At 63.7% G+C, this 57671-nt stretch carries 46 protein-coding genes and 1 pseudogene (1 of these 47 running past the window's edge); 29 read left to right on the top strand and 18 right to left on the bottom strand.

The window, feature by feature from the left end:
* Positions 1-122: the end of an efflux RND transporter permease subunit gene (locus tag ACVW17_RS06670; protein ID WP_456751095.1), read on the top strand. 3025 nt of this gene lie to the left of the window's left edge; 122 of the gene's 3147 nt are visible here — the last part of the coding sequence; its start codon lies beyond the left edge, outside the window; the stop codon is at positions 120-122.
* A 79-nt stretch (positions 123-201) separates the two neighbouring features.
* Positions 202-684: a transcription elongation factor GreA gene (gene greA / locus ACVW17_RS06665; protein WP_456796973.1), complete on the top strand. Its 483-nt coding sequence runs from the start codon at positions 202-204 to the stop codon at positions 682-684.
* A 185-nt stretch (positions 685-869) separates the two neighbouring features.
* Here greA and ACVW17_RS06660 read toward each other — a convergent pair whose 3' ends face one another.
* Positions 870-1508: a GntR family transcriptional regulator gene (locus ACVW17_RS06660; RefSeq protein WP_456751093.1), complete on the bottom strand. Its 639-nt coding sequence runs from the start codon at positions 1506-1508 to the stop codon at positions 870-872.
* 124 nt (positions 1509-1632) lie between these two features.
* On the opposite strand from ACVW17_RS06660, the gene bioB reads away from it, so the two are divergent.
* The 4 genes from bioB (at position 1633) to ACVW17_RS06640 (ending at position 5734) form a co-directional block, all read left to right on the top strand.
* Positions 1633-2628, top strand: a complete 996-nt coding sequence (gene bioB, locus ACVW17_RS06655) for a biotin synthase BioB (protein ID WP_456796972.1) — start codon at positions 1633-1635, stop codon at positions 2626-2628.
* A gap of 63 nt (positions 2629-2691) precedes the next feature.
* Positions 2692-3846 (top strand): 8-amino-7-oxononanoate synthase, encoded by a 1155-nt coding sequence (locus ACVW17_RS06650; protein WP_456796971.1) that lies wholly within the window; start codon positions 2692-2694, stop codon positions 3844-3846.
* Entirely contained in the window at positions 3843-4475 is a 633-nt protein-coding gene (gene bioD / locus ACVW17_RS06645) for a dethiobiotin synthase (RefSeq protein ID WP_456796970.1), read from the top strand. Before ACVW17_RS06650 ends, bioD begins: the two co-directional genes overlap by 4 nt.
* Entirely contained in the window at positions 4472-5734 is a 1263-nt protein-coding gene (locus tag ACVW17_RS06640) for an adenosylmethionine--8-amino-7-oxononanoate transaminase (RefSeq protein WP_456796969.1), read from the top strand. Before bioD ends, ACVW17_RS06640 begins: the two co-directional genes overlap by 4 nt.
* A 116-nt stretch (positions 5735-5850) precedes the next feature.
* Here ACVW17_RS06640 and ACVW17_RS06635 read toward each other — a convergent pair whose 3' ends face one another.
* Positions 5851-7134, bottom strand: a complete 1284-nt coding sequence (locus ACVW17_RS06635) for a hypothetical protein (RefSeq protein ID WP_456796968.1) — start codon at positions 7132-7134, stop codon at positions 5851-5853.
* A 450-nt stretch (positions 7135-7584) separates the two neighbouring features.
* Here ACVW17_RS06635 and ACVW17_RS06630 point away from each other — a divergent pair, with 450 nt between their 5' ends.
* The 7 genes from ACVW17_RS06630 to ACVW17_RS06600 all read left to right on the top strand — a co-directional run bounded on the left by ACVW17_RS06630 (position 7585) and on the right by ACVW17_RS06600 (position 16180).
* Positions 7585-9033 (top strand): sensor histidine kinase, encoded by a 1449-nt coding sequence (locus tag ACVW17_RS06630; RefSeq protein ID WP_456796967.1) that lies wholly within the window; start codon positions 7585-7587, stop codon positions 9031-9033.
* On the top strand, positions 9018-10346 hold the full coding sequence (locus tag ACVW17_RS06625; RefSeq protein ID WP_456796966.1) for a sigma-54-dependent transcriptional regulator: 1329 nt from the start codon (positions 9018-9020) through the stop codon (positions 10344-10346). Before ACVW17_RS06630 ends, ACVW17_RS06625 begins: the two co-directional genes overlap by 16 nt.
* A gap of 157 nt (positions 10347-10503) precedes the next feature.
* On the top strand, positions 10504-11211 hold the full coding sequence (locus tag ACVW17_RS06620; protein ID WP_456798935.1) for a hypothetical protein: 708 nt from the start codon (positions 10504-10506) through the stop codon (positions 11209-11211).
* Between the two features lie 49 nt (positions 11212-11260).
* Complete coding sequence (locus ACVW17_RS06615; protein ID WP_456796965.1) at positions 11261-11881, top strand: hypothetical protein; 621 nt, start codon at positions 11261-11263, stop codon at positions 11879-11881.
* Between the two features lie 53 nt (positions 11882-11934).
* Positions 11935-13221 (top strand): MFS transporter, encoded by a 1287-nt coding sequence (locus ACVW17_RS06610; protein WP_456796964.1) that lies wholly within the window; start codon positions 11935-11937, stop codon positions 13219-13221.
* A gap of 37 nt (positions 13222-13258) precedes the next feature.
* Complete coding sequence (locus ACVW17_RS06605) at positions 13259-14506, top strand: arsenic transporter (RefSeq protein ID WP_456796963.1); 1248 nt, start codon at positions 13259-13261, stop codon at positions 14504-14506.
* Positions 14507-14821: 315 nt separating this feature from the next.
* Entirely contained in the window at positions 14822-16180 is a 1359-nt protein-coding gene (locus ACVW17_RS06600; RefSeq protein ID WP_456796962.1) for a tyrosine-type recombinase/integrase, read from the top strand.
* Between the two features lie 52 nt (positions 16181-16232).
* On the opposite strand, the gene ACVW17_RS06595 is transcribed toward ACVW17_RS06600, so the two are convergent.
* Positions 16233-17153, bottom strand: coding sequence for a phytanoyl-CoA dioxygenase family protein (locus ACVW17_RS06595; protein ID WP_456796961.1), 921 nt, complete (start codon positions 17151-17153; stop codon positions 16233-16235).
* 36 nt (positions 17154-17189) lie between these two features.
* Here ACVW17_RS06595 and ACVW17_RS06590 point away from each other — a divergent pair, with 36 nt between their 5' ends.
* The gene (locus ACVW17_RS06590; protein ID WP_456796960.1) at positions 17190-17705 is read left to right on the top strand and encodes an Lrp/AsnC family transcriptional regulator; all 516 of its coding nucleotides are present in this window, start codon (positions 17190-17192) and stop codon (positions 17703-17705) included.
* Between the two features lie 141 nt (positions 17706-17846).
* Here ACVW17_RS06590 and ACVW17_RS06585 read toward each other — a convergent pair whose 3' ends face one another.
* Genes ACVW17_RS06585 through ACVW17_RS06570 form a run of 4 tightly spaced genes read right to left on the bottom strand, consistent with a single transcriptional unit; the run spans position 17847 to position 23949 of the window.
* Positions 17847-18701, bottom strand: coding sequence for an HNH endonuclease (locus tag ACVW17_RS06585; protein WP_456796959.1), 855 nt, complete (start codon positions 18699-18701; stop codon positions 17847-17849).
* Between the two features lie 3 nt (positions 18702-18704).
* Positions 18705-20267, bottom strand: coding sequence for an AAA family ATPase (locus tag ACVW17_RS06580; protein ID WP_456796958.1), 1563 nt, complete (start codon positions 20265-20267; stop codon positions 18705-18707).
* Between the two features lie 52 nt (positions 20268-20319).
* Positions 20320-23298: a TrlF family AAA-like ATPase gene (locus tag ACVW17_RS06575; RefSeq protein WP_456796957.1), complete on the bottom strand. Its 2979-nt coding sequence runs from the start codon at positions 23296-23298 to the stop codon at positions 20320-20322.
* A gap of 18 nt (positions 23299-23316) precedes the next feature.
* Entirely contained in the window at positions 23317-23949 is a 633-nt protein-coding gene (locus tag ACVW17_RS06570) for a hypothetical protein (RefSeq protein WP_456796956.1), read from the bottom strand.
* Between the two features lie 96 nt (positions 23950-24045).
* Here ACVW17_RS06570 and ACVW17_RS06565 point away from each other — a divergent pair, with 96 nt between their 5' ends.
* The 3 genes from ACVW17_RS06565 to ACVW17_RS06555 are packed head-to-tail and all read left to right on the top strand — an operon-like array spanning position 24046 to position 26521.
* Complete coding sequence (locus tag ACVW17_RS06565; protein ID WP_456796955.1) at positions 24046-24600, top strand: hypothetical protein; 555 nt, start codon at positions 24046-24048, stop codon at positions 24598-24600.
* Between the two features lie 5 nt (positions 24601-24605).
* Complete coding sequence (locus tag ACVW17_RS06560) at positions 24606-25205, top strand: hypothetical protein (RefSeq protein WP_456796954.1); 600 nt, start codon at positions 24606-24608, stop codon at positions 25203-25205.
* Positions 25205-26521, top strand: coding sequence for a hypothetical protein (locus ACVW17_RS06555; RefSeq protein ID WP_456796953.1), 1317 nt, complete (start codon positions 25205-25207; stop codon positions 26519-26521). Before ACVW17_RS06560 ends, ACVW17_RS06555 begins: the two co-directional genes overlap by 1 nt.
* A 133-nt stretch (positions 26522-26654) precedes the next feature.
* On the opposite strand, the gene ACVW17_RS06550 is transcribed toward ACVW17_RS06555, so the two are convergent.
* From ACVW17_RS06550 to ACVW17_RS06515, 8 genes are all read right to left on the bottom strand, one after another.
* Entirely contained in the window at positions 26655-27416 is a 762-nt protein-coding gene (locus tag ACVW17_RS06550; RefSeq protein WP_456796952.1) for an HNH endonuclease, read from the bottom strand.
* A gap of 6 nt (positions 27417-27422) precedes the next feature.
* Positions 27423-29396 carry a DUF2326 domain-containing protein gene (locus ACVW17_RS06545; RefSeq protein ID WP_456796951.1) on the bottom strand — a complete coding sequence of 658 codons (1974 nt, stop codon included), beginning with the start codon at positions 29394-29396 and terminating at the stop codon, positions 27423-27425.
* A complete protein-coding gene (locus ACVW17_RS06540) occupies positions 29380-31320 on the bottom strand; it encodes a hypothetical protein (RefSeq protein WP_456796950.1) in 1941 nt (646 codons plus the stop codon). Before ACVW17_RS06540 ends, ACVW17_RS06545 begins: the two co-directional genes overlap by 17 nt.
* A 136-nt stretch (positions 31321-31456) precedes the next feature.
* Positions 31457-34219: an Eco57I restriction-modification methylase domain-containing protein gene (locus tag ACVW17_RS06535; RefSeq protein WP_456796949.1), complete on the bottom strand. Its 2763-nt coding sequence runs from the start codon at positions 34217-34219 to the stop codon at positions 31457-31459.
* Positions 34220-34222: 3 nt separating this feature from the next.
* The gene (locus ACVW17_RS06530) at positions 34223-36988 is read right to left on the bottom strand and encodes a helicase-related protein (protein ID WP_456796948.1); all 2766 of its coding nucleotides are present in this window, start codon (positions 36986-36988) and stop codon (positions 34223-34225) included.
* A complete protein-coding gene (locus ACVW17_RS06525) occupies positions 36985-42165 on the bottom strand; it encodes a DEAD/DEAH box helicase (protein WP_456796947.1) in 5181 nt (1726 codons plus the stop codon). Before ACVW17_RS06525 ends, ACVW17_RS06530 begins: the two co-directional genes overlap by 4 nt.
* A gap of 58 nt (positions 42166-42223) precedes the next feature.
* Positions 42224-42736 carry a GNAT family N-acetyltransferase gene (locus tag ACVW17_RS06520; protein ID WP_456796946.1) on the bottom strand — a complete coding sequence of 171 codons (513 nt, stop codon included), beginning with the start codon at positions 42734-42736 and terminating at the stop codon, positions 42224-42226.
* A gap of 3 nt (positions 42737-42739) precedes the next feature.
* Positions 42740-43042 (bottom strand): type II toxin-antitoxin system TacA family antitoxin, encoded by a 303-nt coding sequence (locus tag ACVW17_RS06515; protein WP_456796945.1) that lies wholly within the window; start codon positions 43040-43042, stop codon positions 42740-42742.
* A gap of 166 nt (positions 43043-43208) precedes the next feature.
* Here ACVW17_RS06515 and ACVW17_RS06510 point away from each other — a divergent pair, with 166 nt between their 5' ends.
* From ACVW17_RS06510 to ACVW17_RS06485, 6 genes and pseudogenes are all read left to right on the top strand, one after another.
* Positions 43209-43934 (top strand): ImuA family protein, encoded by a 726-nt coding sequence (locus ACVW17_RS06510; RefSeq protein ID WP_456796944.1) that lies wholly within the window; start codon positions 43209-43211, stop codon positions 43932-43934.
* The gene (locus ACVW17_RS06505; protein ID WP_456796943.1) at positions 43849-45372 is read left to right on the top strand and encodes a Y-family DNA polymerase; all 1524 of its coding nucleotides are present in this window, start codon (positions 43849-43851) and stop codon (positions 45370-45372) included. The genes ACVW17_RS06510 and ACVW17_RS06505 overlap by 86 nt, the downstream gene beginning before the upstream one ends.
* Positions 45369-48638 (top strand): error-prone DNA polymerase, encoded by a 3270-nt coding sequence (locus tag ACVW17_RS06500; RefSeq protein WP_456796942.1) that lies wholly within the window; start codon positions 45369-45371, stop codon positions 48636-48638. Before ACVW17_RS06505 ends, ACVW17_RS06500 begins: the two co-directional genes overlap by 4 nt.
* A gap of 95 nt (positions 48639-48733) precedes the next feature.
* Entirely contained in the window at positions 48734-48943 is a 210-nt protein-coding gene (locus ACVW17_RS06495) for a hypothetical protein (protein WP_456796941.1), read from the top strand.
* Positions 48944-49537 (top strand): annotated as a pseudogene (locus ACVW17_RS06490) (ATP-dependent DNA ligase); the annotation flags it as partial. It lies immediately after the preceding gene.
* Between the two features lie 76 nt (positions 49538-49613).
* Positions 49614-49952: an ATP dependent DNA ligase gene (locus ACVW17_RS06485; protein WP_456798934.1), complete on the top strand. Its 339-nt coding sequence runs from the start codon at positions 49614-49616 to the stop codon at positions 49950-49952.
* A gap of 188 nt (positions 49953-50140) precedes the next feature.
* Here ACVW17_RS06485 and ACVW17_RS06480 read toward each other — a convergent pair whose 3' ends face one another.
* Positions 50141-50383 carry a helix-turn-helix domain-containing protein gene (locus tag ACVW17_RS06480; RefSeq protein ID WP_456796940.1) on the bottom strand — a complete coding sequence of 81 codons (243 nt, stop codon included), beginning with the start codon at positions 50381-50383 and terminating at the stop codon, positions 50141-50143.
* 219 nt (positions 50384-50602) lie between these two features.
* Here ACVW17_RS06480 and ACVW17_RS06475 point away from each other — a divergent pair, with 219 nt between their 5' ends.
* Together ACVW17_RS06475 and ACVW17_RS06470 are read left to right on the top strand one after the other, a co-directional pair.
* On the top strand, positions 50603-51223 hold the full coding sequence (locus ACVW17_RS06475) for a hypothetical protein (RefSeq protein ID WP_456796939.1): 621 nt from the start codon (positions 50603-50605) through the stop codon (positions 51221-51223).
* A gap of 10 nt (positions 51224-51233) precedes the next feature.
* The gene (locus ACVW17_RS06470) at positions 51234-51716 is read left to right on the top strand and encodes a MarR family winged helix-turn-helix transcriptional regulator (RefSeq protein WP_456796938.1); all 483 of its coding nucleotides are present in this window, start codon (positions 51234-51236) and stop codon (positions 51714-51716) included.
* Between the two features lies 1 nt (position 51717).
* Here the strand turns inward: ACVW17_RS06470 and ACVW17_RS06465 are convergent, their stop codons facing one another.
* Positions 51718-52308: an SOS response-associated peptidase family protein gene (locus ACVW17_RS06465; protein ID WP_456796937.1), complete on the bottom strand. Its 591-nt coding sequence runs from the start codon at positions 52306-52308 to the stop codon at positions 51718-51720.
* A gap of 61 nt (positions 52309-52369) precedes the next feature.
* Between ACVW17_RS06465 and ACVW17_RS06460 the strand changes: the two genes are divergently transcribed.
* Entirely contained in the window at positions 52370-52879 is a 510-nt protein-coding gene (locus ACVW17_RS06460) for an SOS response-associated peptidase family protein (RefSeq protein ID WP_456798933.1), read from the top strand.
* Between the two features lie 34 nt (positions 52880-52913).
* Here ACVW17_RS06460 and ACVW17_RS06455 read toward each other — a convergent pair whose 3' ends face one another.
* A complete protein-coding gene (locus tag ACVW17_RS06455; RefSeq protein ID WP_456796936.1) occupies positions 52914-53543 on the bottom strand; it encodes a hypothetical protein in 630 nt (209 codons plus the stop codon).
* A gap of 304 nt (positions 53544-53847) precedes the next feature.
* On the opposite strand from ACVW17_RS06455, the gene ACVW17_RS06450 reads away from it, so the two are divergent.
* From ACVW17_RS06450 to ACVW17_RS06440, 3 genes are all read left to right on the top strand, one after another.
* Positions 53848-54783: an ArdC family protein gene (locus tag ACVW17_RS06450; RefSeq protein WP_456796935.1), complete on the top strand. Its 936-nt coding sequence runs from the start codon at positions 53848-53850 to the stop codon at positions 54781-54783.
* 172 nt (positions 54784-54955) lie between these two features.
* The gene (locus ACVW17_RS06445; protein ID WP_456796934.1) at positions 54956-57088 is read left to right on the top strand and encodes a ParB/RepB/Spo0J family partition protein; all 2133 of its coding nucleotides are present in this window, start codon (positions 54956-54958) and stop codon (positions 57086-57088) included.
* A gap of 98 nt (positions 57089-57186) precedes the next feature.
* Positions 57187-57606, top strand: coding sequence for a hypothetical protein (locus ACVW17_RS06440; RefSeq protein ID WP_456796933.1), 420 nt, complete (start codon positions 57187-57189; stop codon positions 57604-57606).
* The last annotated feature ends 65 nt before the right edge of the window (positions 57607-57671 follow it).

Genomic DNA, 57671 nt, shown 5'->3' with positions numbered 1-57671 from the left:
CCGCCAGCTCGATCGGTATCTTCCTGGTGCCGATGCTGTTCGTCACCTTCCAGGGCTGGCGCGAGAGCGTGAAGAACCGCTTCGGTCGGCGAGGCAAGGCGGAACAGCCGGCGCCGCATTAGACCCGGCCTAATCCCATCGCGCATTAGCGGGGCCCGTGAGGCGGCGCTATACTGCTCGCCCCATCGATGGAGTTCCGGATTGAGCGTTGCGTTCACCAAGGAAGAAAGTGCCGAGACCGCGTCGGAGACGCTGTTGCCGGACCGCCCCATATCTCCGCATCCCAATCTGGTGACGGAAGCAGGACGGAAGGCGCTGGAGCTTCAGCTCCAGCAGGCGCGCGAGGCCTACGAGGCCGCGCAGCAGCTGGACGACGTCAACGAGCGGCGGCGGCAGTCGGCGGTCCCGCTGCGCGACGCGCGCTATCTCACGGAACGGCTCCGCACCGCGCAGGTCGTCGCCGATCCTGCCTCCACCGAAACCGTTGCCTTCGGCAGCACCGTGACCTTCAGCCGCGCCGACGGGCGCGTGCAGACCTATCGCATCGTCGGCGAGGACGAAGCCGATCCGAAGGCCGGCTCGATCTCCTTCGTCTCGCCGGTGGCGCGGTCGCTGATGGGCAAAGCCCTGGGCGACGTCGTGGGCGCGGGTGATCAGGAGCTTGAGATCGTCGCGATCGCGTAAAGCGGGATGACTTTTGATTGAATCGTCTTGGCGCTCTCGGGTGAGGGCTCTTGCTCTTTCGATCGACCGCAACCGCTCACCCGATTTGCTGCGCAAATCGACCTCTCCCAAGGGAGAGGTGAACTCTTCGATGCCGTTGCATCTCAGCCTGATCTCATCATGCTTTAGCGGACAGCGACTGCCGATCACGCCGCCGGCAGTGCAAGCCGTTCGATGGTCTGAATATGCCGGGCGAGCAGGCTGCAGGCCTGCTCGACGTTGCGCGCGCGGAGCGCCTGCAGGATCACGCGATGATCCTGGCTCGGCCGCGGCCGCCAGCCGGCGTTGCGCGCCATCGCAAACACCAGTCGCGAATTCGCCAGCTGCAGGCCGTCGAGGCTGGCGAGCAGCCGCGGCATCGCGCACGGCGCCACCAGCGCGTGGTGGAAGGCGCGATTGGCCATCTCGAAATCCTGCACCGTTTCGGCGTTGTCGCCTTCGATCATGGCGACCTCGATCCGCGCCAGATGGGCCGAGGTGAATTTCGGCGCAGCGTTGCGCAGCGCCACCACCTCAAGCGCAGCCCGCATCTCGGCGATCTCCTTCACCGACTTGGTGTCGAGCGGTGCGACCCGCACGCCGCGGCGCGGCACCGCAACGACGAGGTGCTGCGCCTCCAATTGCCTGAACGCCTCGCGCACCGGGACATGACTGGAATGGAATTCCCGCGCGATGTGATCCTGCCGCAGCGGGGCATCCGGCGGCAACGCGCCGCTGATGATGTCCTCAGCGAGCACCTCGGCAATGCGCCCGGCGGTCGTCGTGTTTTCAGCCTCTTCCGTCATAGATTATCTATCAAAAAAACGAGTGCACTGCCGCACAGCCTCAGCTAGCATCATTATAAGACCCAAGATCATAGATAATATTGAAAACTATCTATGATCGATCGCAAACAAGAAGGCAAGCCCGATGGTTGATGTCGTTGAGATCGAACGGACCGACAGCCGCAACAGCGCACCGCCCCGCAAGGTTTGGGAGCGGGCGGAGGCCGAGGCACTCTATAACCTGCCGTTCGCGGACCTGATGTTCCAGGCGCAGGGCATCCACCGCGCCAACTTCAATCCGAACCACGTCGAAACTGCGAGCCTGCTCAGCATCAAGACCGGCGGCTGCCCGGAAGACTGCGGCTACTGCTCGCAGAGCGCGCATTACGACACCGGCCTGAAGGCCACCCGTCTGATGCCGCGGGACGAAGTGGTCGCGGTGGCGCAGCGCGCCAAGGATGCCGGCGCAACCCGCTTCTGCATGGCGGCGGCATGGCGCAGTCCGAAGGACCGCGACCTCGACCAGGTCTGCGACATGGTCAGCGCGGTGAAGGGCCTGGGGATGGAGACCTGCGTCACGCTCGGCATGCTGACGCCCAAGCAGGCCGAGCGTCTCTCCGACGCCGGGCTCGACTTCTACAACCATAATGTCGACACCTCGCCCGAGTTCTACGACAAGATCATCACCACCCGCACCTTGCAGGATCGCATCGATACGCTGGCGCATGTCCGCGACGCCGGCATCAAGGTGTGCTGCGGCGGCATCATCGGCATGGGCGAGATGGTCGAGGATCGGCTCGGCATGCTGGTGCTGCTCGCCAATCTCCCCAGCGCTCCGGAAAGCGTGCCGATCAACCTGTGGAACGAGGTCAAGGGCGTGCCGGTCAACGACACCGCCGAGCGTCCCGATCCGATCGCGCTGGCGCGGCTGGTCGCAACCGCGCGGATCCTGATGCCGACCAGCGTGGTGCGCTTATCGGCCGGGCGGCAATACATGACCGATGAATTGCAGGCGCTGTGCTTCCTCGCCGGCGCGAACTCGATCTTCATCGGCGACGTGCTGCTGACCACCAAGAACCCGCAGCGCGATCGCGACGCCGATCTGCTGGATCGGCTCGGCATCACCTCCCGTCTCGCCTGAGCTAAACCTTCGGCATGCGCACGGCGCCCGCCGCGCGACCAACGACAAACCTGTGAGTGAAGCATGAGCGCAATCCATGCGGCCGCGGCCGCTGATTACGCCGCGGCCTTGCACGCCCTGAGCAAGGACGATCGGCTGCGCGGCCTCACGCCGCGCGCGGGCATCGATTTCGTCTCGAACGACTATCTGGCGTTCGCCAACGCGCCGCGCATCAAGCAAGCGGTTGCGGCTGCGCTCGCAGCCGGCACGCCGATCGGTGCCGGCGGGTCGCGGCTGCTGCGCGGCAATTGCGCGGAGCACGAGCGGCTGGAGTCTGAGGCCGCCGCGTTCTTCCGCGCCGAGACCGCGCTGTTGTTCGGCGGCGGCTATGTCGCCAATTTCGCGGTGCTGACGACGCTGCCGCAGCGCGGCGACCTGCTGGTGCTGGATTCGCTGGTGCATGCCAGCATCCATGAAGGCGCGCGGGCCGGCCGGGCCGAGTTCCGGTTCAGCGCGCATAATGATCCGCAGGCGGTCGAAGACACCATTCGCGGCTGGCGTGCGGAAGGCGGCAAGGGCCAGGTCTGGATCGTGGTCGAAAGCGTCTACAGCATGGACGGCGACATCGCCCCGCTCGACGACCTCGTCGCGATCGCCGACCGGCACGACGCGTTCCTGATGGTTGACGAGGCGCATGGCACCGGCGTCTATGGCGAGCACGGGCGCGGGCTGACGGCGTCCTATGAGGGCCGCGAGAACCTCGTGATCGTGCACACCTGCGGCAAGGCGCTGGGCGTTGCCGGCGCGCTTGTCACGGCCTCCACGGTGCTGCGCGACTTCATGGTCAATCGCTGCCGCCCGTTCATCTTCGCCACTGCGCCGTCGCCGCTCGTGGCCGTTGCGGTGCGTGAGGCCCTGCTGATGCTGCGAGAGGAGCCCGAGCATCAGCAGGGCCTCGCCAAACTCGTCGCGTTCACGCATCGCGAACTCGATCGACGCGGCTGGCGCAGTCCGTCGCGCTCGCAGATCGTGCCCTATATCGTCGGCGACAATGCGCGCGCGATGCAGCTTGCATCCAGCTTGCAGGGGCGTGGCTTCGACGTCAGGGGCATCCGGCCCCCGACCGTGCCGGCCGGCACCGCGCGGCTGCGCATCGCGCTGACCCTCAATGTCAGCGAGGACGACGTGCGGGCGCTGCTCGATGCGCTGGTCGAGGAGACCAAGGGCTGGTCGCGATGAGCGGCCGGATCGTGGTGACCGGCACCGATACCGGGATCGGCAAGACGGTGTTCTCCGCAGGCCTCGCCGGCTTCCTCGGCGCGAGCTACTGGAAGCCGGTTCAGTCGGGCCTCGATGAGGAGACCGATGCACAACGGGTGGCGCGGCTTGCGGGACTTTCGGCCGATCGCATCGTGCCGGAACGCTACCGCCTGCGAACGCCGGCCTCGCCGCATCAGTCCGCCGCGATCGACGGCGTACGCATCGATCCTGAGGCGCTCGCCGTGCCGGCAACCTCTGACCGGCCGCTGGTGATCGAAGGCGCCGGCGGGCTCATGGTGCCGCTCAACGACGACACGCTCTATATCGACATCTTCAAGCGATGGCGGCTTCCGGTCGTGCTCTGCGCCCGCACCGCGCTCGGTACCATCAATCACTCGCTGCTGTCGGTGGAGGCGCTGCGCAATCGCAAGATCGACATCCTCGGCATCGCGTTCATCGGCGAGAGCAATCCCGAGAGCGAGCGCGCCATCTGCGAGATCGGGCAGGTGCGCCGGTTGGGCCGGTTGCCATGGCTGTCCTCACTCGCAGCAGACACGTTGCAGGCGGCGTTCAAGGCGTCGTTCCGGCGCGGAGATTTCGAGGCATGACGTCGCCCAGGAGGTCTCCGATCTGGCATCCGTTCACCCAGCACGCGCTGCACGGCGAGATGACGAGGATCGTGCGCGGGGAGGGCGCCTATCTCTACACCGCGGACGATCGCCGCATCATCGACGCCATCGCATCCTGGTGGGTCGTGACCCATGGCCATTGCCATCCGCATATCGTGCGCGCGATCCAGCAGCAGGCGGAGCAACTCAACCAGATCATCTTCGCCGGCCACACCCATGATGCGGCCGAAGTCGTTGCCGCGCAGCTATTGAAGCTGGCGCCTCGCGGCCTCGACTACGTGTTCTTCTCCGATAGCGGTTCGACCAGCGTCGAAGTGGCGCTGAAGATGGCGCTCGGCTACTGGCACAATATCGGCATGCCGCGCACGCGGATCATCGTGATGCAGCACTCCTACCATGGCGACACCGTCGGCACGATGTCGGTCGGCGCGCGCGGGGTCTTCAACAGGGCCTACGCGCCGCTATTGTTCGACGTCGCGACGATCCCGTTTCCCGCCACAGGCCACGAGCAGGCGACGCTCGATGCGCTCGAGGCGGCGTGCAAGGAGCCGGCCGCGGCGGCGTTCATCGTCGAGCCGCTGATCCTGGGCGCGGGCGGGATGCTGATGTATCCGACTTGGGTGCTGAAGGAGATGAAGCGCGTCTGCGAAGCCCATGGCGTGCTGTTCATCGCCGACGAGGTGATGACCGGCTGGGGCCGCACCGGCACCTTGTTCGCGTGCGAGCAGGCCGAAATCGCGCCCGATATCGCGTGCTATTCAAAGGGCCTCACCGGCGGGTCGCTGCCGCTCGCGGTGACGCTGTGCCGCGCCGAGATCTACGACGCGCATTATTCCAGCGACCGTTCGCGCACCTTCTTCCATTCCAGTTCCTACACGGCGAACCCGGTCGCCTGCGCCGCCGCAAGGGCCAACCTCGAGCTCTGGCACCATGGTGCCGGCGAGCGCGTTGCTTCCGTCGCCGCGATGCAGGAGCGCCTGATCGCGCCGTTCCGCAGCGATGCGCGTTTCGAAAACGTCCGTCGCACCGGAACCATCACCGCGCTCGATCTGAAGGCCGGCGACGCCGGCTATCTCGCCGGCATCGGACCGAAACTGCAGGCTTTCTTCGTACGTCGGGACCTGCTGCTGCGGCCGCTCGGCAACACCATCTACGTCATGCCGCCCTATTGCGTCACTGAGGCCGACCTCGGTGAGATTTATTCCGCGATCGCGGATGCAGCCGACGAACTGGCCTGACGGTACACCCTGCGCGCCGCAAATTCCGTGACTGACGATTTGCATCGCGTGCCGTTTTGCACGCGATGGCACTCATGTGAATCGGCGTACTCTTGCGGGCACGCCGATCAGCCGGGTCAGGCGTGCTTGTGTGGCGCTGGCCTCGCCGCGGGATGTTGCGGCCGTGGTGCAGGATGCGGCCGTGGCGCCGGTCGTGACACATGCGGCGCTACGGGCCGGGGCGGCGGGGCACGATGCACGGCCGTTTGCGCGACGCGCGGCGCGGGCGGATGCGCGGCCGGGTGTGGCGCGGGTGGAGCATGCTGTGCGGCTTGCGGCCTCGGCGCATGCACGGCTCGCGCTGCGGCGACATGCGGCGCCGGCGCGGGACGTTCGCCTGCGGCCGGCGCGGCGTGAGCTGTCGGCAGGGCGTGTTGTGCCGGTTGAGCGTGCGCCGCCGGCAAAGCGTTCCCTGCGGGCAAGGCGTGTCCTGTTGGCGCTGCGTGCTGTGGCGGCAGGGCGTTTCCGCTCGGCAGCGCGTGCCCCGTCGTTTGAGCGTGCTCAGTCGGCGCGGCGTGCGTCGCCGGCAACGCGTTGCCGCTCGGCAGGGCATGTCCCGGCGGCACGGCATTCCCGGTCGGCACCGCGTGCTCGGCCGTCGGTTGCGCATGCCGGGCCGGCGGCGCCGCGATCGGCTTGCCCGGGCGCGCGGCGACCACGCCGGCGCCGCTGAACTGTGCGGCGTGTGCAGTCGCGGCAACCGCCGGATGACCATGGTTGTTGGCGAGCGTCAGCGCCGGATTCTTCATCGCCGCTTCCGCGTGCCGGGCCTGCTCGGCGGTCGGCGCCACGTGGTGCTCGTTCGCGGCCGCGACCTGCTGCGGCGTCGGCCGCACCGTGGTGCCGCCGGCGCCGCCAGTGTAGCTGACGTTGGTCGTGTTGTTGATGACAGTCTTGTTGTAGACGTTGGTGACCGAGACGTTCGAGACGTTGTTGACGGACCTGTTGTAGAAGAAGCTGCCGCCGCGCCAGTAGCCGCCCTCATAGCCGACGCCGGTGTAGCCGAAGCCGTAGGAGATGCCGCCGTAGAAGCCGACGGTCGCGCCCCAATACCCGGCGTGGAAAGCGTAGACGCCATCGTTCCAGCCCCAGTAACCGGGCGTCCACAGCAGGTCGGGCGCGGGCGGAAGCACCCATGTGCCGGGCACCCAGTAATAGCCGGTATCGTCGTCCCAGGCCCAATAGCCCGGAGTCCAGATGTAGCCGACCGCGGGCATCGGCGGCTGCACATAGACCGGCAATGGCGGCGGTGCCGCATCCACGGTGATGCCGATGCCGAGCTGCGCGTGCGCAGCGTTGGGCGGTGAGAGGCAGCAGAGGCTGAGAGCAAGAGCGAAAGGCAGTCCGGCGATGCGACGCATGGCACATACTCCAATCTTATTCCTCCAGCGTTGGAGTCGAATAGTGGCGGCGACATGAACCCGTTGTGAATGTTTGTGCTGACACCGTGGTTTCGAGATCGCGCGACGATGGAATCGTTAACGGCAGCAGACGACAGTCAGCTTGATGTCAGGATGGAACGCGAGGTTGTCTGCGTACGCCAGATGAAGGCACGGGCGGTGGGCCAACCGGCGCGTTCTGTGCCGGACGAACGCCAGCACTCCGGGCATATGGGAGTGCCTCGCCATTCAACGCGTGCGCGCCGATCGCGCGGAGCTTAGAGATCGCGGGGGTCGTGGGGGCGATGGTCCGCGCGCGGTCCCGAAACCTCAGCATCGCAACAAGCGGCGATTTTTGCAGAATCGGCCCAATAGCGCTGTCTTCAGATTCGTATAAGCTCACAAGCTATTTCACTCGCGTGAGAAGTTTCGATGCGGTCTCTCTGGTCGCGGCTGCTAGCACTCTGGATCATGCTGGTCTTGTCAGGAGCTGCGACCGGGTACCTCCTGTTCGAGTCCTTTCAGCAGACCGCGAACGCACGCGTTGCCCGGTCTGAGGAGCTGGTAGCACGCGCCTGCCGGGATATTGCCGACCGCTACCAATTCTTCGTCTCCGGTTGGACGGGCGGGCCCGTTGACGCCCGGCTGAAGCAGGAACTCAACGCGCTGGTTCAGGTCGCACTTTCCGGTGCCACCGGCGTCGAGGGAGGCGTCTGGCAGGCCGATGCGGGTTCGCTCGCCTACGCCTTCCCTTCTTATGAAGGTACGGGTCCGAAGACCGATCTTCCTGTCGCGGAACTGGGCACGATCCGCGAAGTCAATGGCGAAGCCCTGCGTTCGGGGCGGCCGGCAGGTTTGCGGCAGCCGGCGCGCTCGCAGGTGCTGCTGGTGCACGCCTGCCCGTTGCGCGGACCGCTGCAGGGCACGACGGCCTGGACGATGACGCGCGCCTTCACCGCGGAAGGTCCGGCATACACACAATTGCTGACTGGATTGGTTGTGCTTGCAGTCACCATCTTCGGCTCCGCGATATGGCTCGCGCGCGTGCTGTTCTCATGGTCGCGCAAGATCGCGGTCCTGGAGAAGGCGCTGGGGAAAAATGAAGACATCAATCTTCCAAGGCTTCCGCCTACCGGCGAGCCGGAGCTCGACCGGCTGGTCGATGCGCTAAACCAGACCGGCGAACGGCTCGCGCAGGAGCAGCGCCGCGCGAGTACAGCCGAGCGCCTTGCCGCCGTCGGGCGGCTGTCGGCGGGGCTCGCGCACGAGATACGCAACCCCATCGCTGCGATGCGGCTCAAGGCGGAAAACGCGCTTGCCGCCGGCGATGACGCCCGCAAGAAGACTGCGCTGGAAGCGATTCTGAAGCAGGTTGCACGGCTGGACACGCTGCTCCGCAATCTCTTGCAGATGACCCAGGCCGGCGAACCCAAGCCGATGGATGTCGAGCTTGCGTCGTTCCTGCACAGCACGATCGAGCCCCACCAGGAATTGGCGGCGGCCAACGGCTTGTCGTTGGAAACAGGAACGACGGCGCCGAACGATCCGTTGCCGCGCTTTGACCCTTCCCAGATGCAGCGCGCGCTCGACAATCTGATTCTCAATGCCATTCAGAACACGCCTGCCGGCGGGCGCATCATTGTGGACGCCCTGCGGGAACAGGATAAGCTGTTGCTATCCGTGACCGACAGCGGAGCGGGCGTGAGCGAGGAGATGCGTGACCGGCTGTTCGAGCCCTTTGCAACCGCGCGCTCCGAGGGAACCGGACTTGGGCTTGCCATCGTGCGGGAAATCGCGCGTGCTCACGGCGGAGAAGCTCGCCTCGCGCATACCGCGCGCGGTGCGCGGTTCGAGATCGAGGTGCCATGGCAAACGTCTTGATTGTCGATGATGACCCGGATTTGCGTGAAGGTCTTGCGGAGGCGCTGAGCGATCTCGGCCACACACCGCAAACGGCCTCATCGGGGCGCGAAGGTCTCGCCGCGCTGTCCGAGACGGTGGACGCGGTGCTGCTCGATCTCAAGATGCCGGGTATGGATGGCATCGAGGTGCTGCGGCGCATCAGGTCGCAGGAAAGCCCGCCTGCCGTGGTGGTGTTGACCGCGTTTGCCAGCGCGGAAAATACCATCGAAGCGATGAGGCTCGGCGCTTTCGACCACCTTACCAAGCCGATCGGGCGCGACGAACTGAAAATCCTCATGGGACGTTTGCCGTCTCGGCAGCGGCCCATCGCCATGACAAGCAAAGGCAGCCTCGATACCCTGATCGGATCGAGCGAGGCCATGCGGCGCGTGCAGAAGGCGATCGGGCTTGCCGCCGACAGCCAATCGACGGTTCTTATCCAGGGCGAGACCGGGACTGGCAAGGAGCTGGTGGCGCGCGCGCTGCACATGCATGGCCAGCACAAAGACGGCCCGTTCATCGCGGTCAATTGCGCGGCGATCCCGCCGGACCTGCTTGAGAGCGAGCTCTTCGGACATGTGAAGGGGTCATTCACAGGCGCGACGAGCGACCGCGTCGGCGCCTTCCGCGACGCTGACAATGGCACTTTGTTTCTCGACGAGATCGGTGACATGCCGCTTGCGATGCAGGCCAAGATCCTGCGGGTATTGCAGGAGCGGGTGATCACGCCGGTTGGCGGCAAACCGGTCCAGACCACGGCGCGGGTCGTCACCGCAACCCACCGCGACCTGCCAAGGCTCGTGGCGGCCGGCGGGTTTCGGGAAGACCTCTATTATCGTCTCAATGTCGTTCCCATTGCGGTACCGCCGCTGCGCGAGCGGCCGTCCGATATCGTGCCCCTTGCCGAGCATTTCCTTGCGCTTGCAGTCAGTTCCGGCCAGCCGCTGAAACAGCTCGACAGCGGCGCGATCGATAAGCTCGCGCGTTACGGCTGGCCCGGCAATGTCAGGCAATTGCGCAACGTTATCGAACGGGCTTGCCTTCTCACCAGAGGCCATACCATCGCCGCGGACGATATCGATACCAGCGCCGCGGAACATCACCCAGCTCACACGGCGCTTCCGGAGGGCGATCTGCCGGCAGCGGTGGCGCAGCTTGAAGAAGCGATGATCCGCAAGGCGCTGGACGCCTGCGGCGGCAACCGCACCGAAGCCGCGCGGCGCCTCAACATCAACCGCCAGCTTCTCTACACCAAGATGCAGCGTTACGGCCTGACCGGCGGAGATGCGTAAGAAAATCTGACGCCCGCCGTCAGAAAAGCCGACGACCGACCAGCCGAACGCTCCCAAAAATCCTTCACAAACAAGCACTTCAGCTTTGGCACGCCCATTGCTGAACCCTACGCATTGGCGACCCGCTCGCCATTTCTGAAGGAGCTTGATCATGAAGATGACAACGACGCGAATACGAGCGCTCGCGTGCGCGTTCGTCGCGGCGACAGCCATCGGGGCCGGCACGAGAGCCCATTCGCAAGCCGCCGGCGCCGTCTGGGATTCGTCGCAACTGCCGGAGTCGCGCGGCCGGGTGAAGCACTACACGTTGACGCCCCGCGGCGACGTTGACGGGCTGATCCTTGCCGACGGCACCGAAGTGAAGCTGCCGCCGCACCTCTCCGCCCAGATCGTCTATACGATCCGGCCGGGCGATGAGGTTTCGATCCGCGGTCTTCGTGCGCGAGCCATTCCGCTCGTCGATGCGACTTCAGTCAGCAATGTCGCAACCGGCAGAACTGTCACCGACGAGGGGCCGACGCGCGGCGCCGACAACGGCGGCGCGCAGCAGGCGTTCAGCGGCCGGATCGTCGCGGCGCTGCACGGCAAGCGTGGCGAGGTGAATGGCGCCATGCTCGACGACAGCACCCAGCTTCGCATGCCCCCGCCTGAAGCCGAGCGCTTTGCCGACTGGTTGCAACCTGGGCAGATGGTTTCCGTGCGCGGAGAAACGCTGGACACCGCGCTCGGCAGAGTGGTGGACGTGCAAGCGATCGGCGCCTCGCCCGGTCAGATGACCGAACTCGACGGCCCACGTCCGCTGCGTGGTCGCAAGGGTGGCCCCGACCGTTTCGGGCCGCCACCTCCACCGCCGCCGCGCGGCTGACGCCAGCCGCATATTTCCGAAGCAACACACAACAGAGGAGAACAACACCATGCACTGGATTGATCCCGATTGCCTGCCCGAAGTGAAAGGCACCGTCGAACGCTTCCTGCTGAACCAGCACGGCGAGATCGACGGCTTCGTCATGAATGGCGATGGGCCGGCGCCGGTCCTCGTTCACACGCCGCCGCACATGGAGGCCGAACTCACCCGCCACGTAAAGGCCGGCGACGCGGTCGGCGTCCGCGGCGTCCGTCCGCGCAAGAGCCATCTCATCGCGGCGGTCGCGGTCACGGCGGCGGATGGGGCGCATATCGTAGACCAAGGACCGGACCACGATCGCAAACATCCGAAGCTCGAAAGGAGGAAGATGTCGGCCGAGGGAACCGTGCGGCTGTCGTTGTTCGGCCCGAAGGGCGAACTCCGCGGCGCGCTGCTCGCCGACGGCACGGTGATCCGAATCGGGCCCAAGGAGGCTGAACAGCTTGCCGGTCTTCTTGCACCGAACGCGATGGTCGCGGTGAGAGGAGACGGTGTCGAAACCAGACATGGTCGCGTCGTCGATGCCAAGGAGATCGGCACCAGCAGCCGTGATCTCCGCGCGATCAAGGCCGCAAAACCGAAGCCCAAGCACGAAGAAAAGCCCAAACACGATCGTTCCACACACGCCTGAGGTCGATCGCCAAGAGGAAATTGGCGGAATAACGTCGAGAGTCGAGGCCGGATATGTCCACTGATTCAAGATCGAGACAACGTGCCAACCGCGCCCTCGACGCCGCCAATTTCTTTCTTGCCGATGTGCGCGACGGGCTCGGGCCTTATCTCGCCATCTATCTGCTGACCGTACAAAAATGGGATGAAGCCAGCATTGGCGTCGTGATGTCGATCGCCGGCTTTGCCGGCATCGTTGCGCAGACGCCGGCTGGCGCGCTGGTCGATGCGACAAGGGCAAAGCGCCTGGTGACGGTCATCGCTGCGCTGATCGTCACCTGTGCCTCGCTGGCTTTGCCTCTTTGCGCAGGCTTCTGGCCGGTTGTTCTGTCGCAAAGCATCGCGCATGCGGCCGGTGTGATCCTTCCCCCGATGCTGGCGGCCGTTTCCCTTGGCGTCGCGGGCCATCGAGCCTTTGCCGCCCGCATCGGCCGCAACGAAGGCTTCAACCACGCCGGCAATGCCGCGGCCGCCACGATTGCAGGCGGCACGGCTTATTTTTTCGGACCGCAGACCGTGTTCTACGTGCTTGGCTGCATGACTGTCGCAAGCCTCATCAGCGTGTTGGCGATCCCGGAAGAGGCGATCGATCATGACCTGGCGCGCGGACTACACGAACATGCCGGGAATCCGGACGGCGATCGCGAGCGGCCGTCAGGGTTTGGCATTCTCCTGACGTGCCGCCCGCTTCTGATCTTTGCGGTTTGCGTAACGCTGTTTCACCTCTCGAATGCGGCGATGCTGCCGCTGGTCGGACAAAAACTCGCGCTGCAGGACAAGAATCTCGGCACCAGCATGATGGCTGCGTGCATCCTCGCGGCCCAAATCGTCATGGTGCCGATGGCGATGCTCGTTGGGGCGCGGGCCGATCGCTGGGGCCACAAACGCTTCTTCCTTGCCGCGCTCCTGATCCTGCCCCTTCGCGGGGCGCTCTATACGCTGTCCGACAACGAGGCCTGGCTCGTCGGCGTGCAACTTCTCGATGGAGTCGGCGCGGGCATCCTTGGCGCGATCTTTCCCGTGATCGTCGCCGACCTCATGCGCAACACCGGGCGCTTCAACGTCGCGCAAGGCGCAGTCATCACGGCGCAAAGCATTGGCGCGGCACTCTCGACGACGCTCGCAGGTCTTGTCGTTGTGAAGGCAGGCTATAGCGCAGCCTTTCTTGCGCTCGGCGCGATCGCGGCGATCGGCTTTGGGGTTTGCTGGTTCGCACTGCCCGAGACCCGCACGCATTCCGGTACGAATGCCGGCCGGATGGAGCATGCCGAGCCGGCAGCCTCCGGTATCGCTGCGAGGTGATTTTGAGTGTTCTTTTGGAGGTGGCGGAATGGTGCCCATGCACGAATCGCTCCTGACCTGGGGTATCATTGCTCCGGCAACGGCTGGCGTCATCATCAGGCCATTTCGTCTGCCTGAAGCGATCTGGGCGGTCGCGGGTGCCGCCGCGCTGGTGACTTGCAACGTCCTGACTGCAAGCGAAGCGCTGCGCGGTGTTGCCAAAGGCCTTGATGTCTATCTGTTCCTGATCGGCATGATGCTTGCTGCTGAACTTGCGCGGAACGAAGGGCTGTTCGACTATCTGGCCGCAATGGCGGTCGAGCATGCGCGCGGTTCGCCACAGCGTCTGCTTCTTCTGATCTATGCCGTCGGCATCGTTGTTACCGCGCTGCTCTCCAATGATGCCACTGCCATCGTATTGACGCCGGCCGTCTGCGCCGCGACCCGTGCCGCCGGAGCGAAGCCGCTGCCCTATCTGTTCGCCTGCGCCTTCATCGCCAATGCCGCGAGCTTTGTGCTGCCGATCTCAAATCCGGCCAATCTCGTGATGTTCGGCGAGCGTATGCCGCATCTGTCCGAATGGTTGCGCCAGTTCGCGCTGCCATCGGTTGTCGCGATTGTCGTGACCTTTGTCGTGCTCCGAATTACCCTGCGCCGCGCGCTCGCCGAAGAGAGCATCGAGCGCGCCGTGCAGCATCCCAAGCTCGGCCGCGGCGGCAGGCTCACCGCAGCCGGGATCGCCGCGCTCGGCATCGTCCTGTTGACGGCATCGGCGCTCGACATGTCGTTGGGGTTGCCGACGTTCATTTGCGGCATTGTCACGGCTGCGGCGGTGCTGGTTCTCAGCCGGCAGTCGCCGTGGCCGGTGACAAGAGGCATTTCGTGGAGCGTGTTGCCCTTGGTCGCGGGGTTATTCGTGATGGTGGAAGCGCTGGTGAAAACCGGCGCGATCGGCCAACTCAGCGGGCTTCTTCAGGCCGCGATCGAGAGATCGCCGACCCAGGCCGCCTGGGGCACCGGAATCGCTGCCGCGGTGGCCGACAACATCGTCAACAACCTTCCCGTTGGCTTGGTGGCGAGTTCGGTCGCGGCCAGCGGCCAGCTCCCTGCGCCGGTCCTCGGCGCGATGCTGATCGGCGTTGATCTCGGGCCCAATCTATCGGTGACTGGCTCCCTCGCAACAATCCTGTGGCTGGTGGCGCTGCGGCGCGAAAAGATCGACGTCACCGCGTGGCGCTTCCTGAAAATCGGTGTGCTGGTGACGCCACCCGCGTTGCTGGCGGCGCTCGCAGCCGCGATCCGGTGACGATTTCGTCCAGGTCGCTTGCTCGCTCGACGAGAAAGACCTGGAGCTTTCATCTCGCGCGATAGCACCGCGCCGCAAGCGTAGAGGAACTGGCGCACCCGACACGATTCGAACGTGTGACCTTTGCCTTCGGAGCAATTTAACCTGCCCTTCGCCGCTTTTCGATGGGTTTCGCTTCGATGCGCTATGCTACTGTAATTATTGGAGAAATTGCTTTTTTTGTTCCCCTGACGTACCCTCGGATACGCTCCGACTTGCGTCCAACTGCTTACGTGGTGCTTACGCGAGAATGGGAGTTTGGACGGGAGAACTCCCATGGCTAAGCTCACAAAGCGCCTCGTCGACGCTGCCGAGTCCCGCGAGAAAGACTACGTCATTTGGGATGACGAGCTACCAGGTTTCGGGCTGCGTGTTTTCGCTTCTGGCAAGCGCAGCTATGTCCTCCAATATCGGGCATTGGGGCGCTCGCGTCGCTACACCATCGGCTTACATGGAGTGTGGACCGCCGAGAGCGCAAGGCAGGAGGCAAAGGTCCAGTTGGGGCGTATCGCTCAGGGCGACAATCCCGCCGAGGAGCGCCAGCTCGATCACAAGGCGATCACCGTCAAGGAGCTTTGCACGCTTTACGTCAACGACCTGAACGCAGGCCTCATCCTTGGGAAAGGTGGGCGGCCCAAGAAGCCGACAACCGTCGTTACGGATACCGGACGCATCGAGCGGCACATCATCCCGCTTTTGGGTACGCGCCGCGTCAAAGATCTGACCAAGGCCGACATCAATAAGGTCCTCAAAGACATCATGGCCGGCAAGACGCGAGCATCGGTCAAGACAAAGAAGCTGCGTGGCAAGGCCATCGTGCGCGGTGGCGCCGGAACAGCGACACGCACGGTCGGCCTCCTCGGTGGCATTCTCACCTACGCCGTCGAAGCGGGTATCATTGCTATCAATCCTGCCCACGGCCTGCGGAAGCCAAAGGACAACGTTCGCACTCGCCGGCTCACCGAAGCAGAGTACCGGATACTGGGCGAGATGCTCCGCACAGCCGCGAAGGAGGAAAAGTACGCGACGACGGTGGAGATCATTCGTCAGATCGCACTGACCGGCTGCCGTCGCAGCGAGATGATCGGCCTGATGTGGACCGAAGCCGATATCGATGCGAGCTGCCTGCGGCTGATCGACAGCAAAGAGGGGACCTCGATCCGTCCTGTCGGACTGCCCGTTGTCGAGTTCCTCGAGGCACGACGGGAGACAGCATCCGGCTCATATGTCTTCCCCGGCTACGGCGACGACAATGCGTTCGGCAGTTTCCCGAACCATTGGGAGCAGATTTTCAAGAACTCCCCGCTCTCGGATGTCACGCCCCACGTCTTGCGGCATAGTTTTGCGAGCGTCGGCAACGATCTCGGCTTCACCGAGGTGACGATCGCGGCGCTAGTCGGGCACGCCAAAGGTTCCGTCACCAGCAAGTACATCCACACGCTCGACACGGCCCTCATCATGGCCGCGGACACAATCGCCGGCTACATCCAGGGCCTACTGGACGGAAAGGCGTTCAAGCAAACGGCGTATGCGCTCGACCGCAATTCTCGAAAAGCGGCTCTCGCTCGCTTTCTTCGCAAGGCGGCCGGCGATGACGACCCGCAAGCCAACGATGAAGAGCGCCTGGCCGCGTAAGGCAGCAGTGGGGCTCGCGGCGCAGGCCAAGCCTTGCGGCTCGCGCGCATGATCAGGGCACCTGACGTTCGGGCTCCTGGCGGCGACCGGTTTCGCAATAGCCGTCGATCCACGCTGTCCGTCGAGCATCGTCGGACCACAGCAGCGGAAAGAAACTTTCGTCGAGGCTGGCGTCTCCGGTTCGCTGGTAACGGCGGTAGATGTAGCCGCCGTGCCGGTCGCTAAACTGTGCGTCGGCGGGAACCATGTGCACACCGATGGCGCGGCGCATTCGATCACCGGTCGTGTTGGGACCTGAACCGTGCCAGATTTCACCGGAGTGAAAGACGCACGAGCCCGCCGGAACTTCGATGAAGACCGGCTCCGCTGGCATGATGCCGGCCGCCGCCGCAGCCGCCTTCATCTGAGCGCGATAATCATCCTGACCGTGGAAAGCTTCGGGGAGAGGAGTGAGCGGCCACATATGGGAGCCAGGCACATATTCCAGGGTACCTGCATCCCGATGGGTATCATCCAAGGTCACCCAGCAGGTGATAGTCCGAGCCGGGTTTAGAAAATCCATGAAGGATGAGTCCTGATGATGCGCTACCGGTTTGGTCTTCGGCGCCTTCCACCAGACGGTATCTTGTCCGAGCCGCACACCAGGCCACCCGGCCAGCCGAGCGGCCGCGCGGCCGACATCAACTGAAAGCGCCAGCTTCGCGACATTCAGGTCGGCCTTCCAGGCATTCGCCATGTGGCGCGTCACGTCAGGCAGACTCATGCCCTCGCGCCAGTACCATTCGTCAGGGTAAATGCCAGTGTCGAACTTACCTGCGAACAGTTTGGGAAAGCTTTTGCAGAGTGCCGCAACGCGCTCTTCTGCCAGGACGCGCTCCACAATAAGGTAGCCATCGCGTCGAAAGCGTTCGATGTCGGCCTGGCCTAAATCGGCGAGAAGAGGAAGATCGAACGCAGCCACACCGATGTCCATCTATCGTTTCTGATAAAATGTAGTATTATCATCGGCATGAGCGACGATATAACGAATGAATTACGGCCAATTGAACCTATCCCCGACCTTGACCGAATTGACGTCGGAATTCTCCGCCTTCTGCAGAACAATGCTCGGCTATCGGTGAAGGAGATCGCTGCCGAGGTCGGCCTCGCAGCCTCCACCACCCATGAACGGATCAAGCGGTTCCGCGATACTGGCATCTTGCGCGGAACCCATGTCGAAGTAGACCCAAGGGCGCTGGGGATCGGTCTCGAGGCTCTCTTCATGATTGAGCTATCGAAGCACGAACGTGGGACGGTCGACCGGTTCATGGACGACGTTGTTGGCGTGCCGGAGGTACGATCGGCATTCCTGGTGACTGGGCGCTACGATCTCATCGTGCATGTGGTTGTGCAAGACACCCGACACCTCAAGGATTTGGCGCTGGACCAATTTACCAACAGGCCTGGAGTCACCCGTATCGAAACTTCGATTATTTTCGATGCTCGCAGGCGATACGAGCTGCCAGTCTTCCGTCCGCTCCGATAAAGTCGACCCGGAAACTTGCTTCACCTCGAACGCGGGTTTTGCCCGCTTTCTTTGGCAGGCTGCAAGCCATGACCACTACGGAGCCGGCGAAGATCAGGGTCTAGTCGCATGCGCTTGGGGCGACAAATGCGTACAGCGGAATCAGTGCGACTGGAGGGGAACTCGAACGGCTTCGAAACCGCCGTCGCAGAAATCGTTGTTGCCAGCAAGGGCTCGATAGAGCTTGGCAAGCCAGTAGTTCGGCCCTGAGACTTCCTCGAAATCCTCAGCTCCCTCGATCAATTTCGCCGCGACGCGCTCCGGATCCTCAGCGGCCCCGTAAGCGCGCCGGAGCGCCGGATACTGGCCCCCGAGATGCTCGAGGCCCATCCGCCTATAGCGGTCGGCAAGGTCGAGTTGGGTGAAGTGTGACCGCAAATGTTGGAAGGTCTGCAGCGACATCCCAGCCGGCCGGGTCACGCGGTAGGACAAGATCAGCGCATCCGCTTCCATGCGCGCCCGAACTGCCAAAAACGCCACGTCGGGGATCGTGTCGTAGCATGGGTGCAGAAACATCCGCACGTTCGTCCCTTCGTCCAGGATGCGGTCTCGCTTGCGCGTGTTGCACACCGCGCAGCTAGGCACGAGATTTTTCGGGAACACCGAAAATTCGGGATACTGCTCTTTGGGCAAATAATGGTCGAGCGTCGAGGACTCGCTGATCCCGCAGAATGGGCAGCGGGCCACGCTGATTCTCTTCAAGAGATTGCCGCGGAGCGCCGTCATCGGCTCCGTTTCCACGGTGAATGCGTGCCGCATGGCTTCCTTCTGCGATTCCGTCAGCGGCGCTTCATCCAGCTCGCCCACCTCGGGGACCGCATCCTCATAGCCTTGGTAAGCAGCAAGGACCTCCGCGCGCGCCGCGCGCATTCGTCCCCGCCGCGGCTGGTGCTTGGCCGTCGCGATCTCATCGAACACCTCCGTCGCATCGACGGCGAGCAGCGGGATCGAGCGCATCCGCTACTCCTCGATCTCATCGCGAATGCTCAGAACGTAGGAGCGTGCTGCGAAGCCGAGCTTTCGACCGAACGCCTCCTCAATCTCCTCAAGGGTGTTTCGACGCGCCAGCGCGCGTAGCGTCTCGTGCCAATCGGTTGAGCCGTCACCGAGGTTGAAAACCTCCTGCGTGATGACGCCGATGTTTTCCGCGAACGTCTCGACGGTCGGTGTCACGACACGGTTCAGGTCGGCCGCCCGCCGGAGTACCTGGACATATTTCGCCGGCGTCTCCTGCAGCACGACCGGCGAGTGGGTGGCAATGATCGCATAGCCGTCGAAGGCTTCGAGACACGCCCGCACGCTCTTGAGAAACGCAGCAAGCAGCGGCGGATGAAGGTGCGTTTCGGGCTCGTCGATAAGAACCAACGTCGGCTCTGACCCCGAGATGTGCGCCGTGAGCTCGGTGACGATCTTGAGGACCACCTTGTGGCCGCTGCTCAGTCCGTGGAAAAGCTCGCGGAGCTCGTCATCGTCACGATTGGCGTACAGCTGGGTCAATCCGATGCGCTGAAACGACGGATCGCGCAGAAGGGGCTTCAGCACCTCGAGCAGAGTCTCCAACCGGTCGGCCTGGCGAACGCGCTCGAGAGCTGCAAGAAACTCTGCTTCGATCTCCGCGGGGGTACGAAGCCGATAGGCCTGCTCACCGTTCGGCGCGTCATCGTCCGACAGCTCGCGAAGGCCGCAGTAGACGTATCCGAAAATCTCGCCCCGCTCTTGAAGCCTCTCCTTCTCCTCCTCCGTGCGCCCAGGGATGACAAAGGTGTCGAACGCGCTGTAGGAGACCACGACCACGGTCTTGAACGGCGGCGCGCTGCCGACGAACCGGCCGGCCGCGTTGTCCAACACGTCTTCCTTGCTGCCGTACCCGTACCCGCTCGCCACGATCGCTAGGTTGGAGAGCAGGCGGGTCTTGCCCGTGCCGTTATAGCCGATCAGGGCGTTGATGCGGTTTGGCAGTCCACCACGGCGCCTAAAATCGAAATCGATCGTAAAGGCGTTCGAGCGTTGCGCCACCCGCGTCTTGAACTTGACCCTGAACCCTGCGCTTCGCCGTCTCATGGGGAGGGTCGGCGCACGCAACAACCGAGCGGCGTCAGCTATCGTCCGCTCGGCGCCGCCAAACCGCAGCAGTGAAACCCGGTAGGCTTCGCTGTCTTCGACGCTGGCCTTGACCTCGTCGTCGAATGCGACGTCACGCAAGCCTCTGAAATACGGCTCGAAAACGTCACGCCCAAGCTTGTAGATCGTCTCATAGTAATCGAGGTCCGCACCGAGCGACGCGTGGCCGGCGGGGAGCTCGTCAAAGGGCCGCCGCGGCATCTCGGTGTAGCCGCTGGTTCGACCCGCCTCGATGATCTTGATGTTACCGAGATCGTGGCTTTGGTCGGCCGACATATGCAGCGTGACGTGGAACGTGGTCTTGTAGCCATAGTCGTCCCAATTATCCTGGACGAGGACGGCATGCGGATAACGATTGGTGGTCGGCGAGTCGCCTGACCTGAACTTGACGACGAACCTCATCGGAAACTCCCCGGCGCGGTCGGCACCCGCACGAGTGATGTGGGAGGCGAGCTCATCGCTCAAGCCTCACGCGCAGTCGTCGGGCGCGCTCTCGGAATGCAGCTTCGCCACCCTCCAGAATATCGCAAACCGATTTGCGGATATCGGCGCTCTCCAGCCCACCCGCCACGTAGGAGATCGGCGGTAGCCCGCCCGCAGGGTGAGGGCCCGCCGACGCGACGATGATTTGATCTGCGTCGGTGTTGATGACCAGGTTCGCGTTGTGCGTGACCATGATCACCTGGCGCTTGGCTTTCGCGGCAACAAACAGCGCGACGAGCTCATCGAACACGGACTTGGGATCGAGGTTTTCCTCCGGCTGGTCGATGATCAGCGGGCGATCATCCGAATCGTCCAGCGCCAAATAGAGCAGCAGCAGCACGATACCTCGCGTGCCGGGAGAGAGCTTCCGGATGTCGATGCCGTCATACCCGATCTCGTAGCGGACGCTGATATGATCGGTGCTGAACAGCCAATGCGCGAGCCGCTTCGACCAGGCCCGGAACTCAGCCTGTTGCGTCGGCACGTAGGGTGCGTGCGACAACAGATCTCGCAGGTACTTTCCCATAAAGTTCGTCATCGCGGCCTGGACCTCCACGGCCGAGCCGGTCTCCCATGCCTGTTTGAGGCATTGCGCCGCGACTGCGGTCAGCGCGCCGCGACCGTAGAAGGGCCCGGTCTTCCGGCGGTCAAGCACCTCTTCTTCGGCGACCGCGCCCCAGGCTTCGACATCCGCAATCCGACGAACCGAGAAGCCGAGCTTCTGGAGTGTCCCGGACGATGAAGCGAGCCGGGTCATGAGCGGCGCGTACAGGCCCGCAAGCGCGTTCTGTTCATTGATGATCGCCTCAAACACCCGCCCATAGGCATCGTCGCGCTCGGCCTGGAGCGCCTTGCGGCGGGCTGCGGCGCCTTGCGCATCGGCGAGGCGCGTTTCCAAAGTCTGGAGCGCCGAATTCTCCTGCGCGATCCGCCCGGTCAGCGCCGCATACTGATCGCGCACCACCTTGTCGGCGCTGAAGAGCGCTTCGAGCCGGCTCATTTCGGCGGCTATCGGAGCAAGCGGCAATGTGGAGAGATCCGCGCTGTCGGGGATCAGCGCGCCGTTCGGATCGCCCGGAGGCGGCGGAGTGCCGTTCACCTTCCGGACCTCGTTGTCCGCCCATGCGATGTAGGCGGTGAGGCTCTTGTCGACATCGCCCTTATAGACCAGCATGAACTCATCCCACTGCTGGTCGCTCATTCCGCTGCCGCCATGCCGCGCCCGAGCCTGGCGCAGCATCTCGGGCGCGCCCGTAGCGCGCATGCTGCGAACCTCGTCCTGCAGGGCCACGAAGGTACGTCGCTGATTGCCGTAGGCCTGAATCTTGTTTCGAAGCTGCTGGGCGGCGCCGCTCAGTTGGGTGTGGCGCGCAACCTGCGCTTCCGTCCCCTTGACGACGAGCTTGGCGCGATCGGCGGTGTAGTCGGCGACGGTCTTCTTTTTCTGCGCGACCTGCGTCGTCAGGGTGGCAACAAGCCCCTCCTTCTCGAACTCCGCGGCGATGCGGTCCGAGATGTTGGCGATCGCGTCGGCTTCCCGCGCGCGGGCTTGCTGGAACCGTGACGTCTGCTGCTCACGCAACTCGGCGAAATCGAGCGCCCACTCGCGATCGTCCTGCGAATGTGATTCGAAGATCACCCGCTCTATCTCGTCCACCAATCCATCGGAGACGCCTTTCGTCGAGCAAAGCTCTTCGACGAACTGCTGGGAGAGATAGCGCGCACGCGGAAAGGACATGTGCCCGTTGGCATCACTGCCATCGAGCGAACGCGTGACCGTCGCCCCGCCGCTCCACGTCAGCCTCGATGTCGCCTTTCCGATGAGCCTACGCGCACGGGCCAGAAACGAGGGACTGATGTTCTCGTCCGCGTCCCAGCCTGCGGGCGTGATGGCATCGCAGCCTGCCGCGATCACCTCGGCCAAAGCTGTCTTTCCCGATCCTCGCGACCCGATGATGGCGACAAGACCGGGATTGAGCGGGATGTCTGGCGTGGCGGCCCAGCCCGCGTGATCGATCCGAACATGAGAGATGACTTGCGACGGCGTGGCCGACTGTGGCGGCTGCTCGCCGACAAAGGCGCGCCCTTCTGGATCAATGCATGCCTGTCGGAGCGCATCAAATTCGAGCGCCCCCTTGATCCACGAAAAGCGATTGCCGAACGGCGAGGCGACGTCGTCCAACTTGTGCGCGTCGCTCCCATGCAGGCACGGCTTAAGCCCCCCGTATCGCGCGCGGATCTCGTCGGGCCCGAGATCCTTTTGTCCCAGCCAGAACTCGCGCTGCGCGGGGCTGCCGGCGAAGATCACGTGCGCGAAGCTCTCGATTTCGCGACGCAGCGTTTGGTCCGCCGCCTCGCGCACGCCCGACGTTCCGTCTGTCGCGCCACCGGCGACGGCGATCAGGATGTTCTTCTTGGCCCACCCGCTTTCGGAGAATACCTCGCGAAGCCGCTGGAAATTGACCTTGAACTGGTTGGCCCCGTAAGCCAGCGCGGCCCGCTCATCGGTGATGCTGGGATCGGCTTTCTTTCCAAGGCGGATGAGATCGGCCCGCGTGCAGTCGAAGCGATCCTGCATGACGTTGAACTGCAGGCGTGAGAGCAGGCGCCGCAGCTCCTCGAGATGCTGCGAATCCTCGGGACTCACGAACAGGTGGAGATTGACGAAACCGCCTTTGGCGGTCGCCACGTCGAGCCGCAATTCCACGTTCGGGAAAATCAGCTTCGCGCGCGGAAGCCGCCCAAGCGCCTTCTGACGCATGACCTCTTCGTAGGTGTCCGTCACATAGTAGTCGGTCACCGCGATCGCCTCGATCACAGGCGTGGCCTGCTCCAGGGCGCTCAGGTAATCGTCCCACGCCGTCGGCCCCCGGAATTGGTTGTTCATCGCCGTGCCGGGCGCATGAATATGTGGCTCCCAGCGCCGCCATTCAGATCCCCGACTCAGCATCCCCCAATACCCTTCTTATTACTCGGCGGCGTTTGTATCGCGGCTGGCGCCCTGCGGCGACTGCACGTTAACTACTTCGCCGCGGCCGCCGACCAGCGCAATCTCGATCCCTGCCAAGGCGCAGCGAGGCGCCAGGCGCTGCGCCAATCTCATCGTCCCGTCCGTTAGAGGGACAACTGCCACCTGTCGCCCTTGGGACGGCGTTGCCATGAGCATCCCGACCGTCTCGCAGAGGCCCTTGTAGAGTCGCGACACCTGACCCGGGTGCCTGGTGTTGATGATGCCGCCTTTGCATTCGGCGGAGATCAGCTGCCCGCCAATCTCCGCGACGACGTCGCCCAGCCCCGAGCGGGGATTGATGGTGATCGTCTGACCGCGAGCATTCTCGTACATGCCGCCGTAGGCCGTGGTGCCAATGGCCGAGGTCTTGCGAAACTGGCGGCGCTCCAACCAGCCAGAAAAATCGAATTGCTTGCCATGTTCGCCATCGGGGTGGATCCGAACGTGAGCGGCGCCTTCCGCCCAGAGCAGATGCATCGCATAGGCGATCATTACGGCGCCTTCATAGAGGTGGTGTTCGTGGTCGCCGATGGATTTGCCCACGCGATTGGGCGGCGGCGCCAGCGCAGTCACGAGATCCTCAAAATCCAAGGCCACCTCCCCGTTGGGCCGCGTTGGAGTTCCACGGCCGGCCCATTGACAGGCGACTATAACCGGCCATATTTGCCCGGTAAAGGAGGCCCCGTCATGTTTGCCTACAATCCCGAGAAATTCGCCTCGCTCTATGAGAGCGAACTAGGTCAGCGCATTTGGGCGTTCTTGACCGAGCCCGAGAATGTCGCCCGACTGGAAACAGCCTCGCAGCTGGGCAAACCAGCCGTCGAAGGGATCGAGGAGCACCTGCTTGAGGAATTTCGCGAAGAGGTGCTCGCCGACCGGGTCAAACAAATGGTCGGCCACATGGTCCGGCAGATCCTGGAACAGCGCGACTGGGTGTTGGATCAGACCGACGTGAAGGTTCAGTCCGTGCCGTTCAGCAAGGCGGCCCGCTATCGGCGGCCCGACTGGATCACCTTCCACGCATTCCGCAACACCAGCGACCCGCGCGACGTGGTCATCACGGACAGGCGTCAGAATGCGCCGCTCCCCACCGATGCGCGATGGGCCTACTACGCGACCTTCGCCAGTCCGTTGAAGGCGTCGGTGGCGTTCGGGGTTCGCGACATCCGCCAGCTTCGCCAGCATGTGCACGCGCATGGCTATCAGCGTATGCGCATCGAGCGGATGCTGCGGCGTGCCTGACGCTGATGATTGACCGCGCGCACATCGCTCTCAGCGACCGAGAGGAGCCGGTGCTTCTCGCTTGGCCGACGCAAGGCAATGCGGGCGGATTCATCCAATTTGAGAAGGCTGCGGATTGGCGCGCCTTCATCGAGAACCTTAGTATCGACCCACGAATCCCCGAGATCGTGCGGGCCAAGTTTGCACGCTCACAGACCCTCTATCTGCTGGGCTGGGTCGATTTCAGCGTCGTGAAGGCTGGCGAGCTCGCCGCCCTGATCGCGCTGGAGCTGGCACTGATGGATCGCTACGGCGGGCGCGTCTCCAAGAATAAGCGGAGCTTTGCGACGCTCCTCAAATACATGGTCGATGTCGACGGCCTGACGGACGCACACATTCCGATGGTCGCGCGATGCGGAGGAACGGCACTCGGCCAGCTGACCGGTGATACGCGCCCCACGCTCGCCGAGCGACGAAACGCGCTCGCGCACGGCGATCCATTCGACGGACTGCCCACGGGTGGGCTCCTCGAACTGGTCCGAGACCTCATCAACTTCGCTTACCGCCACTACATCGCCGAGGCTGAGAGCCTCGGGATCGGGCCAACGATGGCGGGCTGGCCTTAATGGCGGCGCCCCCACCGCTGACCGCCGCCGTCGAACACGTCTGGAGCATCCCGCGGCCGGGGCCTGACAACCTCCTGGCTTCGCCGAGTTTCATCGCGCTGAGCGAGCTGTGCCGAGCCGAATACGGCGGGGGCAAGCCGGTGTTCGCCCTCAGCACCGCCCTGCGCTCGCTCGGGCTGCCGTGCCATCTCCCTGCCGACAAAGCTGGGCTCAGCCTCGATCCCGAGAGCGCGGCGAATGCAATTGATGAAGCCTACAGGCGCAAGACGACGACGCGCCGACATCTGTGCCCACTCGACATGGCCGACGAGCTGCCCGCGTTGAACTTCGGCAGGGCCCGCGTTGCAGAATTCAAGGCGGAAGAACTGGCACAGCTGTTCGACGCGCCCCGTCTCGCCCGCAACTTCCACAGCCAACCTCTCGACGCGACGCGATTGGCACAATTCCGCTGGCTGGTCGTCGAGGAAGAAATCACGCTCGATCCCCGTCCCGAGGCGCGGGCTTCCCCGTTCATGTACATGACGTTCGACCGCGATTTTGGGGAGATCGATCCCCATCTCGGCCGCTTTCCGCCGGCCGTCGAAAGCGCCCTTTTCTTCCTTCTGCTCGCGCCCTGGGAACGATGGTCGACGATGCAGGAGGTTGATTGGAGAGGCTTTCGCCTGCCTTGGATCTACACGGTGGACGACGACCTGTTCATCCGGCCGTCTCCGCCGCCGAGCGCCGATAGCCTCACGCTCGAACCTTGGATCGTGCAGGGGGATTGGGGCGAAGACATCGAACTTGAGCGGCCAACCGTTCTGCCGCTCGACGACGACGCGGCAACAGGCCTGGCGCTGTTCACCGATAGCGCATGGAAGGACCTCGAAGCAGCACGGATGACCGATTTATTCGAGACACCCATCGCGCACTTCCTGGTTCGCGCGTTCCTCGCCGATGGCATGGATGAGGTCATGGCGCACATGACCGCGATCGAGGCCGCGGTCGGCCTGGAGATGGACCACAAAAAGTGGCTCCGGCCCAAGCCCGATCCGCACAAGGCGGTCTCTTCGGCCACCGACCGCGTCGCCGCACGGATCGCGGCCGCCTTGAACGACCCCGCGAGCGTTCAGGCTTATAAGGATCTCTTCGACTTGCGCAGCACCTTCGTTCACGGACGCGCCGGGCTGCAGAAAGTCTCGACCAAGCAGCGCGTCACGGCGCGCAGCTTGGCGCGAGGAGTGGCGCGGGCCTTGGTCGATCTCGCGCTTCAGGGGACGCGGCCGCGAACGGACGTCCTGAGCGATCTCCTCGCTCGTGGCGCGCAATATGTGTAGGGCTTGAGGAGACGGCCTGGTCATCAACCAGCCCTGAAACCGAGCATCTGCTTGCTAAGCCGATCAGCGGACGTGTTGCTCTCTCGTTGGAACGCTCCAGCATCGAGAGGAGATGAATTCCCCGCGGCGTTGCCTAACGATCAAATTTATGGACCCGCTCGCGGTGATGCTGGAGTCGACGTCGTTGTTCGTCAGTCAACGCAATCGGCATGGTCCAGCGGAGTTCGGACCGCGCTTGTTCACTGAGATGATGAGAGAACACCGGTTGGCCTTCGTCATCGAACGTCACCAGCGCGCGGTCGAATGCAGCATCCCATAGAGCCGAGAGAAGAAGGCCATTATGCACGTTGAGCCGCTCGGCGTCGCTTTCGCAATCTGCCCATGGAATGATGTGCGAGGCGCGTAGCAGAGCCTGGTCCGAGATTCCGGTCAGAGGACAACATCCCTGCCAGTAATCGATCAGGCGATCGCGAAAAACATCCTGGCCGATCCTCTGTACGACAAGCCGCTCGGCCTCGGTGGTCTGCGGTAAGCCGGCTACCCGGCTTTCAAACTCCTGAAGCGGTGCATCGGGCAAGCTGACACCCAGCCCGTAGGTCCGATGTAACGCCGCATAGAGTGTGCCGAGCGTGGTAAAGGCGAAGCGGGCGCGACCAGGACCGGATATGTTGGCTTCGGGCAGGTTAAGCTCCCGGATTACGCCGAGATGTTCGAGGGCCAGATACCACGGCCCCGACAGGCCCGCGGCTGTGAGGTAGATTGTACCTTTCGCCGTAGTCGAGCCGAAGGCGGCCCAACCCGCGTCTTCGCCCAGGACGCGGCGGAAGCCGTTCTGTGAGGCGGCTTTCTGACATTCCTCCCGGACGACAAAGGACTGGGGTGCTTCTATCGTCATCGGAGCTTAGACGTCCATCGCAAAAAGGCGCTGCTCAGCCGGTGTCGAGCTCATCTGGAGCCTCACATAGCGATCGCTCTGCAGCTCGGGCGGCGGAGCGGTCGTGGTGGTTACGATGTATTGGAAGCACGGCGGCCCTGCTGCTTCCTCCCATTGATGCACGAGCTTGAACAGGCCGGCGTAGAGCTGGCCGTCCAGATCGGCTTCGCGCGGACTGTCGTGAATGAGAAAGGCCGGCAGGTCCGCCTTCTCCTCGACGGCCATATGGAGTGCGGCGAGGTCGAACGCGACGATCTTAAGGGAATCCAAAGCTGCCGTTGAGACTTCGCCTCGCCCTGCAAACTCCGCATCGACCTTCAAGCCGTTGCCGTCCAGCTTGACGGCTCCCGTTACTCCCTCGGGGAGCCACGCGGCCATGATCCCTTGGTACTTTTCCTCCAAGGTTCTGATGGCTGCCCGCGCCCGTGAACGCCCGGCATCCAACTGCGCGCGAACCGCCTCTAGCGCGGCAGTCGGAGACGCCGTGGACTTGGATACCGTCTCGCTTTCGCGAAGCGATCGTACATCATCGAGCGTGCGCCTCGCACGGTAGACACGGTCCTGCACCGCCTTGGCCGCTGCCTGAGCGGCACTGCTGGCGGCCGTGGCTGTCTTTGCCTCTGCCTCAAGCGCTAGCTTTCGGGGCTCGAGCTGTTGGATCAGCGATCCAATGCGTTTCGCTTCCTGTTCCGCGGCGTTCGCCGCTGACTCCAGTTCAGCGGCTTTCCTCTGCTTTTCCGCTATTGCCGCCTTCAGTGCGGGAAGATCGCACGGTTCGAGCGAAATGCCGCAACCCTTCGCTTTTACCTCATCTATGGCAATCCTACAGACTGGGCAGACTCTAATCCCTCCTTGAGTAATATCGATCTCACCGAGATCCGCTTCTGAACGAAGATGATTGGCTGCGACACGCTTGGGCTCAATCTCCTTCTCGAAGACTTGGCGTTTCGCCACCAACTCATCACGTTCATCGTTCAGCGCTTTCAGGCGCGCGAAGATCGAACTAACGTCGGGCGACTTCGGCAGATCGGCGCTCATGGCGCCGGCCAAGGCTGCCTCGGCCAATGAGATCAATCCTTTCTGGTCTATCGTGTCGTCGAAGCCCACGTCGCCGCCGCCCCCCAACGCCAGCCTCACGGCCTTCAGGCCTTCGGCATATCGCTGCTGCTGATAGGCTTGGCGGCGGCGTTCGTCTTCGACAGCGGCCACCAATTCCCGCTCGCGGACAGCGGCAGCGCGCTCTTCTGCGTCGAGAGCGCGCAACGCCAGGCGAACCATGGTCAACTTGGCTGTCTCCCCCAGCACCTGCGCGCGGGACCGAGTCTGTGTCTGTGATGACCGCCAAGCCAGAATGTCGGCCAGGCGGCACTCCTGATCGCGTGTCAGCCAGGCTCGAAGCACATCCCAAACGTGGTCTCCGCCAACCTCTGGCGGTGTTGCTGCCGCGATTGCCGAAAAGAAGCTGGAGACGATGACGGGATCGATGGATGCTTGATCGCCATCGCAATGTCCCCGCGCGATCGCATCTTCGATAGAATTGGCCTGAACAACGAACTCCCTGCCCGACAGCGCCAGCGGTCGGATGGTGACCCAGCACACGCCGTCGATCAGAATCTCCGCCGCGACCAGGCCGGTCGGAAGGCGCGTCATGAGTCGCGATCGCTGAGCGTCCGTCCCGTAGGCGGGCTCACCCATGCACGTCCGGAGCAGCCGACAGAAGGTGGTCTTCCCACTGCCGTGCGCCAGCGCGCGGCTGCCGCTACTCGACATGTCTGGCGTCCAGATGATGTTGAGACCAGGCTTCAGCGGCACGTCGCGGATGATGGTCTGCGGATCGCGGAAGATCGCTAGACGACGCACCCAGAGCCGAGGCCCGGCCCGACCTTCCGGCGCCTGCGGCGGTTGGATCGCCGGCGTGAAAAGGTCAGCCTGAGCGGCCATTTCCGAACCTCGCCCAGATCACATTGTCTTCGGGTGCTACCGCAGCCGCGGTAAGGCTGCCGACGTCCATGCTCCGCACCGCGCGGATCGCGAAAGCGGTGCGCTGCGCTTCGGCCGAGGTGGGTTGCAGCCCCATCGCGCTGAAATGCTGTCCTCGTGTCCACGTCCCGTCGGCACGCTCCTCCAACTGACCCGAGGAGATCAGCGTCTCGAACATCGAACGCCATGCCGCGTTGACATCCGGGCGCAAACGAACCGTCCCCTGTGCAGGCTGCGCCTCGGAGCCGACAAGCCTGATCCATTGATCTCGATCGCCGGCGCCGAGCTGAGACGTCAACATCGCGGGCTCGGCCAGGCCAGCGATGACAAAAGGCAGCCGCTCGCCGTCTCTCGCAGGGTCCATCTGCCAAAGCGCGTACTGCGCCGCGTAGCGGAGACGGTCTCGGGGCTGAACGCTTGCAGGCCAAGCCCATGCGCCATTAGGCAGATCCGCGAGAGACGGCAATTCGATAGAGGCAGGAAGCGCAGGCGGCTGCTGGCTCGTTGCCATCTTCTGCCACGCCTCCAGCACGAGGCGTTCTGTCCGGTATTCGCCGTAGAGGCGGATTTCCTTCTCCTTCAGAACGCGGAAGGTCTCAGTGGGATAGTCGACACCTTTGACTTTGGCAGGGTCGAGCACGTAGCGCTGCTCTTCCTCGGTCAGTCCGTATTTTCTGGCGAGAAACACATCGAGCTCAGCCCGCAACTGAGCGCGGCGATCCTCGTTCCATGCGAAGGGCTGACCGGAATATCCCAGGTCTTCCGCCCAAGCCTTCATAGCGCGGCTGGTGTAGGTCAATTCCAGAACGCGTGGTCGGATAAAACTGAGGTCATTTCTGGAAAAGGTGGAAGGCGGTAACGCAGCGAACTGTTTTAGATAGCTGTAAGTCAGGTGTGTACCACCAATGGAAAGCCGAGCTATGAAATCGAATGTCAGGGACAGCCACATTGCCAAATGTGCTGCCGCAAGCTCAGCTCCCCCATTCAAGTAGAAGATGGGCATGGTGTGTCCAACGCCCACCTTTGGAAACACACTCGCGATCACCGTCCGCTCATCGGTTGATCGACAGATATCCCGCCATCCCATGAGCCAACGAGGTTGTTTCGCAACAATCAACATTTCCGCCAGTGTGAGCGCGTCCTTCGGTCCCTCGGCAATGAGGGTGAGGTCCGCTTCCGTCAGCGGCGTCTCACGTTGCAGTTCGGCACCGACCGCGAGCGTCTTGGGATCGAGCAGGAAGCGTTCGGTCGATGCCTTCAGCGCGCCGCGCCAATCTTGCGCTCGGCCGAGAAGGCGGAAGATGTCCGGCTCTCGGGCTGGGCGCCCATCGAGCGCAAGAAAGGCCCCAACCAGCCATGTGACGAACGCTTTGAGCGCCGTGGAACGTGCGCCTTCCTGAGCATCGGCACCTGCCTTGCGGCGGCCCGTTCCATTGTCGCCTCGAGCCTGCCTGATGGCGCTCTTCAATGCCGATGGCACGCGCGCGGCGCGCAAGATGACCTCGTCTTCAGGCACCCAATAGCGCGGTGATGGCTCGAAGCCCGGATTCTGCTTTTCGGCAAGAGTGCAGTCGCGGGCACCTTCCTCGTCGTCGCTCGCTCCGACGCCGTAGGTCGCCCAGCGATGATCGAAGTGGTGGATCATCTTGGCTTCGTAGAGCGGCACGCGGCGTTCGACCCCCGCAACCGTCTCCCGCACCCAATCCGTGGCATCGCGTTGCCAGCCTTGGGCCTCCATCTGCGCCGGTGTGCGGAAGAAACCAGAGTCGTTGGACATATCGAACATGCGCTGGAACGTGACGCCCCAGGGATTGATGTCTCCACCATTTTCCTGTGGTCGTTCCTCGATCAAGACTGGGACGCGGGCGTAAAGCTTCGCTGTCAACTCCGCATCCGCACGAGAGCGAAAGACGGGAGCAGTCTTGGTATTCGGGTTGATTGCGGCGATCTCTGCGGGAGTCAAGCGAAACCGCCGCTCCGAATTCGCAAGGTCGGTTGTATTCAATAGCGAGAATGCGAACTCAGCACCTTGCTCGGAGCGACCGATTGTTAGCAGGCAAAACGAACTCCGATCGTCGGTGGCCAGGAAGACCTTCCGAACCTCGAAGAAGCTGTACAGCGAAGCAAGGCGCGAGGAAGCCACCAACTGAGCGAAAACAATATTGCGTTGTAGAATCCGTGGCGATGCCCGTCGGGACAATCACGCCTGCTCGCCCGGTCGGCTTGGCAAGGCGCGAGAACAACTCTGCAAACAGTGCGTAAGTGTTCACATCACCTCGACCAGCAAGTGGATAACGACCTGACGATCGCGCGAATTCGCTCGCAGCCTCTGCCGTACGCTTGGCGAAGACGAAATCCCGCCACAAACGACCGTCAGCGCTGTCAGGATCAGCGTTCTCCAGGGCAATGATCAGCTTCTCACGCTCAGCCTTATTGGGCGCGCTGGCGATCACTGGCGATCGCGCGGCAAAAAATTCCTGCTCCTGAAGCTTGAATCGTTCCCAAGGCGGATTTCCGACGACGACGTCGAAGCCACCATCTCGTTCCATGATCTCGGGAAATTCGATGAACCAGTGGAAGGCGCCCACCTTCTCAGATGTCAGGGTGGCGCCCCGGCGCAGATGTTCCGCCGGCGCTTGGCCTCCCGCCGCTTGCCACACATGCTCGGTGAGCGGCATGCCGTCCGTTTCTGCGGTGCCGGCCGATTTCGGCGTGAAGAACGCCGCCATGTAGAAATTTGCCGAGATATAGATGTCGCTGGCCGTCTTCAGACGCTGCCAGTCGTCCGACTGGCGGATCGCTTCGAAGCCTCGTGCTTTCGCCTCCACGCTCGCCAGATCATCCTGCGCGAGTTCCTTCAGCTTGTGATCGCGCTCGGCCAGGATTTCGGGCGGCGACCAGTTCTTGAACAGTTGGGGATGACCCTTCGCGCGCTCGCGCTGTTCCTTGTTGAGGCGGGCATAACGACGGGAGAGTTCCTTGTCGTCGCCAGTCAGCGGCTTGTAGGCCTCATCCGGCAAACCTTGTCGCAGCATCCCGCGACCGAACACGCCAATCAGGCTGTCGCCACAGCGAATCTGCGCATCGAAGAATGCGAGGGGCCGGCCCGGCTCCAGCGCTTCGATCCAGAGCGCAACCTTCGTCAGCTCGACCGCCATAGGATTGCGGTCGACGCCATAGAGGCAGCGACACGCGACTTCGCGCAGCGCGTGGCGGAAGTCCGCAGCCGAAGGGATACCACCGGCGCGATGCCGAGCGACGCGCGTGGCGATGCGCCGCGCCGCGGCGAGCAGAAAATGACCCGACCCACAAGCTGGATCGATCACAGTGAGCCTCAGTAGCTCTTCGGCGGGCTCGGCGGCCTGGGCTTCCCGCTCGTCGAGTACCGGATCGAGCGTGGTGTCGAGCAGGAGCTGCACAAGACTGTCCGGCGTGTAGTAGGAGCCAGTGGTCTTGCGCTGGTTGCCCTTTTGCTCTGCGGCTTCCGAGGCGAAGACCAGCGTCCTGCCGTCGTCACCAAGCTGCGGCTGGAGTTCGAGCAGGGATTCGTAGACAGAGCCCAGCTCCTCCGTCTCCATGGCGCGCCAGTTCACCGGCACAATGCCGGTTCTGTCCGAGAGCCATGACAGGCGGAACAGCGCCTCCATGAAGGCGCGGTTGCGTAGGCATGCGGTTTCGAGATGGGGCAGCTTATCGGCGCTGAATAGGCCGCCGAGCGCCGGAAGCCCGAGTGCGTCTTGTCCGCGCGCAAGCGCGCGGAAGACGACTTTGACACCCTCGTAACGGTCGTGGTGCTTGTCCCAGGTTGCGGCGCGCGCCGCGTGCGCTCGAAGTGCCGTGAGGCTGTAACCCTCACCGTAGAGCTTGCGGACGTCCGGCTTTGCCGTGTCAGGGTGAAGCAGGTTCCGATCTTCCGCCACCATCAGGAAGATCAGGCGATAGACGAGGCGCAGAAGCTCGTTGAACCATTCGGTGAGATCGAGCTCGCCGGATTTCAGCCGGACAGCGAGTTCGGGGTTGGCTTCGAGGAAGCCCGAGCCAAGCACCTTGAGCGCCGTTTCGACCTGGGCCGCCAGCCGGTCACGGGCAACCTCGCCCTCGCGAGAGCCCGACTCGCGCCAGCGTTCGAGCGCGCAATCAGTGACAGGCGTGCCGGCGACGCCGAACCGAGTGCGATGAATCAGCGACCAGAGGACCGCGAAGGAGGCAGCGTCCTCACTCGTAAAGATCGCGGCCAGGTCGGCCTCGATGTAGGCCGGCCGGGTCAGCGAGGCGTTGTCTCGCATGAGGCGAAGCACAGCCCCATTGGTTACGAGGCCCCAGAGCGCGTCGTCGCTGTCGTTGAGATAGTCCTGAAGCGCGAAGGCCGGCGACCGCGAACGGTCGGTCGAAAGTGTCGCGCTGCGGCGATCGAGTTTTTCCTCGGACGCGGGCACGACCACGATGGGAACGCGACCGCCAGCGAGGAAGGAGATCACGCCACTGGCTGGGGTGAGGTCGTCGAAGCCGAAGGTTTCAGCCAAGAACGCCCGTACATAGCGTCGCGTCGCTTCGACCGAGGGGTTCTGAAGTTTCGCGAAAGCGTCGAAATGGGACTGGCCGACACGGAAGGCGGTCGAGACCTCCTCACGGATCGTCAGTCCCTTGCGGATACGGTAGTCCTCTTCCGTCTGTTCGGAGGCTTGCCGGCGATCGATGCTGGCGACCATGGCTGGGGCGACGAGATTGCCCTCCAGGGTGAGCGACGGCCAGGCCGAGATGTCGGTGACGGGCTTGCGCGCCATGGCTCAGGCCTCTCCCGGCATCAATACGAACAGGCCGATCACATCCGGCGGCAGCACGGCTTCCACGGTGACACGCGAGGCCGAGCCTGACGCAGCGCGGAGGCGAGCATGGTCCTGCATCAGTTCTTGCGAGCGCGATCGGACGAAATCAGCGATCGGCCCGTCGAGTAGGATTGGCAGATCCTCTTTCGCCTTCGCGATGAACCTATCGCGAGCGACGGGCGCCAAATCGGACGTCGCCGGCGTGTTAAGCCACTCCCGGGCGATTTCGCCGACCGCCACGATCCGGCCGCCCTGTATCGCGATCAGCGCCGCTTCCTCCGCCAGCAGCAGTCGCTCCTTGCGGGCATGGACGGTCAGCTTAAACCGGATGCGCAGGAGAGCGAGGCGGGTCACTTGCTGAACGGCCGCGGTCGGCCAGGCGCCGACCCGGCCGATGCCAAGACTCGACAGGGATTCCGGATCAAGCGAAGCCTCGACCAGCGCTTCGGCGAGGGTGGCGGTCAGGGGGTGTGTCCGGGTGAGCAGCGCCGTGCCCGACGGCGCCGGTTCAACTGTCGCCAGACGCACCGATCCTGTGAGGTCGTGCTCATTCAACCGCTCACGCAGCCCGGCGTCGAGGGCGTCGACATGAGCCAGAAGCACCGTTTTCCGGGGTTCCAGAGGCACGCCGAAACGAGCCATCGCCCGCTCGACGAAGAGCCTTGCCTCCGCGGGAGAGCCGAGGAGCGTGCGCACCTTCTCCCATTCCGGGGCGACTTCCTGCGGCTTCATCGCGTTCTGGGCGAAACGCGCGCGGGACCGCTTCTCGTTTTCGGCCGCGTCGCGCCACCGCGTCTCCATGACCTTAGCGCCATCGTCGAGGCGAAGATCGAGGGTGAGCTGGTGGGGCACGCCATGCCGCAGCATCATCGACGCCATCAGCGCGTCCGTGACCGGCCCGCGCTCCTCGGGAAGCGGTACGGTCACGCCCGTCGCCTTTCGGATCTCCTCGGCCTTGCGAAGGATGACCTCGAGCACCGCGCCGTCGATAGCGCTATCCGGCGAGAACATCATGATCGACCGGACGAGTTCAGCCGGCTGGCCGAAGCGGTCCACCCGCCCTTCACGCTGTTGATGCCTGGTCGGATTCCACGAAAGGTCGTAGTGGACGACCGCGTCGAAGAGCTGCTGAAGGTTGATGCCTTCGGACAAGCAATCGGTAGCGACGAGAATGCGCTGGACCGGCTTTTCGTCGTCGGTAGCCGCCATGTCGGCAACACGATCGCGGCGCTCGTCTGGCGTGAGAACGCCTGTGACGGCTTCGATAGTCAGCTTAGGGAAAGCCTTGCGCAAGCCATCGCGCACATGCTCGGCCGTCGCCAGATAGCGACAAAAGACGACAGGGTTGGCACCCTTCTTGATGAGAGGTGCCAAAGCATCGACCAAGGCCGCCAGCTTCGGATCGGGCTTGCCGACCAATTCCTCGGCGCGCTTCACCAGGGCAAGAAGCTCCGGATCGGCATCGAAGGTCGTGCCAGGTTCGAGATCGACCGCGTCTTCGTCGTCGCCGTCGTCGTCATAAATCTGCGGCTCGAGACGGTCGTTCTCGCTCGACATGCGGTTTCGCAGCGCGCTCACGCCTGCCGCCGGGGAAGAGCCAACGCAGCGCATCAGGGCCAGCGTGCCCCAGAAGGCCAAACGCCGCTCTCGTTGGCCCGAGCCTGCGCGCGACACGATCCCGAAACAATAGTCGAGCACGGCTTCCTGGAAGGCACGGTGAGATTCGGACAGACGATAGGCGAACTCCGTCGTCTCGTGCTTCGGGAAGGCGCGGTCTTCATCCCAATCCCCAGAGACGAGATCGATACGACGGCGCTGCACGAAGTGCCGCGCCAGGCGCTCGCGATAGCGCGTGTCCTCGAAATCCATCGAAGCGAATGACGGCTCCACAAGGGAGAGAAGACGCGCGAAAGCCTCTTCATCGCCGGAATGCGGCGTCGCGGTCAGAAGGATCATCCGTCGCTCCGGGTTCCGAGCCAGCCCGGACAGAAGCTCGAAACGTTGCTGCCGACCCTGATGCGTGCCCACGCATGCATGGGCTTCATCAACGATGACGAAATCCGGGCAGGCGCGTGCAAAACCTTCCCGGCGCTTCTCTGCCTTGATGTAGTCGAGACTGACGACCGTGAAAGGATAGGCGTCGAATAGGGTCTGAGCGAGCGGCAGGCCGCGTTCCAGCCGGCTTGCGGTACCGGACGTGACCGCGACGGCGTCGATCCCGAAGCGCGTCTTCAGCTCTCCGACCCATTGCTCCACGAGATGCGGCGGACAGAGCACCGAGAAGGCGTCCACCTCACCCCGGTCCATCAGCTCGCGCAGAATAAGACCGGCTTCGATCGTCTTGCCGATGCCGACGTCATCCGCGATCAACAGGCGCGGCGCTGACAGACGAAGCGCCATCAGCAAGGGTACGAGCTGGTAGGTCCGGGGTTCGAAGGCGAGTTGGGCGGCGGACCGAAAGGGGCCCGCACCACGCCGCAGCATCAGACGCATCGCGTCTGCAAGCAGCGCCGCCTTCGCTTGAACCGTAACCGCAGCGCTGACAGGAAGATCGAAGCGGGCAGGCTCGACTGGCAGGAGTTCGAGCACGGGATCGATGACAATCTTATCGCTCTCGCCGCCTGAAAGTGGGCGAAGCGCCAGAATACCGTCTTGAATCGACGGCAGCGCGACCCATTCGCGGCCGCGGGCCCGAACCAGATCGCCAGGGGCAAAGTCAAACGTCATGAGGACGTGCCCCCAAAGATCGTAATCATTGCCTCAGGCATGCCCGCAGCAGACATTTCGGGCAACTCGAACAGCGTCCAGCCCTTAGCGTCAGCTTCCTGGCGCGTCGCCTTCGTCAGCGGAGAGGCGCAGGCGGCGACGAAATAACTGCGCCAAGTGAAGCTCATCTCCTGACCGGAAAAGCTGATGGGGAAGCTATCGGGAGGCGGAAGCCCCTTGTCCTTGAAGACGTTCGTCCATTCGGCGCCCTCAGTCGGCGGGCTCGGTGCAACTGCGAGCACGACCTTGCCACGCGCAAGATCGATCAGCATCTGCTTTGCTTCATCGCTCGTGCGGTCGATCAGCTCGTGATCGGGCTGATTAAAATACGAGAGCAGGCAGCGATAGCAGCCGCGAACGCAAGCTTCGCCGTCGCGAGTGACCAGCAGCTTCGCGTCGCCCGCTGCGATCGCTTCATCGACCCTCTCGAAGTGCATAAGAACCAGCGCCTCTCGCGCGACCTTGCGAAGGGCCTGGGGATCCTCGACCAAGCGGCTCAGCACCCCGGCGCCCCCTTCCGTCGCTTCGTAGGCTAGGATGGCGCGACGATTATCGCGTGCAGGCAGCGGCTCGCCGAGGATCTCGCCCTCTTCCAGCTGGAAGACGACTTCGATTCCGCGCATGAGGGCATGTTGGACCGTGGGGATTGTCTCGGCTGCGTAGGCCGAAGGCTCGCTGAAGCGGAAGAGGAGCGCGTTCTTGTGGTCGCGCACAATAGGAACGATACGAACCGGCCGTGCGACATCCGGCGGCACATCGACATCTGGATCTTCGTCTTCCGACTTTGCCCAGTAACCGCTGCGCGGGTCGATATAGAAACCGAATTTGGTCTGCTGGGCGCGCCGTTTCAGTCCTTTGTTGATCCGGCTAATCTCCGCGCTGTTTGCATATTGCAGGGAGAGGATCGAAGTATCTTCGCAGCGGAAGTCGGCCTCCGTGATCTGGACTTGGCCGTCCCGTTTCGGCCAGGCAAACACGGTCTGAATTTCGAAGCCTTGCCGGACGCGCTCCTCATCATTTGCCGTGATCCGCTCTGCGGGTGCGGCTTCGACGTTGTCGATCCGGAGTGTTCTCTGCACAGGAACTTCGCCCGCCATCGGGCTATTGCAGGCATGGCAACGCTCGACCTCACCGTCGTGGCAGGCGCCGCAGTTCGAGCAGATGAAGATGTCTCTGGTGGCCAGCTCCGACCCGTCTGCGGTCCGGACCTCGGGCGGCAGCTTCGCCTTCATGACCCTGTAGGCGCGACCCTCGTGATAGATCAGGCTGCGCGGCCCGAACTCCGAGATGGCAAGGAATCGAGCGCGTTGCAGGAACGAGCCGCTTTTCCCCTCTCCAGGAATGAATGCATAGAGCGGCAGACGGGGGAAATTGTATCCCGGTAGGAAGCCTTCGGTCGCGAGATAGCGGTACGAATAGAAGTCCGACCCATTCGAAGCCTTCCCCTGCTCAAGAATCGTGATCTGGTCGCTTGCCTGCATCTGCGCAGCTTTGATTCGGCGACGATCCACGCCCGAGAGGCCGGTGATTTCCGAGCGGGCGTTGGCCTCCATCAGTTGCGTCCGAGCCGAGTTATACAGTTCTCGCCAGCGATCGAACGCGCGATCGAACTCCTGCGGTGCTCGCTGTGCGACTGTGGTGACGAAATCATCCGGATCGCTCATCCAGACCGGCTTGCGGCCATCTACAGAAGCGAGAATCTGATCGAGAACGCGCTTCATGGGCGGATGCGCCACAATCGCCAGCTCAGGCCGGTCAATGACATCGTGGATTTCTTGCTTCAGCGGATAGCCCGTTTGAGTCAGGTCGAGGACCTCCGGAATGTCAGGGGACAGTGCGAGCTTCGTTTCGGCGAGCCAGACAGCATGCAGGTGCGAGCGCACGAGCTCTTCATTGGTGATGTCAAGCGCCGGAGGCCGGACGACACCAGCCACCATCTCGTTGCGCCGTTCAAAGAAGTATTGATCGTGCGGTGATTGAGCGGCGCAATAAGTGACGATGACGGCAGCCTGTCCGGAACGACCTGCACGACCGGCGCGCTGCGCATAGTTCGCCGGCGTCGGCGGCACATTTCTCAGATACACTGCATTGAGCGCGGAAATATCGACGCCAAGCTCCATGGTCGGCGAACAGAACAAGGCGGGTAGAAATTGTTCTGACTCGCCAGCCGATTTTAGATCGGCGGCATTCTTCGTGAGACTTTCCCGGTCCTCCTTTTCGAATCTGAAGCGCCACTCTCGCCATTCGCGTTGTCTTTGGGATACTTGCGCGGTGTGCTCACGGCCTTCGAGGCCCCAAAAACTGCTGCGGCCGAGTTTCAAATCAGCCGCGATCTCATTGTACAGGTCGTGAAAGTAGCGATTGCCCTGAGCCTCACCGGTGAGGATGGCTTCGCCAGGAACGATACGAACCGCAGAAGGTGACAGCCGCCATCCCTGCAGGTCCGCCTCTATGTCGACACGCGACACCAAACCCTCGCGAGCCAACAGTTCCATTAGCCCCGTCATCACGGCCAGGTAGTCTGCCTTGCCGAGCTTTGTCCCGAATACGCTTTTGCGATTGATAAGCCGGCCGATCCGGGAATTGTGTCCGGCTCGGATAATCGTCTGCTCTTCCCGCAGGCTCACCCTATCCTTGCCGGGCGCTTGCAGAAACAATGTCGTGCGGCTCCTTGGTGTTTCCTTCGCGTCGATGGCCCATGGGGTGCGCAGGAGATTCCGGGACTTTTGCGCAACGGCGTCGAGGACGGTGAGATCAAGCGCCTCGGTTCCGACGGCTAAGCCGTCGAGCATTGCGCCGAGGAGCAGCTTCAGCATTGTCTTGCGCGCGGGCACGCCTAGCGTACCGAATTCGGGTAAGATGGCGGAGAGACGATCCGTATCCTCCGCAATATCGTCGAGCCCGACGAATGCGACATCGATGAGCTTAAGTACGGAGAGGCTCGGGTTCGTATAGCGCCAGCCACGGCGCAGGTCCGTCCAAAGTCTATGCGCAAGAACCTTTGCCAGCGAGCGTTGCGCGTCCTCGCGAACTACGGCTCCCGCCTCGGGGTCCGACATCCAATGGATGCGCGCCTCCTTGTTGGCCGCAGTAAACCCGAGTGCCTTAACTATTCGAAGGCCGAATTCGTCCTCGCCGATGCCGTCATCGCCGGCGTCTAGAACAGCCCGTAGGATCGCGCCGCGTAGAAGACTGACAAACAGGAAATCGTTGAAGTGACCGGCCTGAAGGGCAGCGTCCTGTCGGTTATCGGTGAAGCCGAGCAACTTCCTTTTCTCTTTGGGGACGCTACTGTTGCTCCAGTTCATCCATTCCAAAGCTGTTGACACGAGCAGTGTCGTGGCCGAGCTACGGCCTTCACCGGACAGTCCAGCGAGCTTAGTCCGCTCCCGCATGTTCGGATTCGGTTGGTCCAGACAACACGGGCAAAAGCCGAACTTCCCCGGAACGAACCAGAAGCCTTTGCCGGACGGCTTGTAGCGCCCATTCGGAGCGACATTGAGTAGTTCGGGCACTCTTCGCTTGCGGTTCGCTCTCAGGCGCTCGATGCCGTTCCGGTCCTCTCTCCAATCCTCGGGATACGTTTCGATTTCGCCCGTGAACGCGTACTCGGGATCGCCATCCCCAGCGGGCACCAGATAGCCCGCAGTATCCGCGTCTTGGTCGTCGAGCGGTGCATCATCGATGTTCCGCGGCACGAAAAGCATGCCGTCCGCGTCCTCTGTCTTCGTGACGACGTGGGCCTCATGACCGCATTCGCGGCAGAAACGTGTCGGATAGAGACGATTGCCTGGCGCACTGGGATCTTCGAGTTGGCCTTCGAACAAGACATTTCTAGGCTGGTTGGTCAGCGTGGTGAAAACCTCGCCCGCGCCGGAAATAAATTGGTGGAGTTTGAATGCCAGAAATGCAGCGGTACCCGACCCACCCCGCTCCGTTTCCGGAAGACTGACTCTGGTCAGGAACGTCTCCAAACCGCTTCGACAGGTTTCTACGTCGACGCCGCTATCCTTCGACAGCAGCTCGACGGCGCGTTCAAAAGGGATCGGCTTCTTGCGCTTGAGTTCCTGCGCGTCCTCCAGGCCAATCGCTAGCTCGGTCCACACTGCCAGCGGGTGTTCCTTCAAAGCTTCGTCTGTCAAACCGTCCGGAAGGGCGGATCTCAGGACAGACGCAAGCTTCGGCCGCACGTCGTCGAGTTTGAGCAGATCGTCAGTCGCCCGTCGAAGCGACTCGTCGATGACGGATTCCGGCCCGATGGATGTGCCGAAAAGGCGCGACGCAACGTCCGATACAGCCTGCGCCCGGTTGGCATCGGATCCTTCGCTCGCCATAGTGGCCGAAGTTCCGATGCAGATCGGCGCCTTGTCCGGCGTGCAGCGATTGCGAAGCCTACGAACGAGAATGGCGACGTCAGCACCCTGGCGACCGCGATAGGTATGCAGTTCGTCGAGAACGATGAAGTCCAGACCGTTTGCGTTCTCTATGACCTTGGTGTCGAGGCTGTCCTGCCGTGTAAGAAGCAGTTCAGCCATCATAAAGTTGGTCAGCAGGATGTCCGGCGGATCATCAGCAATCCGTTGCCTGTCCTCTTGGCTTTCCTGGCCAGTATAGCGCCGCACAATCGGCTTGATGTCATTGGGCAGGCCCGACTGAGAGATAAACCTTTCGATCTCCTTGATCTGGCTATTGGCCAGTGCGTTCATCGGGTAGACGATAACGGCGCTGGTCCTGCGCGGCTTTCCGGCCTTCCGTGCACGGACGATGGCGTCGACGACCGGCACAAAGAAACAGAGGGACTTGCCCGAGCCCGTCCCAGTTGTGACCACAAAACTCTGGCCAGCGCGGGCCTTTGCGATCGATTGCGCCTGGTGCCGGTGAAATCGCAGGGGCACCGCTCCAAACCGGAATATTCTCCCGGTCGCTTCGTCAAGATCGCCAGATGCGACGAGAGCATCGACTGTCGGGCCTTTGAGATATTGAGGATTGAGGGACAGAAGTGCGTCTGGCCAGAACCGTCCAGCGTCATATTGGCGATTGATCTCGGTCTTCAGGTCATCAGATCTAATCGTGCTGAACGACCGCGAGAAGCGGGCATAGGAATCGATAAGACGATGGTCGAATTCGAACGCCTTCATAGCCTCCCCCGAACGCCCTTCTCTTTGACCACGATTTTGTTCTACTCGCGGAAGTTGCTCAACTGAACAGTTGTCGTATATCCACCATTGGTCGAAACAGCTTCATCGGCTGATCCGGAAATGGCAGGAAGCTCTCCCGCTCGTAGAACCGGCGGGCATTGTCGTCTTTTGCGTCGACGATCACTGCGAATGCGGCGATCTCGCTCCGGCTCGCTCGAAACAGCGCGTCTGCCAGCAAATATCGCCCATACCCCTTTCCCTGGTACTGCCGGTCGACCGCCAGTCGGCCCAGTAGCGTTGCTGGCACCAGCGGATACTTCGGCAGCTTCCGGACCGTTTGCTCAGGCAGCTCTGCGAGGTGCAGGGAAGTGGACGAAAGCGTGTAGTAGCCCCCGACCGTTCCGTCCGGCAGCACCAGGACGAAAGGCGCCGCCATATTCTTCCGTGCGTCCTGGCCGGCTTGCGTCCGAAAATATTTGTCGAGCGCTTCTACGCCGCTGTCGAACCTCGATCGATCATGCCCGGTCGCCAGCGCCTCGATGCGAAGCTTTTCATCCCCCCCCGGTGGCACGCGCTAGACGCCAGCGCGCGCGCGATACCGTCGTACCGTGTCGTGTAAGCGATCATTGACCGGCTGCTGTTTCATCAGGGCGTCCACGAACGCCTCGCTATCGCGGACAGACAGCGCGAGCTGGCTATGCTCCTCAATCGCGCGCCGTGCTGCGTCCTGCACGCTGGTCAGCACGAAATCCGTCACGCTCCTGCCCTGCAGGGCAGCAGCCCGCTCGATAAGGTTCTTCTGCTCCGCCGTGACGCGCGTCTCCAGACGCTCGGCCCGCGTGCGCGTGCTAGTCGGTTTGGAAGCGGTGTTTCGCATGGCTTACCTCTGGACGAAATGTACGGCCAATGGCCGGTTTCTTCAAGAGCGCCGAATCGACCCTTGACTCCCGAAGCCCACCAGGAGAACAAATAAAGAACATGCCCGTTTATCGTGCCCGAGGAGGACACCTTACGCTGTGCGGCCCCCGTCCGCCCTTGAGTCTTTGCGCGTCCAGGTCCGACAGATCGAAGGTCGGCACCGCCGCGCTATCACCGTGCTCCCCTTTGGGGTCGCGCTGGTGGACTCACGCCTTCCGAACGGTGGGCTCCCCTGCGGTGCGCTCCATGAGGTGGCTGGCGGTGGCAATGGCGCTGTAGACGGCGCAACCGCGACGCTCTTCGCTGCCGGCATCGCGGCCCGCACCCGCGGCAAGGTGCTCTGGTGCATCACTCGCCCGGACCTCTTCGCGCCGGCTCTGTCCCAGGCTGGCCTGAAATCCGACCGCGTCATCTATCTCGAAGGCGGCGACGACAAGACAGTCCTGGCCTGTTTCGAGGAGGGCCTTCGCCATGGCGGCCTCGGCGCCGTGGTCGCGGAAATCGCAAGACTGAACATGCCGGTCTCGCGACGCCTCCAGCTCGCCGCCGAGGGATCGGGCACGATCGGCATCGCGCTACGCCGCTGGCGCCGTCAAACCGAGGCCTCCGATTTCGGTCAGCCGACCGCCGCCACCACCCGGTGGCGCGTTTCAGCGCTCCCCTCGACCCCGCTCCCCGTGCCGGGCGTCGGCCGACCTCGCTGGCTGGTGGAGCTGATCCGTTGCCGCGCCGGCGAGAGCGCGGACTTTGAACTGGAGGCGTGCGATGACACGGGTCATCTCCGTCTTCCTGCCGACCCTGTCCACCGACCGGGTCAGGCGGAAGACGCCCGACGCAGCGCCTTCGGCTGACACCCCGCTGATCCTGGTCGGCCGGGACGGAAGTAGGCGCGTGGTGCTGGCGGCGGACGCCGCCGCTCAGGCCGCCGGACTTCGCGTCGGGATGCCCGCGACCAAGGCCCAAGCGCTCGTGCCAGGCCTGGTCATCCAGGACGCCGATCCGGCGGCCGATGCCGAAGCGCTGGAGCGGCTGGCGCTTTGGATGCTGCAGCGCTTCGCGCCGATCGTCGCCGCCGACCCGCCTTACGGCATCGTCATTGATTCAAGCGGCGCCGATCACCTCCATGGCGGAGAAGCGGCGATGCTCGCAACCATGGTCGAAAAACTCGCCAGCGTCGGCTTGCGCGCCCGCGCCGCCATCGCAGACACCTGGGGTGCGGCCCATGCCTTGGCGCGCTTCAGTGGCCGAGCAAGCTTCGTGTCCGCGCCCGGCAAAGCCGCGGACGATCTCGCGGTCCTGCCGATTGCCGCTCTGCGACTTCCGCCGCCGCAGGTCGAGAGCCTCCGGGTGCTCGGCTTCGACCAGATCGGCGAGTTGCTCGCCCAGCCGCGCGCGCCGCTGGCGCTGCGCTTCGGCGCCGAGCTCGGCCGGCGCCTTGACCAGGCGACTGAGCGGATCGCCGAACCGATCGAACCTGTTCGGCCCGAGACCATCATCGAAGCGCGCCGCGCCTTCGCCGAGCCGATCGGCGCAGCGGAGACCATCGCGCGCTACATCGGCAAGCTCGCCACGCAACTTTGCGACGGCCTCGAGCAGAAGGGCGTCGGCGCACGCCAACTCGACCTCATCTGCCAGCGCGTCGACAACCGCGCGCAAGCCGTCCGGGTCGGAACTGGCCTGCCGCTTCGCGATGCCAAGCGGATGACCCGGCTTCTTAGCGACAAGATCGAGACCATCGATCCGGGCTTCGGGATCGAGATCATGACATTGACGGCTGTCGTGACAGAGCCGCTCGCACCGAAGCAGGCGACCACCGATCTGGTCGACGAAGCGGGGCCGGACGTCTCTGGTCTGATCGACCTCCTCGCCAATCGCGTCGGCGAAAAGAATGTCTACCGTATCGCGCCTGTCGCCAGCGACGTGCCGGAGCGCGCAATTCGTCATATCTCGGCGCTCGCGCCGGAGACCGGCGCGGAATGGCCTGGCCATTGGCCGCGCCCTTCACGCCTGCTTGCTCGTCCCGAACCGATCGAGACCGTCGCCCTGCTGCCGGACCATCCGCCGGCCTCCTTCACCTGGCGCGGCGTGCGTCGGCGCGTGACGCGCGCCGACGGCCCCGAACGCGTGTTCGGCGAATGGTGGAAGCGGGATCCGGAGCTCCAGGCCGTGCGCGATTACTTCCGCATCGAGGACGATGCTGGCGAGCGCTATTGGGTCTTCCGTGCCGGCGACGGCGAGGACCCGTTGACCGGCTCACAGCGCTGGTTTCTTCATGGGATATTCGGATGACCGGGCCGCGCTACGCCGAGCTGCAGGTCACCTCGCATTTCAGTTTCCTGCGAGGCGCATCGTCCTGCGAAGAGCTATTCGCCACGGCTGCGATCCTGGGGATCGAAGCACTTGCCGTCATCGACCGCAATTCCCTGGCCGGTATCGTGCGCGCGCACGAGGCTGCCAAGACCACGGGCGTGCGGCTGGTGGTCGGCTGCCGCCTCGATCTCAGCGAGGGCATGTCGGTGCTGGTCTATCCGACCGATCGGGCCGCTTATTCCAGACTGTGCCGGCTCTTGTCTCTCGGCAAGAAGCGCGCCGGCAAAGCGCGCTGTGATCTCGCCTGGACAGACCTAATCGCCTACAGCGAAGGCCTGATAGCGATCCTTGTGCCTGATGAAGCGGACGAGGAGTGCGCGCTGCGACTGCGGCGGCTCCGCGACGGCTTCGGCGACCGCGCCTATATGGCACTCACTTTGCGGCGTCGACCAAACGATCAGCTTCGTCTTCATGACCTGTCGAACCTCGCCACGTCGATGCGTGTGCCGACTGTCGTCACCAACGACGTGCTGTTCCATGAGCCTGGCCGTCGCATCCTGCAGGATGTCGTCACCTGTATCCGCCACAACGTCACGATCGACGAGCTGGGCGATCGCCGGGAGCGGCATGCCGACCGCTATCTGAAGCCGCCCGATGAGATGCACCGGCTGTTCACGCGCTACCCCGATGCGCTGGCGCGGACGCTTGAAATCGTCGAGCGATGCCACTTCTCGCTCGACGAGCTGGCCTACCAATATCCGGAGGAGCGCGCCGACCCCACGCTTACGCCACAGGAGACGCTGGAAAAGCTGACCTGGGAGGGCGCGGCGTGGCGCTATCCGGAGGGCCTGCCGGACGAAGTCGCCGAGGGTCTCCGTCACGAGCTGCGACTGATCGAGAAGCTGAAATACGCGCCGTACTTCCTGACCGTCCATTCGATCGTCCGCTTCGCCCGCTCGAAGGACATCCTGTGCCAGGGCCGCGGCAGCGCCGCGAACTCTGCCGTCTGCTACGTCCTTGGGATCACCTCGATTGACCCGGCCAGAAACGACCTCCTGTTCGAGCGCTTCGTGAGCGAAGAGCGGCGCGAGCCGCCGGACATCGATGTCGATTTCGAGCATGAGCGGCGCGAGATCGTCATGCAGTGGATCTTCGAGCAATACGGGCGCGATCACGCCGCGCTGTGCTCGACCGTCATCCGCTATCGCACCAAGGGCGCGATCCGTGATGTCGGCAAGGCGCTCGGCCTGACCGAGGACCTCATCAAGATGCTGTCATCGCAGGTCTGGGGCTGGTCGGAGGATGGCGTCGAGAACAAGCACGTCGAGGCGCTGAACCTCAACCTGTCCGACCGGCGCCTGCGCTTGGCGCTCGATCTCGCGCGCCAGCTCATGGGCGCGCCGCGCCATTTGAGCCAGCATCCCGGCGGCTTCGTCCTGACCAACGATCGGCTCGACGACCTCGTGCCGATCGAGCCGGCCGCGATGATCGATCGCCAGGTGATCGAGTGGGATAAGGACGATATCGACGCGCTCAAGTTCATGAAGGTCGATGTGCTCGCCCTCGGCATGCTCAGCTGCATGAAGAAGGCCTTCGACCTGTTGGCCGAGCACAAGGGCGTCAATGTCGATTTGGCGACCATCCCGGCAGAGGATCCGCGCACCTATGCGATGATCCGCAAGGCCGACACGCTCGGCACCTTCCAGATCGAATCCCGCGCGCAGATGTCGATGCTTCCGCGCATCAAGCCGCGGACCTTCTACGACTTGGTGGTGGAGGTGGCGATCGTGCGGCCGGGCCCAATCCAGGGCGACATGGTGCACCCCTATCTGCGCCGGCGCGAAGGCGTGGAGCCTGTCGTCTATCCCAAGCCCGAACTGGAACAGGTGCTCGGCAAGACGCTCGGCGTGCCGCTCTTTCAAGAGCAGGCCATGCGCGTCGCGATCGTCTGCGCCGGCTTTACGCCGGGCGAGGCCGACCAGCTCCGCAAGAGCATGGCAACCTTCAAGTTCACCGGCGGCGTCTCCGGATTTCGCGACAAGCTGATCGCCGGCATGGTCGCCAACGGCTATGAGCAGGAATTCGCGGAGCAGACCTTCAAGCAGCTCGAAGGCTTCGGGTCTTATGGATTCCCGGAAAGCCACGCAGCGTCTTTCGCGCTGATCGCCTACGCGAGCAGCTGGGTGAAATGCTGGCACCCCGATGTGTTCTGCGCGGCGCTGCTGAACGCGCAGCCCATGGGCTTCTACGCGCCGGCGCAGATCGTGCGCGACGCCCAAGGGCATGGGGTCGAAATCCGGCCGGTTTGCGTCAATGCCTCGCGCTGGGACTGCACCCTTGAGCCGACGGACGACGACGGCCGCTTCGCCGTGCGGCTCGGCATGCGGATGGTGAAGGGCTTGGCCAACGCCCATGGCGCCACGATTGCTGCGGCCCGCGCCGACCAGCCATTCCGATGCGTCGATGATCTATGGCGGCGCGCCGGCGTGCCGTCGGCCTCGCTCGTGCAGCTCGCCGAGGCCGACGCCTTTCGGCCAGCCCTCGGCCTCGCCAGGCGCGAGGCGCTCTGGGCGATCAAGGCGCTGCGGGACGTGCCGCTGCCGCTCTTCGCGGCCGCCACCGCGCGCGATGACGAGCCCGTGGCCGACATCGATGAGCCGGTGGTCGCGCTGAAGCCGATGACGGCCGGGAGCGAGGTGGTTGAGGATTACGGCCATGTCGGTCTTACTCTGCGCCGCCATCCCGTCGCCTTCCTGCGAAGTGACCTCGCGGCGCGCCGGATCATCACCTGCACCGAGGCTATGGAAGCCCGCGACGGGCGCTGGCTCGAGGCGGCCGGGCTCGTGCTGGTCCGTCAGCGGCCAGGCAGCGCCAAGGGCGTCCTGTTCATCACGCTCGAAGATGAAACAGGCATCGCGAACCTCGTGGTCTGGCCGCAGACCTTCGAGAAGTTCCGCCGCGTCGTGATGGGAGCCAGCATGCTCGCCGTGCGCGGGCGCATTCAACGCGAGGGCGAAGTCGTTCACCTGGTCGCCTATCAGCTCGCGGACCTTTCGGCCGACCTCGCCACGGTTGGAAGCCGCGACGCGGCATTCCCACTTCCGCACGGCCACGGCGACCAGGTCAAGGCAGGCGGCGGGCCCGATCCGCGGGAGCTCCCGCCCAAGGGGTTGCGCACCCGCGACATCTACACGCCCGACCTGCATATCGACACGATCAAGGTCAAGACGCGGAACTTCCACTAACGCTGGCGACCTGAATCGGCGACTCGGTGGGAGAAAACTGGCCGCTCAACGCTTATTGTCAGACGAGCGCCACCACACCTGCCGGGAGCTTCACCATGACGGAAATCAAGCTGTCGGCTACGCCCAAGGGCAATGGCTATCAGGCGACCGTGAGCTTTCCGGACGGCGTCACGATGAGCTCGGCGGAGACCTATCCCACGATCGCGGAAGCGATCGCTGCCGCCGCGACGAAGCTGCTCGGCATGACCGACCGGCTGGAAGCGCTCGATCAACTCGACACGCCTGCGGCAAACGAGAAGACCTGAATGGCGAGACGCCCCAAGAAATCGAGCAGGTCGACCGGCGGCCATCCTCCAACGTGGATCGAGCCGCAGCTGACGCGGCTGGTGAACGAACCACCAGACGGTCCCGAATGGCTCCACGAGATCAAGTATGACGGCTATCGCATGCACGCCCGCATCGACGGCAGCGACATACGGCTGCTCACTCGCACCGGCCTCGACTGGAGCAACCGCTATCAGGCGACCATCGTCGCCCTCCGCGCCTTGAAGGTTGAGAACGCCTATCTCGATGGCGAGCTGTGCGCGGTCCGCCCCGACGGTGTGACGTCCTTCAGCCGGCTGCAAGCCGCGACGGACGAGGGGCGCACCGGCGATCTTGTCTTCTTCGCATTCGACCTTCTTTTCCTGAATGGCCAAGGCACCGCGGGCTTGCCGCTCCTCGAGCGCAAGGAACGGCTGGAGGGTCTCTTCAAATCCGAGATGCCGGGCCTGCGCTTCAGCGGGCACGTTATCGGCAGCGGACCCCAATTTCGCGAACATGCCTGCAAGCTCAATCTCGAAGGCGCCGTCTCCAAGCGGATCGACCGGCCCTATGCGCCAGGCGATCGCGGTCTCTGGGTGAAGTCGAAGTGTCTTTACCGCGAGGAATTCGTAGTCGTCGGCTGGACGGACCCCCACCGGCAGCCGGCCGCACATCGGTTCGCTGCTTCTCGGCTATTATACGGAGGACGGCAGGCTGCGATACGCCGGCCGGGTCGGAACGGGGATCACCGTTGCGGAGCTCAAACGTCTGGGCGGCCGTCTGGCCCCGCTGAAGACGGCGCGCATGCCGCTCAGCGTTCCGCCGCCGCGCGCAAGCCGCTTCGGATCACCGCTCGAATTGTCGCGCGTGCATTGGGTGAGTCCTGAACTCGTTGTCGAAGTCACCTACCTGACCTGGACCGAGGACAATCTGCTGCGGCAGGTGTCCTACCAAGGCGAGCGGCAGGACAAGCCGGCGCGGCAGGTGGTTCGCGCCGCACCGCATCCTTGAGATGCCGTCTCGCTTCGCCGAAGCAGCCGCCCGCCACGTCGCCCAGCCCATTCGAGCACGAGATACAGTACGATCAGCGCAGCCGACACGCCCGAGATCACCCAGAGTGAAGGGCGGATCAAACGCCATCACGCCGGCCATCACCCCAACATGCGCTGCCGGCCCGAGCAACAAGGCGTCGCGCCACCTCATTCGACCGTCTCCGGTCCCGGCCTGTCGTCGGCGGGCGTAGGCGTAGCGGTATTCCCCAGACCGTCGAAGAAATAGGAGACCGGCGTTTCCAGCGTGCGGGAAATGTCAAAGAGCCTCGAGGCGCTGATCCGCTGGTCGCCGCGTTCGTACTGCCGGATTTGACGGAAGGCCAGTCCGCTGGCGGAGCCCAAGCGCTGTGGGCTGATGCCAAGCGTCTCGCGCCGCAGGCACACGCGCATTCAGACGTCGACATCCACCCAGTTCGGTTCGTCGGGCGGCTGCCGCATATGTCGTTCCCCTAAACCCGGATGAATGTCGAGCATTCCAAGGGCCAACATCCTCCAAAACGTCGGCAGTTGGAGCGGGCAATCCGTTGGCTCGCACTTTGCCGCCGCAGTGCATTGATCCCGCCTCGATCATCAGATACTTCACACGTGAAGTTCAATTTGGGATGAGTTATGTTGGTCAGGCAAATCCATCGCGGCGGCGCCGCCGTGCTCGGCCTATTCATCGTGACACATCTCGCGGTGCACCTGACGGCACTATGGGGCCCCAACGCGCACATCGCCGCACTCGACGCCGTGCAATGGATCTATCGCAATCCCGTCGGCGAGGCCGTGCTGATCCTCGCCATCCTGCTGCAGATCTGGACTGGTTTTCGCCGGTTCCGCTTCTCGGGTCAGTCACGCTTGCGCAAGGTACAGGCGATCAGCGGCGCCTACTTGGCCTATTTCCTGCTCGTCCATGCCGGTGCCGCGCTCGCCACGCGCGGCATCTTCCACGTCGACACCAATTTCTATTGGGCAGCGGGCTCGCTCCACTATGACCCCATCCGCTGGGGATTTGCGCTTTATTACGCCGCGGCGATCGTGGCGGTGTTCGTGCATTTGGGTGTCGCCGCACGGTTCCGTTGGCCTGACGTGCCGAGGCCCGCGATCAGGACAATTCCGATCGCCGGGGCTGTTCTCGCTGCCGCGATTCTTCCCGCCTTCTGGGGCGCCTATTATACGATCTCGATCCCGCCAGCGACGCAGACCTATTTCAGGAGCGTGTTTGGTTTCCTCGGGGTCAAGCCGTAGCGAGGACGCCTTGCATACGATCGAACTCTCCAAGCGGCATGGCCGCCTGTTCCATATGCTTCAGCTGGCCGCCCACCGTCTCCGCAAAGTGGCTGATCGCAAGGTGATGGCGGTCAGCGATCTGACCGCCACCCAGGCCACCATCCTCCACATCATCGCCACACGCGAGGCGATCATGCAGAAACAGATCGCGAAACTGCTCGGCCAGAATGAGTCGGCTGTCGCCGGCATGGTGACGCGGCTCCTGTCTCTCGGCCTCATCGATCGCTGCCGGCGCCAGGAAGACGCGCGCGCCTCGATGCTCCGACTGACCGAGGCCGGGCGAATCCAGCTCGCGGCCACTAAGCCGGCGTTCGACGAGCTGGACGGGATGCTGGACGGCACGCTCACTTTTGACGAGCTCGACCAACTGAGCTTACTCCTGGAGCGGGTCGTCACGGATCTCTCCGTTAACGACAGTCTCTCCGCCCGCCAACGACGCGCCCGCACCTAACTCACCCGACCTGCTCGACGTCGAGCGCGCCTGCAGGGAGCGCTTTGATCAGCGATTTCGCGGAGACGGATGGATCCAGCCAGGCCGCCCAGTCCTTGCGATCCAGGATCACGATCTGCCGATCATGATAGGGCGCGATGTCGGGGCCTGGCTCCATCGTCAGCATCGTGAAAGCTTCACCGACATCCTTGCTGGCGCGCCAGATCCCGGCGATGCAAAACCAAGGCTCGCCCTCCTTGGTGAACAGCCACTTGTCCTTCCGCTTCTTCTTTTTGTCGGCGGGATCGGTGAACTCGTAAAAGCCGTCCGCGATGATCAGGCAGCGGCCCGTGGTGAACTCCCGCCCATCGGAGCGAAAATTGTAGACCGGCCTGCCTTTCGGTCCGGGCCAGCTCCAGCGCCGCTGCACGAGATCGCCAGCGCCCGGCTCGCCCTCAACCGTCCGCACGATCGGCGCGGTGTCGGTGATCTTGATATCCTGTCGCGCCTGGATGTTGGGCGCGCCCTCGGAGAAACGGATCTTGATCTTCAGGTCCGCGAAGTCTTCGAAGATCTTCGACGTCTCCACCTCCAGCCGATAGTCGTTGCACATGAGGGTCTCCGTCTCGCGGCGTCAGTTGCGGGAAGCCATCGTTCCTATTATGTTCACGGCCATGAGGGCAACCCCGTTCGATCTCGACGCCCCGCTCGGCCAGCGCCGCGCCATCATACGGCGCGAGGGTGTTGGCGTGGAGATGGTGGAGCTCGCCTGGGGCCTCAAAGGCCGCGAGGGCGAAACGCGGCCGTTCACGGTGGTGCGCTCGGAAGGGCGCAGATTTCCGACTCACCGCTGCCTCGTGCCCGCGTCAGAGTTCCGTTTCCGCAGCCGCGGCCAGACCTACAGCTTCTCGCTCGCCGATGGCGACTGGTTCTACTTCGCGGGCATATGGCGGCCGGCGAAGCTCGACTGGCCGGAGGCCTATGGCATTCTGACCGTGGCCGCGAACGATGACGTCGCGCCCTACCACGACCGGCAGATGGCGGTGCTGACTCGCGCGCAGCGAATGGATTGGCTCGACGCAACCATGCCTGAGGAGGCTCTTTTGCGTCCGCTTCCCCACGGCTCCTTCCGCGTGCGAGAAATCGAGCCGCACGATAGCCGCCAGCACGCTCTAGCGATGTAGTATGGACGGTGCGCTCGTGAGTACGACCGTTCGCTCAACAGCCGGTCGGCGCCTTGCCACCCGAGTAGTTCGGGGGCAACGGCAATCCAATCGTGGTCGAGAGAGCCATGTCTGCGTTGCAGAACGATCCCCGGGCAGGGATGCGTCTGACGAGGTGGAATACGTCTGGCGTTGTCCCCGCCGCCACTCCCGGCCTCTCCAGCTTGTAGATTCTGATTTCCGCGGGCGCATGGTCGGCCAGCACACCACTGCGTGCCTCGCCGAGGTCGGCGCGGATCAAGAGCGTCGCCGACACTCCATCTAGCCTGCCTCGCGCAAACCGTATTGTCCCGAGGGTACGTTCCCCGTCAAAGGGGGATGCGACTGCGGTGTCCTCCAGGCCATTCTTGTTGCCATCGAGCGCCACCACTCCGCTCTTGTTTTCGGACCCGCAACAGCCGGCGGGCAAAGGAAGGAGGACGAGATACACGTAGTGGCCGTGGGCATTGCCGTTGTCTCGCCACGCTCGAACGATGGTGGCGGAGCGTCCATCAGAGGCAAATTTTGGAACGACGTTGATCCCGTCGTGAATTGGGATCGTCCTGATATCGGTGAGCCCCGGAGATTCAGCTTTCGCAAGCCCAACCGCAAAAAGCAAAAGAACCGAGGAAAGAACTAAACGCATCGGTCGGTCTCCTGCCACTTCACCTGAGGCTAATCCGTTTCGATGATTGCCGCCAATGTCAGGATCGCGCCCGAAGATCAATGTCTGGCAGCTCAACACTAGGACCCTGAAAGCACTGCTCGGCAACGCTGAGACGCTCGGGGGGGTGAATGCCTTCCCCCTGGCCGGCGCCACCGTCGCCGGCACACCCCCTTCTGCGGGGAGACCCCGCAACGCCCCCTTAGAGTGAGAGTGCAGACCGGGATTGCCGTGACGGGTTGAGGACTGGAGGAGAGGCCTCCGGCGCCCGTCGCGGAGATCCGCGATGTCTAGAAAGACCGTTTTAGCGCGCCCCGGCCAAGACCGGGCGAGCCTCTATGACGATATCACCAGCAAGATCATCGCCGAGCTGGAAGCCGGCCGGCTGCCATGGGTTCAACCCTGGGGCACGTCCGCGGCAAAGGCGCCGCTCTCGATGCCGCGAAACGCGGCCACGGACCGACAATATTCAGGGATCAACGTCCTGATCCTCTGGGGCGCGGTCATCGAGCACGGTTTTACGACTCAGAGCTGGCTCACATTCCGCCAGGCGCTCGGTCTTGGCGGCAACGTGCGTAAGGGTGAGCGCGGCACGACTGTCGTCTATGCCGACCGCTTCATACCCGACGATGAAAAACGCCGCGCACGTGAGACCGGCGAGGATGCAGCTACAATCCCCTTCCTGAAGCGTTTCACGGTGTTCAACGCCGCACAGTGCGAAAACCTGCCCGACGAGGTCTCAGCAGTAGCCCCGCCGCCACTGCCAGGTCTGATCGAACCTCGAGTCGAGGCGCTGATCAAAGCGAGCGGCGTCGACTTCCGCATCGGCGGCAACCGCGCCTTCTACGCGCCAGGGCCGGACTTTGTGATGGTCCCGCCGCCCCAGGCCTATTTCGAGCCCATCAACTGGCACCGCACGGCGCTGCATGAACTGGGGCATGCCAGCGGCCATTCCTCTCGTATCGGGCGCGACCTGACCGGCTCCTTCGGAACCAAGAAATACGCTTTCGAGGAGCTGGTGGCGGAGATGAACGCCGCCTTCTGCTGCGCTTCGCTCGGCATCGTGCCGACAGTGCGTCACGCCGACTACATCGGCTCGTGGCTCGAGGTGCTGCGGGAGGATAACCGCGCCATCGTGCGCGCTGCGTCTCAAGCCAGCAAAGCCGCTGATTGGCTCCTCGGTTTCCTGCCTGACGCCGACGCCGCGATGGCGGCCGCGTGATCGAGATCCTGAAAAGCCGGAAAGCCGGAAGCGCGGGACTGCGTCTCTGTGCCTTTCCGGTTCGTCGGCTCTGCGGCGCGGTCCTCCGAGAGGAAGAGGGCTGCGCCGGTTTTCGTGGCGGGTTGGAGGTCGAGAGAGAGTCTCTCGGCCGCCCGCTATGGAGACTAGTCCGATGGCAACTGCCGTTCAGAAGATCACCCTGTCGTCCTCGCGCGACATCCCTTTCAACAAGCTGGTGCTGAGCCAGTCGAACGTCCGCCGCATAAAGGCCGGCGTCTCGATCGAAGAATTGGCTGAGGACATCGGCCGGCGCACACTGCTGCAAGGCTTAAGCGTACGGCCGATTCTGGACGCGCAAGGCGCCGAGACCGGTATGTTCGAGATTCCCGCCGGCGGCCGCCGCTACCGCGCGCTCGAACTGTTGGTCAAGCAGAAGCGCCTGGCAAAGACCGCGCCCATCCCGTGTGTGGTACGCGACGCCGGCAGCGCGATCCTCGCCGAAGATGACTCGCTTGCCGAGAACATCCAGCGCGCGCCCTTGCATCCGCTGGACCAGTTTCGCGCGTTCCAGGCGCTTCGCGAGAAGGGTCGTTCCGAGGAGGAGATCGCCGCGGCGTTCTTCACCTCGGTCAACGTCGTGAAGCAGAGGTTGCGTCTTGCTTCCGTCTCTTCGGCCTTGCTCGACATTTACGCCGAAGACGGCATGTCGCTTGAACAGCTGATGGCGTTCACCGTCACTCAGGATCACGCCCGCCAGGAGCAGGTCTGGCAGGCGATCTCCGGGTCCTGGCAGAAGGAGCCCTATCAGATCCGCCGCATGCTGACGGAGAAAACCGTCCGCGCCTCGGACCGGCGGGCCGTGTTCGTGGGGCTCGATGCCTATGAGGCCGCCGGCGGGGTGGTGCTGCGCGACCTGTTCCAGTCCGACGACGGCGGCTGGCTCGAGGACGTCGCGCTTCTCGATCGCCTCGTCGCCGAGAAGCTGAAGGCCGAAGCCGAAGCGATCGGCGCTGAAGGCTGGAAGTGGATCGAGGTCGCCATCGACTTCCCCTACGGTCATGCTCATGGACTGCGCGCCCTCGATGGCGTCGCCCTCGATCTCACCGGCGAAGAGCAAGCGGCGATCGACGCGCTCAACGCTGAATATGCGAAGCTTGAGGCGGACTATGACGGCGCAGATGAACTGCCCGACGAGGTGGATGAGCGCCTCGGCGAGATCGAACGCGCGCTCGCTGCGTTCGAAGATCGGCCGGTCACCTATGATTCGACCGACATCGCACGCGCTGGCGTGTTCGTCAGCATCGATGCCGAAGGCCATCTCTCCGTCGACCGAGGCTACGTCAGGCCGCAGGACGAAGCGCCGGCCGGCGATCGGAACGATGGTGGAGAGGTCGAGGCCGCGACCACCGTTCTGGGTGCGAGCGATGCGGACGCACCCGAGGTGCAGCGCGCCGTTATCACCATCGGCGGCCAGGTGGCCGGTCCCGAAGATGAGGACGACGACGACTTGAAGCCTTTGCCGGATCGGCTGGTGAGCGAACTGACGGCCGAGCGGACGCTGGCGCTTCGCGACAAGCTGGCGAGCACGCCCTCCGTCGCCTTCCAGGCGGTGCTGCACAAGTTCTGCCTCGACGTCTTCTCCCGCTATTTCTCTTACGGAACGGCGATGGAGGTGTCCGTGCGCAGCGCCAGTTTCCCCGTGCAGGCGCAGGGTCTGAAGGACACGGCTTCGGCCAAGGCAATCGACGCCCGCCACGCCGCCTGGGAAGAGCGCCTGCCCAAGGACAAGGCCGACCTCTGGGACTGGCTCGCCTCGCTTACTGGCGACGAGCAGGCAGCGCTCTTCGCACATTGTGCCTCGTTCGGCGTCAATGCGCTCTACGAGAAAGGCGACCGCTACGGCGCGGGCGTCTCCTCACACACCGTCGAGCAGCGCATCGCCGACGCCGACCGGCTCGCCCAGGCCGTCGATCTCGACATGGTCCAGGCCGGCTGGCGACCGACCGTCGAGAATTATCTCGGCCGCGTGCCCAAGCGGCGTATTCTCGAAGCCGTGCAGGAAGGCGCCGGCGAGCGCGCGGCCCAACTCATCGACCACTTGAAGAAGGGTGACATGGCCAAGGAAGCGGAACGGCTCTTGGCCGAGTCCGGCTGGCTGCCGGAGCCGCTGCGGATCGCAGTCTCGGACGAGGTCGTCGAATCCGCGAGCGAGGATGATGCGCTGCCCGAATTCCTCAGCTGCGAGGAGGAGGAGGAAGTGGCCGACGACGACGCGGACGCGTCGCACATGATCGCGGCCGAATGATTGCAGGCGGGGCAGCTTCGGCCGTCCCGCCCAATCGCAGGTCACCACCTCAGGAGCCCGGCGCCTTCGCCGGGCTCCGCGCTTTTCAGGAGGGCGGCATGCCCGCATTTACGATTGAAACCACTTACCGCCTGCCGGTCTACCGACAGCGCACTTACGAAGCGGACACGCTTGCTGATGCCTGCCGCCTCGCCGTCGAGGACGACGATTGGGACGGGCAGCGGGAAGACCATGAGACGGCCGGCGACACTTACGTGACTGGCGCGTGGGCAGGACGCGACGCGGCCTACCGCGGCCGCGCGCTCACCATTCCTTCGCAGTTCGATGAACAGATCCAGCGCAAGGCAGGCCATTTCGAGGTGCTGCTCGGCCTGCTCAAGCTCTTCGCACACGGGCCCGACGCGCAGGCGACCGACGACGCGTTCTGGCGTGAGCGTCTCGCTGGCGCGATCGCCAAGGGCGAGGCGATCCTGGCCGGCAAGCCCGATCCTGACGCTGCAGGCCAGCCCCAGCGTTGAGGCCTGCCTCTTGCCACGTGCGTTGCAGCTTCGGCGCCTCACCTGACCGTGGGGCGCCTTTTTTC

The sequence above is a fragment of the Bradyrhizobium sp. USDA 4473 genome (genome assembly GCF_054063335.1).
Note: the sequence above shows the minus strand (reverse complement) of the source record. Positions and strands in the feature narration are given on the sequence as shown.

What these genes read in the sequence shown, in the direction of transcription:
- ACVW17_RS06660 (WP_456751093.1), bottom strand. Translation starts at nt 1,508, where the DNA reads ATGACGGAAGAGGCTGAAAACACGACGACCGCCGGGCGCATTGCCGAG.
- bioB (WP_456796972.1), top strand. Translation starts at nt 1,633, where the DNA reads ATGGTTGATGTCGTTGAGATCGAACGGACCGACAGCCGCAACAGCGCA.
- ACVW17_RS06650 (WP_456796971.1), top strand. Translation starts at nt 2,692, where the DNA reads ATGAGCGCAATCCATGCGGCCGCGGCCGCTGATTACGCCGCGGCCTTG.
- bioD (WP_456796970.1), top strand. Translation starts at nt 3,843, where the DNA reads ATGAGCGGCCGGATCGTGGTGACCGGCACCGATACCGGGATCGGCAAG.
- ACVW17_RS06640 (WP_456796969.1), top strand. Translation starts at nt 4,472, where the DNA reads ATGACGTCGCCCAGGAGGTCTCCGATCTGGCATCCGTTCACCCAGCAC.
- ACVW17_RS06635 (WP_456796968.1), bottom strand. Translation starts at nt 7,134, where the DNA reads ATGCGTCGCATCGCCGGACTGCCTTTCGCTCTTGCTCTCAGCCTCTGC.
- ACVW17_RS06630 (WP_456796967.1), top strand. Translation starts at nt 7,585, where the DNA reads ATGCGGTCTCTCTGGTCGCGGCTGCTAGCACTCTGGATCATGCTGGTC.
- ACVW17_RS06625 (WP_456796966.1), top strand. Translation starts at nt 9,018, where the DNA reads ATGGCAAACGTCTTGATTGTCGATGATGACCCGGATTTGCGTGAAGGT.
- ACVW17_RS06620 (WP_456798935.1), top strand. Translation starts at nt 10,504, where the DNA reads ATGACAACGACGCGAATACGAGCGCTCGCGTGCGCGTTCGTCGCGGCG.
- ACVW17_RS06615 (WP_456796965.1), top strand. Translation starts at nt 11,261, where the DNA reads ATGCACTGGATTGATCCCGATTGCCTGCCCGAAGTGAAAGGCACCGTC.
- ACVW17_RS06610 (WP_456796964.1), top strand. Translation starts at nt 11,935, where the DNA reads ATGTCCACTGATTCAAGATCGAGACAACGTGCCAACCGCGCCCTCGAC.
- ACVW17_RS06605 (WP_456796963.1), top strand. Translation starts at nt 13,259, where the DNA reads ATGCACGAATCGCTCCTGACCTGGGGTATCATTGCTCCGGCAACGGCT.
- ACVW17_RS06600 (WP_456796962.1), top strand. Translation starts at nt 14,822, where the DNA reads ATGGCTAAGCTCACAAAGCGCCTCGTCGACGCTGCCGAGTCCCGCGAG.
- ACVW17_RS06595 (WP_456796961.1), bottom strand. Translation starts at nt 17,153, where the DNA reads ATGGACATCGGTGTGGCTGCGTTCGATCTTCCTCTTCTCGCCGATTTA.
- ACVW17_RS06590 (WP_456796960.1), top strand. Translation starts at nt 17,190, where the DNA reads ATGAGCGACGATATAACGAATGAATTACGGCCAATTGAACCTATCCCC.
- ACVW17_RS06585 (WP_456796959.1), bottom strand. Translation starts at nt 18,701, where the DNA reads ATGCGCTCGATCCCGCTGCTCGCCGTCGATGCGACGGAGGTGTTCGAT.
- ACVW17_RS06580 (WP_456796958.1), bottom strand. Translation starts at nt 20,267, where the DNA reads ATGAGGTTCGTCGTCAAGTTCAGGTCAGGCGACTCGCCGACCACCAAT.
- ACVW17_RS06575 (WP_456796957.1), bottom strand. Translation starts at nt 23,298, where the DNA reads ATGCTGAGTCGGGGATCTGAATGGCGGCGCTGGGAGCCACATATTCAT.
- ACVW17_RS06565 (WP_456796955.1), top strand. Translation starts at nt 24,046, where the DNA reads ATGTTTGCCTACAATCCCGAGAAATTCGCCTCGCTCTATGAGAGCGAA.
- ACVW17_RS06560 (WP_456796954.1), top strand. Translation starts at nt 24,606, where the DNA reads ATGATTGACCGCGCGCACATCGCTCTCAGCGACCGAGAGGAGCCGGTG.
- ACVW17_RS06555 (WP_456796953.1), top strand. Translation starts at nt 25,205, where the DNA reads ATGGCGGCGCCCCCACCGCTGACCGCCGCCGTCGAACACGTCTGGAGC.
- ACVW17_RS06550 (WP_456796952.1), bottom strand. Translation starts at nt 27,416, where the DNA reads ATGACGATAGAAGCACCCCAGTCCTTTGTCGTCCGGGAGGAATGTCAG.
- ACVW17_RS06545 (WP_456796951.1), bottom strand. Translation starts at nt 29,396, where the DNA reads ATGGCCGCTCAGGCTGACCTTTTCACGCCGGCGATCCAACCGCCGCAG.
- ACVW17_RS06535 (WP_456796949.1), bottom strand. Translation starts at nt 34,219, where the DNA reads ATGGCGCGCAAGCCCGTCACCGACATCTCGGCCTGGCCGTCGCTCACC.
- ACVW17_RS06530 (WP_456796948.1), bottom strand. Translation starts at nt 36,988, where the DNA reads ATGACGTTTGACTTTGCCCCTGGCGATCTGGTTCGGGCCCGCGGCCGC.
- ACVW17_RS06525 (WP_456796947.1), bottom strand. Translation starts at nt 42,165, where the DNA reads ATGAAGGCGTTCGAATTCGACCATCGTCTTATCGATTCCTATGCCCGC.
- ACVW17_RS06515 (WP_456796945.1), bottom strand. Translation starts at nt 43,042, where the DNA reads ATGCGAAACACCGCTTCCAAACCGACTAGCACGCGCACGCGGGCCGAG.
- ACVW17_RS06505 (WP_456796943.1), top strand. Translation starts at nt 43,849, where the DNA reads ATGACACGGGTCATCTCCGTCTTCCTGCCGACCCTGTCCACCGACCGG.
- ACVW17_RS06500 (WP_456796942.1), top strand. Translation starts at nt 45,369, where the DNA reads ATGACCGGGCCGCGCTACGCCGAGCTGCAGGTCACCTCGCATTTCAGT.
- ACVW17_RS06495 (WP_456796941.1), top strand. Translation starts at nt 48,734, where the DNA reads ATGACGGAAATCAAGCTGTCGGCTACGCCCAAGGGCAATGGCTATCAG.
- ACVW17_RS06480 (WP_456796940.1), bottom strand. Translation starts at nt 50,383, where the DNA reads ATGCGCGTGTGCCTGCGGCGCGAGACGCTTGGCATCAGCCCACAGCGC.
- ACVW17_RS06475 (WP_456796939.1), top strand. Translation starts at nt 50,603, where the DNA reads ATGTTGGTCAGGCAAATCCATCGCGGCGGCGCCGCCGTGCTCGGCCTA.
- ACVW17_RS06465 (WP_456796937.1), bottom strand. Translation starts at nt 52,308, where the DNA reads ATGTGCAACGACTATCGGCTGGAGGTGGAGACGTCGAAGATCTTCGAA.
- ACVW17_RS06460 (WP_456798933.1), top strand. Translation starts at nt 52,370, where the DNA reads ATGAGGGCAACCCCGTTCGATCTCGACGCCCCGCTCGGCCAGCGCCGC.
- ACVW17_RS06455 (WP_456796936.1), bottom strand. Translation starts at nt 53,543, where the DNA reads ATGCGTTTAGTTCTTTCCTCGGTTCTTTTGCTTTTTGCGGTTGGGCTT.
- ACVW17_RS06450 (WP_456796935.1), top strand. Translation starts at nt 53,848, where the DNA reads ATGTCTAGAAAGACCGTTTTAGCGCGCCCCGGCCAAGACCGGGCGAGC.
- ACVW17_RS06445 (WP_456796934.1), top strand. Translation starts at nt 54,956, where the DNA reads ATGGCAACTGCCGTTCAGAAGATCACCCTGTCGTCCTCGCGCGACATC.
- ACVW17_RS06440 (WP_456796933.1), top strand. Translation starts at nt 57,187, where the DNA reads ATGCCCGCATTTACGATTGAAACCACTTACCGCCTGCCGGTCTACCGA.